This window comes from Streptomyces monashensis (genome assembly GCF_001866665.1).
Taxonomy (GTDB): Bacteria; Actinomycetota; Actinomycetes; order Streptomycetales; family Streptomycetaceae; genus Streptomyces; species Streptomyces monashensis.
In genome coordinates, this window is record NZ_MLYO01000032.1 from 112,089 (window position 1) to 167,011 (window position 54,923).

The window sequence follows — 54,923 nt, forward strand, 5'->3', positions numbered from 1 at the left end:
CGGCCGCCATCTCGGTGACCAGCTCCAGGCGATCCGCGCCTCCGGCCTGGGCGGCGACCGCGTCCGCCACGTCGAGCGCGATCACCTCCAGGACTGCACGCTTGCTCATGGCACCCCATTCATCGCGGCTACAGATCCAGGTTTCCAAGTACGGCTCTAGAGGTCTAGTCCAATCCAAAGGGTACGCCCTGCCCCACCCCGTGGCCGACCGCACGCGGCAATGAGCCACCCGCACGCCACAATGGGCCCATGGCCGACCTCGACGCCCTGCGCCTCCGCTTCGCCCGCGCCCTGGAAGCCGCCCGCGCCCCCGGCGGCGGCCCCGACCCCGCGCCGTACGCCGACAACCTGCTCGCCCGCTGGCAGGAGCCGCAGCGCCGGTACCACACGGTGGCCCACCTGGCGGCGGTGCTCGACCACGTCGACGTCCTCGCGGACCACGCCGCCGACCCGGACGCCGTACGGCTGGCCGCCTGGTTCCACGACGCCGTCTACCTGCCCGAGCGCTCCGAGAACGAGGAGCGCTCGGCGCGGCTCGCCGAGCGCGCGCTCCCGGAGGCGGGGGTGTCACCGGAGAAGACCGCCGAGGTGGCCCGGCTGGTCCGGCTCACCGTCACGCACGACCCGTCCGGCGACGACCGCGACGGCCAGGTGCTGTGCGACGCGGACCTCGCGATCCTGGCCGCGCCCCCGTCGGCGTACGCCGCCTACACCGCCGAGGTGCGCGAGGAGTACCACTTCGTGCCGAACGACGCCTTCCGGGACGGCCGCTGCGCGATCCTGCGCCAACTCCTCGCACTGCCACGCCTGTTCCACACCCCCTACGGCCGGGAGCACTGGGAGGCCACGGCCCGCTACAACCTCGGATCCGAGCTGGAATTGCTGTCGACCTGAGCCGACGCTCCCGCCTACAGTGCGCCCCATGCGAACGATCAGCGGGGATGACGTGAAGCGGGCCGTCGCGAGCTGCACGGCGGCGTTGCGGCAGGCGACGGACCGGGACTGGACGGCCGTCAAGGCGGGCCGGGTGGAGTGGAGTTGCCACGCCACCGCGTTCCACATCGCCGAGGACTGCCTGGGCTACGCGGGCAACCTCGCCGGACGCGCCCGGGACGCGTACGTCCCCTTCGAGATCACCCTCGAAGAGGGCACCGACAACACCGGCCTGCTGCACGTGATCGAGACGACCGGCGCGCTGCTCGCCGCCACCGTCGACACCGCCCCGCCCGGCGTGCGCGCCTTCCACCCCTACCCGTTCCGCAGCGCCGACCGCGAGGGCTTCGCGGCGATGGGCATCGCCGAGGTGCTGCTGCACACCCACGACATCGCCGAGGGCCTCGGACTCTCCTACGCCCCGGACGAGGACCTGGTCGAGTCCGTCCTGACCTGCATCTTCCCGCAGGTCCAGCCCGGTCCCGCGCCCTGGCCGACCCTGCTGTGGGCCACCGGCCGGGGCGAGCTGCCCGGCCGCGCCCCGGTCACCGGCTGGCACTGGCACAACAACCTGGTCGTCCCGGCCGATCGGGTCGACCTGGTCGGCATCCGCCCGGCCGCCGCCCGCGATCTGCGCCTCGGGGGCGACGGCGGCTTCGACTGGATCGAGGGCGGCCCCTACGAGGGCACCCGGAGCGCGTCCGGCTCCCTGGTGAAGGCGTACGAAGCGGGCACGCACCGCCCGGAGTTCGGGGTCTTCGCCCTCGTCCGGCACGAGGACGGCCGCGCGATCGGCGGCATGGGCTTCCACGGCGCCCCGAACGAGGGGGGCTGGGTCGAGGTCGGCTACGACCTCGCCGAGGGCGCCCGGGGACACGGCTACGCCACCGAGGCGCTGCGCGTCCTGACCGAGCGGGCGCTGGCCCGGGACGACGTCTCGGTCGTCGTCGCCACCATCGAGCACACCAACATCCCCTCGCAGCGGGTGGTCGCCCGGGCCGGCTTCACCCGGGCCACCCCGGAGGAGGAGCGGACCGCCCGGACCGAGCACGGCATGGAGGAGGGGCTCGGGCTCTACCTGCGCCGCGCCTGATCCCCCCTGCGCTTACGCCGCCGCAGCCCCGAGGCGTGCAGCAGCCGCACCACCGTGCGGCTGCTGACCTCCACCGCCCCCGCCGCCACCACGTCCGCGTACCGGCGCTCCGGAACGTCGTAGTGGTCGCCGTCGAAGGCGCGGACGGGGATGTCCAACGTCGCGGCGAACGCGTGCAGTTCGTCGTACGACACGTCGCTGACCAGATGCGACCACAGGCGCCCGTGCCCGGGCCAGGTGGGCGGGTCGATGTAGAGGGTCACGGGGTCACCGGTGCCTCAGGCCGCACGCCGCCCGCCTCACGACGAAGCCGCCGGGCCCGCGGCCGAGCCCAGGGAGCCGACCGCCGCGACCTTCACGCCCGCCTTGTGGCAGACCCAGTGCGGGTCGGGGCCCAGCTCCGGCTCCACGTCGAGGGCGTGCGGGTCGCCCGAGCCGCACACCGGGCACAGCGGCCAGCGGCCGTACCGCTCCAGCAGCGCGTCCTGCACGTCCTGCGCGACCAGCCCGGCGACGTACGCCACCCCGTCCGGCCACTGCTCGACCCACCAGCGCCGTTCCGCCACGGAGTCCTCGACCAGCGAGACCACGTCCGCCTGCGCGACCTCGCCCGCGACCAGATCGGCCAGCACCAGCGCACGGGCGGCGTGCAGGGCCTGTTCGAGAGGCGTGACGGGATGGGCCGGGTTGGCGGGATCGACGGGGTCCATGAAACCCATTGTGCGCACTCTTGACCGCCGCACCGAACCGAAAATATCTTTCACGTGTGACCCAGGACGTGAAGGAAAGTTTCGGCAGTCCGGGCGGATCCCTCGCCGCGAAGGTGCGCACCCTCGCCCCTTCCATGACCCGGTCCATGCAGCGCGTCGCCGAGGCCGTCGCGAACGACCCGGCCGGCTGCGCCGCCCTCACGGTCACCGGCCTCGCCGAACTGACCGGCACCAGCGAGGCCACGGTCGTCCGCACCGCCCGCCTGCTCGGCTACCCGGGATACCGGGACCTGCGGCTCGCCCTGGCCGGGCTGGCCGCACAGCAGCAGTCGGGCCGGGCACCGGCCATCACGACCGACATCGCGGTGGACGACCCCATCGCCGACGTCGTCACCAAGCTGGCCTACGAGGAGCAGCAGACCCTCGCCGACACCGCCGCCGGACTGGACACCGCCCAGCTCGGCGCCGCCGTCACCGCGTTGGCGGGCGCCCGCCGGACGGACGTGTACGGCATCGGCGCCTCCGGCCTCGTCGCCCAGGACCTCACCCAGAAGCTCCTGCGCATCGGCCTCATAGCCCACGCCCACAGCGATCCGCACCTCGCCGTGACCAACGCGGTGCAGCTCCGCTCGGGCGACGTGGCGATCGCGATCACCCACTCCGGCTCGACGGGGGACGTCATCGAGCCGCTGCGGGTCGCGTTCGAACACGGGGCGACGACCATCGCGATCACCGGCCGGCCCGACTCGCCGATCACCCAGTACGCCGACCACGTGCTGGCCACGTCCACCTCACGGGAGAGCGAGCTGCGACCCGCCGCGATGTCCTCGCGGACGAGTCAACTGCTCGTGGTGGACTGCCTGTTCGTGGGTGTGGCCCAGCGGACGTACGAGACGGCTGCGCCGGCTTTGGCCGCTTCCTACGAGGCCTTGGCTCATCGGCACCGGAGTGGTTCGCGATAGACCGTAGGACTGACCATGGAGGGGATCTGCGGGTCCGTAGTGGCTGATCGCGCAGTTCCCCGCGCCTCTAGGGAATTGCACCCGACCCGCACTGGAAAGAGCCGACCCCCCATGACCTCGCCCGACCTGCGCAGCCAACTGGCCTCCCTGACCACCGAGGCCTTCCGACCCGAGCTCGCCGACATCGACCGCCTGCCCACCCCCGACCTCGCCCGCCTGATGAACGGCGAGGACGCCGCCGTGCCCACGGCCGTCGCGCGACGCCTCCCGGAGATCTCCGCCGCCATCGACGCCGTCGCCGAACGGATGGCGCGCGGCGGCCGGCTGATCTACGCCGGCGCCGGTACGGCGGGCCGGCTCGGCGTCCTGGACGCCTCCGAGTGCCCGCCCACCTTCAACACCGACCCCGCCCAGGTCGTCGGCCTGATCGCGGGCGGCCCCACGGCCATGGTCACCTCGGTGGAGGGAGCCGAGGACTCCACGGAGCTGGCCCGCCAGGACCTGGACGCGCTGAAACTCACACCCGATGACACCGTTGTCGGCATCTCCGCCTCCGGCCGCACCCCCTACGCGATCGGCGCCGTCGCACACGCCCGCGCGCAGGGCGCCCTGACCATCGGCCTGGCCTGCAACGAGCACAGCGCGCTCGCGGCCGCCGCCGAGCACGGCATCGAGGTCGTCGTCGGACCCGAACTGATCACCGGCTCGACCCGTCTGAAGGCCGGCACGGCCCAGAAACTCGTCCTGAACATGCTGTCGACGATCACGATGATCCGGCTGGGCAAGACGTACGGGAACCTGATGGTCGACGTCCGGGCCTCGAACGACAAGCTCCGGGCCCGCTCCCGCCGCATCGTCTCCCTCGCCACCGGCGCGGCGGACGACGAGATCGAGCGGGCGCTGGCCGAGTCCGGCGGCGAGGCGAAGAACGCGATCCTCGCCCTCCTCGCCGACGTCGACGGCCCCACGGCCGCCCGCCTTCTGGAGGAGTCCGGCGGCCGTCTGCGTGCCGCGCTGGCGCACGCGCCCCGCTGACCCGCACGCTCGGGGCGTGCGCATCGACCCCGCCTCCACCGCGACCGCCGTCCTCGCCCTGGTCGGCGGCCCGGCCAACGTCACCTCCGCGACCCACTGCATGACCCGCCTCCGGTTGACCCTCGCCGACCCGACGGCGGTGGACGAGGCGGCCCTGCGGGCGGTCCCGGAGGTGCTGGGCCTGGTCGCCGACGGCCCGGACTGCCAGGTCGTGCTCGGGCCGGGGGTGGTCGAGGAGGTCACCGAGGCGGTGACGAGGACGGTGGCGGAGGCGGCGGCGCGGGCCGACAAGGGAGGAACGGAGCAGGAGACGGACGTCAGGACCGCCCTGCGCCGGATCGCGAACGTCTTCGTCCCCCTCATCCCCGCCCTCGTCGGCTGCGGCATCCTCGCCGGCCTCAACGGCCTTCTGCTGAACGCCGGTTGGTTCCCCTCCCTGTCCCCCGCCCTGTCCGTGATCGCCTCCGCCTTCCTCGCCCTGATCGCGGTGTTCGTCGGCGTCGACACGGCGCGGGAGTTCGGCGGCACCCCGGTGCTCGGCGGGGCCGCCGCGGCCGTCGTCGTGTACCCGGGAGTGTCGAAGGTGACGGCGTTCGGGGCCCACCTGTCCCCCGGCCAGGGCGGCGTGCTCGGCGCCCTCGCCGCCGCGTTCCTGGCCACCCGTGTGGAGAAGTGGGTACGGGGCCGGGTACCGGGCGCGCTGGACGTCCTGCTCACACCGACGGTCACCGTGCTCGTCTCCGGCCTCGTGACGCTGTACGGCCTGATGTACGCGGCCGGCGCGGCGGCGTCGGCGATCGGCACGGCGGCGAACTGGCTCCTGACCACGGCCGGCGCGGCGGCGGGCCTGGTGCTGGGCGGTCTGTTCCTCCCCCTGGTGATGCTGGGCCTGCACCAGGCCCTGATCCCCATCCACACCACCCTCATCACACAACAGGGCTACACGGTCCTCCTCCCCCTCCTCTCCATGGCGGGCGCGGGCCAGGTGGGCGCGTCGCTCGCGGTGTACGTCCGCCTGCGCCACGACGGCGAACTGCGTACGACGATCCGCTCGGCCCTCCCGGCCGGCCTGCTCGGTGTGGGCGAACCCCTGATCTACGGCGTGTGCCTGCCGCTGGGCCGGCCCTTCCTGACGGCGTGCGCGGGCGGGGCCGCGGGCGGGGCGTTCGTCGGCTTCTTCGCGATGCTCGGCACCACGGTGGGCGCGACCGCGATCGGCCCGTCGGGCTGGGCCCTGTTCCCGCTGCTGACGGGCAACCGGGGCGCGGGCGCGGCGGTCGCCGTCTACGCGGGCGGCCTGCTCACCGGCTACGCGGTCGGCTTCGTGGCGACGTACCTCTTCGGCCTCCCGCGCGCCCCCCGGCCGAGCGCCGCCGTGTGACGCACGACGGTGGCCGCTCGTTGCCTCAGCATGACGACGATGAAGTTCCTCGCCACGGCCGCCCTCACCGCCGCCTCCGCCGCCGCGCTGGCCGCCCCCGCCCACGCCGACGCCCCGGCCGACACGGCCACCACGCCCACCGCCAAGGCCGCCCACGGCAACGGCCAGTGGACGATCTCCGACACCGCGAACTGCGCCGACACCCTCGCCGTGGTCCCCGTCCTCAAGCAGGTCTCGCCGCTGCAAGTGCGCGAGAACACCCCCACGTGCGGCGCGGGCAGCCTGATCCGCCCGGGCCACCGGGGCCACCTGGGCCCGCACGGCAACCGCTGACGCCGGTCCTACGGGGCGCGCCAGACGAGGGTGTAGCGCCAGAAGAGCCGGCGGCGGAGCCGGACCCCGAGAAGAATCCGCCGGGCCTCGCGACCGATCTCGGCGAAGGTCACCTCCGGATCCCGGACGGGAGCGGTCATCGAAACGGGCCGGTGCGACGTGGCCCGCCCCCGGTTCTTCACCCACCCGATGAACGGATTGAGCGCTACGGCCGCCAGCCCGAGCGCGTGGTCGAGCCCCCCTTCCGCCCGCGCACAGCCGACGACGACCAGGGTGCCGCCGCTCGCCAACTCCTCCCGGAACCGGACGAGAGTCCCGGCGAAGGGAAGGTGGTGGAGTACGGCGACGCAGGTGATGACGTCGTAGGGACCCGGGGGAAGGCGGCCGGGCGCCTCGGCGAGTACGTAGGCACGGGGGCATCGACGGAGGTCGACTCCCTCGCCCGCCCGAGAATCCCCGCATCGGCATCGACCCCCACGACCGCCTCCGCCCGCCGCCCGGCCAGCCGCCGCACCAGCTCCCCGCTGCCGCACCCCACGTCCAGGACCCGCCCGGCCGCGCGGGGCAACTGCCGCAGCAGCCAGCGGTGACAGTGGGCGTTGTGGTCCCAGGGGTAGGCGGCGTTCAAGCGGTGCAGGGCCTCGACCAGTCTGCTCAACGGCTGCGCCTCTGCCGGTTCACCTGCCGCACCTTGACCCGCAGTTCCTCACCGACGGACATCGCGTTCAGCACGTCCGTCAGCCGCTCGGCGGTACGGACATTGCAGCGTCCCAGGTCGACCAACGCAAACGGTTCGCCACTCGCACCGGTCACCGGATCGACACACAGGGACGGCAACCGCACACCGACCCCGGCGAGCGCGTCCCGCAGCGACTCCACGATCTCTTCGGTGGTGCGCAGCATTTCCAACCTCCACGGCGGGTCCCAGATTTGCTACACAGCGTGGTCGACAGCTCGCTAGCCTGGCCAGATACGGCATCCCAACAATGCAAACTGTGGGAGAGGGACTCGCTATGGCCGGCCCCAAAGACCTGGACCCGTCCTCCTCGCCGCGCGCCATGCTGGGCGCCGAGTTACGGCATGCCCGTGAGCGGAAGGGGCTGAGCCAGGAGCAGCTGGGCCAACGGCTTTTCGTGAGCGGGTCGTTCGTCGGACAGCTGGAGTCGGGGGCGCGGCGGATGCAGCTGGAGCACGCGCGGCTGCTGGACGAAGTTCTGGAGACGAACGGCTTCTTCCTGCGGAACTGCAAGGCGGCGGCCAAGTCGAAGTATGAGGAGCCCTTCGCGGAGGCGGCGGAGGCCGAGGCTCAGGCCACAGCGATCAGGGAGTACGCACCCTCCCTGATCCCCGGACTGCTCCAGACACGCGCGTACGCACAGGCCGTGAACCGCGCGTACGACCCGATGGCACTGGAGGCGACCATCGACGAGTGGGTGGAGGGGCGGATGGAGCGGATCCGCCTGCTCGACAACCCAACAAAGCCGTTGTTGTGGACGGTGCTTGACGAGGCGGCGCTTCGCCGGGAGACCGGCGGCCGGGTCGTGATGGCGGAGAGCCTGCGCCACATCGCGGACCTGATCCGCCGGAACCGGGTCATCGTGCAGGTACTGCCGCTCAGCGCGGGAGCGCACGCGGCGATCCAGGGCGCCCTCAAGCTGATGGAGTTCGCGGACGCCCCTCCGCTGGCCTACTTCGAGGGAGTGCGCACGGGGCGGCTGGAGGACGACCCTGCCACCGTCGCCCAACTGAGATTCACGTTCGACCTCCTCGTGGCCTCCGCACTCTCGCGGGAGAAGTCCCTGGCCCTGATCGAGGCGTTGGCGCAGGATTACACACATGAAGAACACCCCTGACTACGACCTGAGCACGACCATATGGATCAAGTCCAGCTACAGCGCTGGCGGCAACAACTGCCTGGAAGTCACCACCGCCCACCGGACGCTCGTCCCCGTCCGAGACTCGAAGGCCCCCCACGGCCCGAAGCTCTTCTTCAGCTCGGCCGCGTGGGCTGCGTTCACCTCGTCCCTCAGGTAGCCGTCCCGAATCTCAAGCCCCGAGCTCCCAGGTCCGAGCGCCCTTTTCAAGGAATGGGCGGAGGGTCTCAACCCACCCTCCCACCCTGCGTGTTGACTTGACGCGTTCGGCTTGCAACGCAGCGTCACATGCCTCTAACGTGCGGCCATAAGCAAACGGCCCCCGCTGGTGCGCCAACACCGGTGCGGGGGCCTGACCTACAAGATCGAAGGACACATTCGATCCCATGGCTTACGCCAACTTTAGTGCTGCCCCTGCCCCCGCGCACCCCTTCCCTCACCCGATGGCCAATCCGGGCTACGGCAAGCGGTCGGTCCCCGGACAACATCCCCGGACGAACCACGACTTCGCCCACCTCCCCGCCCGCGAAGCCGCCATCGCCGCCTACCTCGACCGGCTTCCCGACGGCGCCGACATCTCCGTAAAGACGCTGGCCAAGGTGATGCCGTACGGGCAGTGCGCCCTGGGGACCGCCCTCAACCGGCTTCAGAAGGCAGGGCACTTACGGCGCGGACGGGAACGCCTGGCCGGTGCGGACGGCGTCCGCTGGATCACCCGATCGTGGTGGTCCCGCACCGCACGTGACGACGACTGGTGGGCGACGTTCGCGCGCGGCGACGTACCGCAGCCGGAACCGCCACCGGAAGACCGGGCCCGCCCGGAAGACCAGGCCCGCCCGGCCCCGACCCGCTCCCGCGCCCACATCCTCCTCGCCGCCCTGGGGCGTACGGCCCCGGTCCTGTCCCTCTCCGCCGCCGACTGTGCGGAACTCGCTCCGCTGGTGGCGGAGTGGTTCGCCCGGGGAGCCACCGACGAGGCCGTACTCCACGCCCTGACCGCCGGCCTGCCCAAGCCGGTCCACCACCCGGCCAACCTGGTCCGCAGCCGCCTGACCAAGAAGCTCCCGCCCGAACCCGTACGGCAGCCACCCCGCCCGCCCCGCCGGATCCTGGAGTGCGCGGAGTGCGGGGTGCCGGGACGGCCGGAGGCGCTGGCAGACGGGCTCTGCCAGGCGTGCAGGGGTGCGCCCCCGCGTGACCGCGCGCACCCCAATGCGCCCCTGGCGGCTCCCGCAATCCGCTCCTACGCAGCTGAGATGCGTGCTGCGATCTTGCAAAAGCGACAAGAAAGGACACTGGCATGACCGCTCCTACGGTCCGACGAGATCACTCGGGGGCACCATGGAAGGAAGGAGGCAATGCCATGACCCCTGACACCGCCGAGCGCCCGCAGATGTCCGTCGAGGACTTCGAGGAACTTGCCCGCAGGGCTCCGAGGGAGCTGCGCAACCGCCTGGAGTTCCTCGGTGGACGGCTGTGCATCCGGCACGGTCCGCTCGACGTCGAGGAGTTCGAAGAGCTGGAAGCCACTGCCCCGGAAACCGTGCGGCTGGAGTACATCAACGGAAAGGTAGTAGTCAAAGCCATGCCGGACGGCAACCACGGAGAGATCTTCATGTGGCTGCTTCGTCAGTGCATGCAACAGCGCCCCGAGCTGAACCTCATGCCCGAGCGGGGCGTCAAGGCCGAGTCCTACCGTAAGGGCCGCGCCCGTACGGACGGCTTCCTCGCACCCGAGGGCCATTTCAAGGGGCACGGGGAGTGGTCGGAGACCGACGGCGCCCTCATGGCGGTGGAAATCACCTCACATGACCGCGACACCGACCAACGCGATCGCATCGACAAGCCCATCGGCTACGCCGAGGCCGGTATCCCCGTCTACCTCCTCATCGATCGCGACAACAACACCCTCACCGTCTTCAGCGAACCGAAGGAAGGCCGCTACCTCCTGTCCCCTCGCTACCCCTGGGGCGCTACCGTCGAGCTGCCGCCTCCGGTCGGCATCACACTGGACACAGAGAAACTCAAGGACTACGCGGACTGACCATGAACCACGCCCAGCTCAACGCCCTCGGACGGGCCCTGCGGCTCGTCGGGGAGCACGGGGAGGCGCTCGGTGCCGACACCCCGGACTCCCGGCTGCACGAGATCAAGGCCGATCTGCGCCGGGCGCTCGATCTGCTGGACGAGAGTGTCGCCGCCGGCGCGCCCTCCACCCGGTGTCCCGAGCATCCGCAGGGCCCCGTCGACGAGAGCGCGCCCGATCTGTGTCTGCTGTGCGAGACCCGGCGCCGGGCCGCACGCCGGTCGGAGTATCACGGCGGAGGGCGGGAGCGGACCGAAGCCGCGGCCGCTGCCACCGCGCCGTCCCGGTACGGCGTCCGCGCCGACCGGCCGCAGCCGCAGCAGCGCTGGCTGCCGGAGGCGTGGAACGGGCAGGAGTGGCAGCTGTGCGGCACGCCCCGGCGGGACAAGCGCGAGGCCGAGGCATATCTCGCCGCCCAGCGCCGCTCGTCCCGGCCCGCCATGGCGTACCGGCTCGTGCACGAGTTCACCGACTACGAGGTGCTCCGGGTGTGGGGCACCCCGCTGCGCGTTGACATCGAGCCGCTGGGGAACCTATAGCAGCGGCAGGGCGCTGAAGTCGTAGCCCTCCCAGATCCGCCTGCTCGCCTCCTCCGGGTACGGCGCCACCCGCTGTTCCGCGTCCAGGACCTGGACCAGGCGGGAGCGCGGGTCGTAGGCCGGCCAGCCCGGGTCGCCGGTGCGGGCGAAAGCCGTCCAGGCGCGCTGGATGAAGGCCGACAGCCGCTCCGCCTCCGGTGTGGGTCTGCCGCCGGGAAACGCGAGGGCGGCCAGATCGGCGCCGAACGTGCCGAAGAGCAGTGGGATGTCCAGGCCGTGGCAGGCGCCCAGCGCGCCCTCGGAGTCCGGGGCCGGCCAGGTCAGTTCGTAGACGTGGGCGCTGCCGCCGCCTGCCCGCTGGGCCTCCGCCAGCCGCAGGCTCGGCTGCCCGAACTGCCAGTCCGTCTGGACCCGTTCGAAGAGCTGCTCCGCACTCCACTGCGGGAAGGCCGAGCGGTACGCCGCCTCGCCCGCCGCCCCGCCCGGTGCGTACAGCCGCAGGATCCCCGCGGCCAGGTCGTCCGTGATCTTGCCGGACATGCCGGCCGCGACCAGGAACAGGCGCCACTCGTCGCGGTTGTGGCCGACCAGGAGGTCCACGTCCCGCGCCGCACCCGCTGAAAGGGCCTCCCAGGGAGTCGTGGACAGCACCTCGCCGTCCACCACCGGCGCGAAGGGCAGCGCCGTCGGTGCCGCCTGGCCCCAGCGGTCGGCGTACGCCTGCATCTTGATGCCCAGGGCCTGGCCCGCCAGGGTCAGCTCGCGCGGGTCCGTCCTCGCCATGTCCTCTGCTGTCGGCGCGCGGCCCGCCTCCGCCGCCAGCGCCGCGGCGATGTCGCGGGCGAGGTCCGCGGAGAAGAACGTGCCCGGCACGCTCTGGGTGATCGCGCGGCGGAACAGGCCCCGGGCCCTCGGCATGGCCAGGAGGGAGGCGATGGAGCCCGCGCCGGACGACTGGCCGAAGACGGTGACCTGGGAGGGGTCGCCGCCGAACGCCGTGATGTTCTCCTGGACCCACTCCAGGGCCGCCACCTGGTCCAGCAGGCCCCGGTTCGCGGGAGCGCCCGTCCAGAGGGTGAAACCCTCCATGCCCGTGCGGTGGTTGAAGGAGACGAGCACCGCGTCGCCCGTGCGGGCGAGATGCTGGGCGTCGTAGGCCGACTGGCCGCTGAAGCCGAGTTTGTACGCACCACCGTAGATCCATACCAGCACCGGACGGGCGGCGGACGGATCCGGGTCCGGGGTCCAGACGTTCACCGTCAGCCAGTCGTCGCCCTCCGGCTGCCGGGGCTGGACCGTGCGGCCGGAGAGTCCCACCTCCTCCGGGGGCGGCGGGCCGAACGCGTACGCCTCCCGCGTGCCCTCCCAGGGGTCGGGCCGGCGCGGTGCCCGGAAGCGGTCCGGGCCGACCGGGGGCGCGGCGAAGGGAATGCCCCGGAACACCGACAGCCCCTGCTCCCGCAGACCGCGCACCGCCCCGGAGGCGGTGCGCACCACGGGCCCGGACTCGCTCTTCGTCATCGCTCGCTCCCCTGACTTCAGCCGTAGGCCTCAGCACGAACTGACTGTTCATCAAGGGAACGCGCGACGACGGTCATACGTGCCCGAACGGCACGACGGACACCGTCAGCTGAGGGTCTTCAGCGACGCGGCGTCGTACGGCTTCAGCTCGCCCGTGCGGTCGGCGAGCACCTTGGCCGCCCACTCCGGGTCCTGGAGCAGCGCGCGGCCGACGGCGATCATGTCGAACTCGTCGGCCTCCAGCCGGTCGAGGAGGTCGTCGATGCTCTTGGTCCCGGAGCCCTCGCCCTGGAACGCCTTGATGAACTCGCCGTCGAGGCCGACCGAGCCGACGCTGATGACCTGCTTGCCGGTGATCTTCTTCGTCCAGCCGGCCAGGTTCAGGTCCGAGCCGTCGAACTCCGGCACCCAGTAGCGGCGGGTGGAGGCGTGGAAGACGTCGACGCCGGCCGCCGCCAGCGGGGTCAGGATGGCCTCCAGCTCCTCGGGGGTCTCGGCGAGGCGGGCCGTGTAGTCCTGCTGCTTCCACTGCGAGTAGCGGAAGATGACCGGGAACTCGGGCGAGACGGCCGCGCGGACCGCCGCCACGATCTCCGCGGAGAACTTCGTACGGGCCACCGGGTCGCCGCCGTAGGCGTCGGTACGGCGGTTGGTGCCCTCCCACAGGAACTGGTCCAGGAGGTAGCCGTGGGCGCCGTGCAGCTCCACGCCGTCGAAGCCGATGCGCTCGGCGTCGGCCGCCGCCCGGGCGAACGCGGCGATCACGTCGTCGAGGTCCTGCTGGGTCATCGCCCGGCCGGTGGCCTCGGCGCCCGCGGTGACCAGGCCGGAGGGGCCCATCGCGGGGGCCTCGGGGAAGGGGGCCTCGCCGTCCTTGCGGACCATGCCGATGTGCCACAGCTGCGGGACGATGGTGCCGCCCGCCGCGTGCACGTCCGCGGCCACCTTCGCCCAGCCCGCCAGCTGCTCCTCGCCGTGGAAGCGCGGCACGCGGTCGCTCTGGCCCGCCGAGTCGTGGCCCACGTAGGTGCCCTCGGTGACGATCAGGCCGACCCCGGCGGCGGCACGGCGGGAGTAGTACGAACGCACGTCCTCGCCGGGTACGCCGCCCGGGGAGAACATCCGGGTCATGGGCGCCATCGCGATCCGGTTCGGCACGGTGAGGCCGTTGAGGGTGATGGGGCGGGACAGGATCTGGGCCGCGCGGGAGGCGGAGGTCGTGACGGTCACGTGGGGGGCTCCTCGTGAGGGACGGCGTTAACCGGTCGGTATGTGAGCACGCATTGTTGCAGCTCCTTAAGTAACGGCCTATGTGCCGGCCCGCATTCCGGACCGCGGTCCGCCCGTGTGTGATCCGAAGCACAGTCCGGGACGCGATCCCGGACTCGCCCCCGGAAACGCCCGAGGGCGGCACCCCAGCCGGAAGCTGGAAGTGCCGCCCTCGGAGAAGGACAGGTGATCCGGGCGGATCAGAAGTCCATGTCACCGCCCGGCATGCCGCCCGGAGCGGCCGCGGCGGCCTTCTCCGGCTTGTCGGCGATGACGGCCTCGGTGGTGAGGAACAGCGCGGCGATGGAGGCCGCGTTCTGCAGCGCGGAACGCGTCACCTTCGCCGGGTCGATGATGCCCTCGGCGATCATGTCGACGTATTCGCCCGTGGCGGCGTTCAGACCGTGGCCGACGGCCAGGTTGCGCACCTTCTCCACGACGACGCCGCCCTCGAGACCACCGTTGGCGGCGATCTGCTTCAGCGGGGCCTCCAGCGCGAGCTTCACGGCGTTGGCGCCGGTCGCCTCGTCACCCTCCAGGTCCAGCTTCTCGAAGACCGAGGAGGCCTGCAGCAGGGCCACGCCACCACCGGCGACGATGCCCTCCTCGACGGCCGCCTTGGCGTTGCGCACGGCGTCCTCGATGCGGTGCTTGCGCTCCTTGAGCTCCACCTCGGTGGCGGCACCGGCCTTGATGACCGCGACGCCGCCCGCGAGCTTGGCCAGGCGCTCCTGGAGCTTCTCGCGGTCGTAGTCCGAGTCGCTGTTCTCGATCTCGGCGCGGATCTGGTTCACGCGGCCGCCCACCTGCTCCGAGGAGCCGGCGCCGTCGACGATGGTGGTCTCGTCCTTGGTGATGACGACCTTGCGGGCGCGGCCCAGGAGGTCCAGGGTCGCGTTCTCCAGCTTGAGGCCGACCTCCTCGGAGATGACCTCGCCGCCCGTGAGGATGGCGATGTCGCCGAGCATGGCCTTGCGGCGGTCGCCGAAGCCCGGGGCCTTGACGGCGACGGACTTGAAGGTGCCGCGGATCTTGTTGACGACCAGGGTCGACAGGGCCTCGCCCTCGACGTCCTCGGCGATGATCAGCAGCGGCTTGCCCGACTGCATGACCTTCTCCAGGAGCGGGAGCAGGTCCTTGACCGAGGAGATCTTGGAGTTGGCGATGAGGATGTACGGGTCCTCGAGCGACGCCTCCATGCGCTCCATGTCGGTCGCGAAGTACGCCGAGATGTAGCCCTTGTCGAAGCGCATGCCCTCGGTGAGCTCGAGCTCCAGACCGAAGGTGTTGCTCTCCTCGACGGTGATGACGCCTTCCTTGCCGACCTTGTCCATGGCCTCGGCGATCAGCTCGCCGATCTGGGTGTCGGCGGCGGAGATGGACGCGGTGGAGGCGATCTGCTCCTTGGTCTCGACGTCCTTCGCCTGCTCCAGCAGGGCGGCGGAGACGGCCTCGACGGCCTTCTCGATACCGCGCTTCAGAGCCATCGGGTTGGCGCCGGCGGCGACGTTGCGCAGGCCTTCCTTGACCAGGGCCTGGGCGAGCACGGTCGCGGTGGTCGTACCGTCACCGGCGACGTCGTCCGTCTTCTTGGCGACTTCCTTGACCAGCTCGGCGCCGATCTTCTCGTACGGGTCCTCGAGCTCGATCTCCTTGGCGATGGAGACACCATCGTTGGTGATCGTGGGGGCGCCCCACTTCTTCTCGAGGACGACGTTGCGACCCTTGGGGCCGAGCGTCACCTTGACGGCGTCCGCGAGCTGGTTCATGCCGCGCTCGAGGCCGCGCCGCGCCTCCTCGTCGAACGCGATGATCTTGGCCATGTGAAGTGGTCCCTCCAGGACTGGGGGTGATTCCTTCGGACCGCGCCCGCGCCCGCGACGGACGGCTCGCCGGCCTGTGGTTCCTTGCCCCACGTGGCCTGCGGGCCTCACCGACCCGGTCCTTCTTTGTCACTCTCACCTTCAGAGTGCTAACGCCAATGATTAGCACTCGCCCCTGCCGAGTGCAAGCGCCTTGGGGGGGTCGGGGCGCGCGCTCAGCCGCCCGCGAACAGAGGATCGGGACGGGGCCGAACGGGGCAGCCGGGCACAGCGAAGGGCCCGCACCCCTCGCGAGGTGCGGGCCCTTCGGACAAGAAACGTTCAGGCGCTGAGGCGAACCATGTCGGCCTGCGGGCCCTTCTGGCCCTGCGAGATCTCGAACTCCACCCGCTGCCCCTCTTCCAGGGTGCGGTAGCCGTCCATCTGAATGGCGCTGTAATGGACGAAGACGTCCGCACCACCGTCGACCGCGATGAAGCCGTACCCCTTCTCCGCGTTGAACCACTTGACGGTGCCCTGAGCCATGCCTAACTCCCCTATTACTGGCCCTTGCACAGATCCACACTTCGCGGACCCGGGTCAGACCTCACCCCCCATCGGTCGGGGGCGTGCGCCGGAACGCGTCGACCGCGGCTGAATGTATCTGTCCAACTGCCGTCTGCAACAGGTCAATCGGACGAGAAATCTGGACGACGACGGTCCGGAATCTACCTAAAATACGGCCGAATCCAGGGCAAGTCGGGCCGTACAAAGTGGAACAAAAGCCGCAGAAAGCCCGTGCAGTTTGGCTGCTTCTTATCGGGCTCACGATGCGGAATCCGGGACCTCGACCTTCGGATCCGGAACGCGTTCCCCAACTGTACCGCGCTCAATCACACTGAATGGCCCCCTCCGTTTCTCTCACGGAGGAGGCCATTCGATGAACAATCGGTAACCTCGATTACCGACGGTAATGATCAGCCGCCGGCGACCGCCGGAATGATGGAGACACCGGCGCCGTCCGGGGTCGCGGTTTCCAGGCCCTGCTCGAAGCGCACGTCGTCGTCGTTGACGTACACGTTCACGAACCGGCGCAGCCTGCCCTGGTCGTCCAGGACCCGGGCGGCGATCCCGGTGTGGTTCTTCTCCAGGTCCTCGATGACCTGGGCGAGGGTCGCGCCCTCGGCGGCGACCTCGGCCTGACCGCCGGTGTAGGTGCGCAGGATGGTGGGGATGCGAACGGTCACGCTCATGCGAGGCCAGCCTCTCGGAAGGAGTCCAGGGTCGGACGGATGGTGGCGGTGAGACCCGTGCCGGCCACCGCGTCGAGGGTCTTCAGGCCGTCGCCGGTGTTGAGGACGACCGTGGTCTTCGTCGGGTCCAGGACACCTGCCTTGACCAGCTTGCGGGTGACGCCGACCGTCACGCCGCCCGCCGTCTCGGCGAAGATGCCCTCGGTGCGGGCCAGCAGCCTGATCGCGTCGACGACTTCCTCGTCCGTCACGTCCTCCACCGCGCCGCCGGTGCGGCGGGCGATGTCCAGCACGTACGGCCCGTCGGCCGGGTTGCCGATGGCGAGGGACTTGGCGATGGTGTCCGGCTTCTGCGGGCGGACCACGTCGTGCCCGGCCTTGAAGGCCGCCGACACCGGCGAGCAGCCCTCGGCCTGCGCACCGAAGATCTTGTACGGCCTGTCCTCGACCAGCCCGAGCTCGATCAGCTCCTTCAAGCCCTTGTCGATCTTCGTGAGCTGGGAGCCGGAGGCGATCGGGATCACGATCTGGTCCGGCAGCCGCCAGCCGAGCTGCTCGCAGATCTCGTACGCCAGCGTCTTGGAGCCCTCGGCGTAGTACGGCCGCAGGTTGACGTTGACGAAGCCCCAGCCCTCGCCGGCCGGGTCGCCGATCAGCTCGGAGCAGAAGCGGTTCACGTCGTCGTAGTTGCCCTCGATGCCGACGAGCTCGCCGCCGTAGACCGCGGCCATGACGATCTTGCCCTGCTCCAGGTCGTGCGGGATGAACACGCAGGAGCGGAAGCCGGCGCGGGCCGCGGCGGCGCCGACGGCACCGGCCAGGTTGCCCGTGGAGGAGCAGGACAGGGTGGTGAAGCCGAAGGCGCGGGCGGCCTCCAGGGCCTGGGCGACGACGCGGTCCTTGAAGGAGTGCGTCGGGTTGCCGGAGTCGTCCTTGACGAACAGGCCGCCGGTGACGCCCAGTTCGCGGGCGAGGTTGTCGGCCTTGACGAGCTTGGTCCAGCCGGGGTTGATGTTCGGCTTGTCGGCGACGCCGGCCGGGACGGGCAGCAGGGGGGCGTACCGCCAGATGTTCGCGGGGCCGGCCTCGATGCGGGCCCGCAGTTCCTCGGTGTCGTAGGCCGAGAAGTCGTAGGCGATCTCCAGCGGGCCGAAACACTCCTCGCACGCGAAGACCGGGCCGAGCGAGACACGGTGACCGCACTCGCGACAGCTCAGCGCCGCGGCCGGACCGAGGTCGACGGTGGGAGTGGAGGTGCTTGCAACTGTCTGCACAGCCATGGAGGCGAGGCCCTTTCTCCTCATCTTCCTCACGACGCATCTCGCCGTGAGACGGATTTGGCACCTTCCCTAGCCGGGAGCCTCGCCACGTCAACGTGACAGGAACCGACTGGAGGGTTGCCGGGGCTTCATCGGGCCGTGTCCCTCTGCCCCTCTGGATGAGCGGTATGCGGTTGTATGAGCAGTTGTACGCACGAATCGTGCTGCGCGCGCGACCCCGACATGCGATGGTCACCGGCGTTGTTCAAGACTGTAACCGAAGGCCAGGACAGTTGAGATAGTCGTCCGAACCGCGAGATGGATCACACAGCCACCACGTGTGATCACGAACAGTGAGGAGCCGCGGAGCGTGCTGGAAGAAGTAGAGCGCTGGCTGGCCACCCACTCCTGGTCCGTGACCGATCGCCCGCTCCAGCGGATACTGGCCGCCAAGCAGCGCACGGGGCAGACGATCAGCGTCGTGCTGCCCGCGCTCGACGAGGAGGAGACCGTCGGCGACATCGTCACGGTCATCCGGCGCGAGCTGGTGGAGCGGGTCCCGCTCGTCGACGAGCTCGTCGTCGTCGACTCCGGCTCCACCGACCGCACCTCCGAGGTCGCCGCCGCCGCGGGCGCCCGGGTCGTCCACCGGGACACGATCCTGCCGCGCGTCCCGGCCGTCCCCGGCAAGGGCGAGGTGCTGTGGCGCTCGCTCCTCGTGACCCGCGGCGACATCATCTGCTTCGTCGACGCCGACCTGCGCGAGTTCTCCGCCGACTTCGTCTCCGGCATCGTCGGCCCGCTCCTCACCGATCCCGGGATCTCGCTGGTGAAGGCCATGTACGACCGCCCGCTCGCCGGTGCCGCCGGGCAGGGCGGCCGGGTCACCGAGCTGATGGCCCGCCCGCTGCTCAACATGCACTGGCCGCAGCTGGCCGGCTTCGTGCAGCCGCTGGGCGGCGAGTACGCGGCCCGGCGCGGCCTGCTGGAACAGCTCCCCTTCCCGGTCGGCTACGGCGTGGAGCTGGGCATGCTGGTGGACGCGCTGCACCTGGTGGGCCTGGACGCCCTCGCCCAGGTGGACGTCGGGGTCCGCAGGCACCGGCACCAGGACGGGCAGGCGCTCGGCCGGATGGCCGCCGCGATCTACCGCACCGCCCAGCTCCGGCTGGCCCGGGGCCATCTGATCCGCCCCGCCCTGACCCAGTTCGAACGGGACGAGGACGGCTTCGCGCCACGGACGTACTCCGTGGACACGGAGGAACGGCCCCCGATGGTGGAGATCGCGGAGTACGCCGAGCGCCGGGTGGCGTGACTTCGCCGGACTTCGTATACGGGCGGGGCGTCGGGCGGGGCCGTACGTTTGAGCGTTTCCGGGGCGGGCTAGGTTGAGGACCATGGCTTCCACCGGCGGTGCTGAGGTGCTGGTCGCGTCCAATCGCGGCCCAGTTTCGTACACGCTCGACACGGACGGCGAGGGCGGCGCGCTGCGGGCCAGGCGGGGCGGCGGCGGGCTGGTCTCGGGGCTGTCCGCCATCGGCCCGGACGCCCGTGCCGTATGGGTGTGCGCGGCGCTCGGCGACGGCGACCGGGAGGCCGTACGGCGGGCGGGCGGCGGGCTGCTGCCGGACGGGGACACCGGCGGGCAGCGGGTGCGGATGCTGGACATCGACCCGGCCGTGCACGCCGACGCGTACAACGGCATCGCCAACTCCGTGCTCTGGTTCGTCCACCACATGCTGTACCAGACTCCGCTGGAACCGGTCTACGACGCGGAGTTCCGCCGGCAGTGGGCGTCGTACGAGGCCTACAACCGCGCGTTCGCCGAGGCGCTGGCCGAGGAGGCCGCCGAGGGGGCGGCCGTGCTGGTGCAGGACTACCATCTGTGCCTCGCGCCCGGCATGCTCCGCGCGCTCCGCCCCGACCTGCGGATCGGCCACTTCTCGCACACCCCCTGGGCCCCGCCGGACTACTTCCGCCTGCTGCCCGACGACATCGCCGCCGCCCTGCTGAACGGCATGCTGGGCGCGGACCGGGCGGCCTTCCTGACCCGGCGCTGGGCGGCCGCGTTCACGGCGTGCTGCACGGCGGTGCTGGGCCCGGACAGCCTCTCGGACACGACGATCGGGGTGCACGGGCTCGGCGCGGACGCGGACTTCCTGCGCGAGCGGGCGCACCGGCCGGACGTGACCGAACGGATGGCCGCGCTGCGGGCGGAGATCGGCGCGGGGCGCAGGACCATCGTCCGCGTCGACCGCACCGAGCTGTCCAAGAACATCGTGCGCGGACTGCTGGCGTACCGGCAGCTGCTGGACGACCACCCCGAGTGGCGCGAGAACGTCGTCCACGTGGCGTTCGCGTACCCGTCCCGGCAGGACCTCGCGGTGTACCGGGACTACACGGCCGAGGTGCGGCGGGTCGCCGACGACATCAACTCCCGCTACGGGACGCCCGGTTGGACCCCGGTGGTGCTCCACGTCAAGGACGACTTCGCGCGCTCGCTGGCCGCGTACCGCCTCGCCGACGTGGCTCTGGTCAACCCCATCCGGGACGGCATGAACCTGGTCGCCAAGGAGGTACCGGTGCTCTCCGAGGAGGGCTGCGCGCTGGTGCTGTCGCGGGAGGCCGGGGCGTACGAGGAGCTGCGCGCCGACGCGTTCACGGTGAACCCCTACGACGTGCTGGAGACCGCGCGCGCCCTGCACGAGGCGCTGTCGCTGGGGCCGGAGGAGCGGGCGGACCGCGCCAAGAGACTGGCGGCGGCGGCCACCGCGCTGCCCCCGGCCCAGTGGTTCATGGACCAGCTGCGGGCGCTGGAGGAGCTTCAGCCCGGCTGATCGGCCTCCAGCTGACCGGCGAGCGCGCGCAGCAGGTGTACGACGCCGGCGGGGCCGTCGACGACGACGTCGGCCCGCTCCGCCAGTTCCGCGACCTCGCTGCTGCCGCTGCACACCAGGAGGCCGGGGACGCCGTCGGCGCGGAGCCGTTCGACGGCGGCGTAGGCGGGCAGGTCGCCGAGGTCGTCGCCGGCGTAGAGGACCGAGCCGGCGCCGGTCCTGCGGACGTGTTCGGCGAGGGCGACGCCCTTGTCCATGCCGGGCGGGCGCAGCTCCAGGACCAGGCGGCCGGGTTCCACGACCAGGCCGTGGCGGGTGGCGAGGTCGGTGAGGGGGCCGCGCAGAGCCTCGAAGGCGGCCTCCGGGTCGGTGGCGCGGCGCGTGTGGACGGCGACGGCCCGCCCCTTCTCCTCGATCCAGGTGCCGGGCCAGGCGCCGGCGCGGTCCAGGACGCCCGGCAGCTCGGCGCGGACGGATGCGACGCCGGGGTGCGGGGCGGGGGCGGTGACCGTGCCGGTGACGGCGTCCCAGCGTTCGGCGCCGTAGTGGCCGAGGACGGTGAGGTGGTCCAGCCCCGGGACGCCGGCGAAGCCGCCGTAGCGGACGGCGACGCCGGCGGGGCGGCCGGTGATCACGGCGATGGAGGCGACCTTGGGGGCGAGCCGGGCGAGGGCCGGTACGGCGTCGGGGTGGGCGCGGGCCTGCTCGGGGTCGGCGACGATGGGGGCGAGGGTGCCGTCGAAGTCGAGCCCGACGACCGCGGTGCGCGGCTTCGCGAGCAGAGCGGCGAGTCCGTCCCGGCCGAGCTGGGTCTGCGGGGTCGGCAGAGGGTCCATGGACCGACACTATCCAGCACGGCCCGCTGTCACTCCTGGTGCTCCGCCCCAGACCCGCCAGGAGCTCCGCCCTGGACCCCGCCAAGGGCTCCGCCCCCGAACCCCACCTCGCCCACCCGCCAGCCGACTCGGTCGGCGAGAAAGGCACCCCGCCTCGCCCACCCTCCGAGCCTGCCAGGACCACACGCGACCGCGGGTCCGTCATGGCCGGTCGCGCCCACGCGGCGGCAGCCGCATGTCAGACACAGCCCCGCGTCCCTTCGGGGGCGCTCCCCGTCCCTCACCTCTCGGCCGACCGAGTCGGGATGGGGGTCCCCCGCGCGAGCGCAGCCGAGCGTGGGGGAAGGTGGGCGGAGTCAGCGGGACGAGCGGTGCCGGTCGCGGACTCGGCGCAGGCGGTTGACCGTCACCGGGTCGTGGGCCAGGGCGCGTTCGTCGTCCAGGAGGGCGTTCAGGAGTTGGTAGTAGCGGACCGGGGCCAGGTCGAGTTCCTCGCGGATGGCCCGTTCCTTCGCACCGGGGCCCGCGAAGCTCCGGCGCTCGAGGGCGAGGATCGACTTTTCCCGGGTGCCCAGTTCCATGGAGTCACCGTAGCGCTCAGTTCTTGGCGCTGCTGTCCGCGGCCGTGGCCGTCGCCTGGAGCCGGGTGAGGACGCCGGAGGGGTCGCCGCCGGGGGCGACGGCCTGACCGATGTTCTGCTTCACGGCCGCGGCGACCGCCGCCCAGGACGTCTTGCCGACCGGGTACAGCTCGGAGGTGGGCAGCTGCTCCAGGAAGGGGTGCAGGGCCTTGTCGGGGGCGGCGTCCGACGCGCTCATCGCCGCCGAGGCGGAGCCCGTGACCGGCAGCAGCCCGTAGTCGCGGGAGAAGGCGAGGACGTTCTTCTCGCTGTAGACGAAGTTCAGGAAGTCGCCGATCTGGTCGCGGTGGCCGTTCTGCTTGAACGCCATCATCCAGTCGGCCACGCCCATCGCGGCCCGCGGCGTACCGGTGCGCCCCGGCATCGGCACCATCCCGAACTGCACGCCCTTCTGCTGCGCCTGCTGGATCAGCGTGGGGTGTCCGTTGAGCATGCCGACCTGGCCGTTCGCGAACGCGGCGAAGGCGTCCGCGCGGTTGAGCTTGCCGGGCGCGACCGGCCCGGTCAGGCCCTTGCCGACCAGGTCGTCCTTGAGCCAGGTGAAGGTGTCCACGTTCTGCGCGGAGTCGATGGTGTAGGTACCGACGTCGTCGGTGTAGCCGTTGCCGCCGTTGGAGCCGGCCCCGCTCAGCAGCCACTGCATCGTCTCCGCCTGGGCCTCCTCGGGCCCGAGCGGCAGCGCGACCGGGTACGTCACGCCCTTGTCCTTGAGCGCCTTGGCGTCCGAGGCCAGCTCGTCCCAGGTGGTGGGCGGGGTGGTGATGCCGGCCTTGGCGAACAGGGTCTTGTTGTAGAAGAGCACGCGCGTGGAGGCCCCGAAGGGGATGCCGTACTGCGTGTGGTTCCACTGGCCCGCCTCGGAGAGCTGGGAGAGGAAGTCGGCCTGCGTGCGGATGGAGAGGAGGTCGGAGGCCGGGTAGAGCTTGCCGGCAGCCGCGTAGTCGGCGTAGGCGCCGATCTGGGCGAGATCGGGCGCGTGGCCGTCGGCCACCATCGCCTTCACCTTGGCGTCGACGTCGTTCCAGGAGTAGACGCTGACCTCGACCTTCACCCCGGAGTGCTGGGCCTCGTACGCCTGGACAACGCTGTCCCAGTACTTCTTGGAGCTGTTCTTGGGGGAGTCGCCGTAGTCGGCGGCCACGAGTCTGAGGGTCACGCCGGACGAACCCGTGCTCCCGCAACCCCCCAGGAGCAATGTCATGCCCATGGCAGACACTGCCGCGACCGTTCCTGCCGTACCCCGACGCACCCTCAACGCCCCAACCCTGCCGTCTGACCGTTCAATATATGGACACATAAGGTCTACACCACGCGAGTGGACTAGACCTCTCGCGGGTCCGAGGGCCACACTAGGGCCGTGGTGAGACATGTCATCGCCCTCGACGTGGGCGGTACCGGGATGAAGGCCGCCCTCGTCGGCGACGACGGCGAGCTGCTCCACCGCGCCCGCCGCGCCACCGGCCGCGAGCGCGGACCGGACGCGGTGGTGGCGACGATCCTCGACTTCGCCGCCGAACTGCGCGCGTACGGCGTCGAGCGCTACGGCACCCCCGCGCGCGCCGCCGGCATCGCGGTCCCCGGCATCGTCGACGAGGAGCAGGGCATCGCCGCGTACGCCGCCAACCTCGGCTGGCGCGACGTACCCCTGCGCGCCCTGCTCGCCGAGCGGCTCGGCATCCCCGTCGCCCTCGGGCACGACGTGCGCACCGGCGGGCTCGCCGAGGGCCGGATCGGCGCGGGCAAAGGCGCCGACCGGTTCCTGTTCGTCCCGCTCGGCACCGGGATCGCGGGCGCCATCGGCATCGACGGCCGGGTCGAGGCGGGCGCGCACGGCTTCGCCGGCGAGATCGGGCATGTCGTCGTACGGCCGTCCGGCACCCCCTGCCCGTGCGGGCAGCACGGCTGCCTGGAGCGGTACGCCTCCGCGTCCGCCGTCAGCGAGGCCTGGGCGGCCGCCTGCGGGGACCCGGACGCGGACGCGGCCGACTGCGCGAAGGCCGTCGCGTCCGGCGACCCGAACGCCGTCCGGGTCTGGCAGCGGGCGGTGGACGCCCTGGCCGACGGTCTGGTCACCGCGCTCACCCTGCTGGACCCGCGCACACTGATCATCGGTGGCGGTCTGGCCGAGGCGGGGGAAGTGTTGTTCTCACCGCTGCGCGACGCCGTCCGGCTCCGGGTCACCTTCCAGCGGCTGCCGGCCATCGTCCCCGCCGCCCTCGGCGACACGGCGGGCTGCCTGGGCGCGGGCCTGCTGGCCCGCGACCTGCTCACCACCACTTCTACGACCCCGGAGGTAGGCGCCTGATGGCTCCCAGCTTGGTTCTCACAGGTGCTCGGGTGGTGCTGCCCGGCGGAGTGGTGGACGACGGGCGCGTGTCCGTGGAGGGTACGAGGATCACGGCGACGGCCGCCGAGAGCGCCCGGACCGTCGACCTCACCGGCCACTGGGTCCTCCCCGGCTTCGTGGACATCCACAACCACGGCGGCGGCGGCGCCTCCTTCTCCGGCACGGCCGAGGACATCCTCCAGGCGGTCCACACCCACCGCACCCACGGCACGACCACCCTGGTGGCCTCCACCGTCACCGACGAGACGGACCTCCTGGCGACGCAGGCCGGGCTGCTGAGCGAGCTGGCCGAACAGGGCGAGATCGCCGGCATCCACTTCGAGGGGCCGTTCATCTCCCCGTGCCGCAAGGGCGCGCACTCCGAGGAACTGCTGCGCGACCCGGACCCGGCCGAGGTCCGCAAGCTGATCGACGCGGCGCGCGGCAAGGCGAAGATGGTCACCCTCGCCACCGAACTGCCCGGCGGCGTCGACTCCGTACGGCTGCTCGCCGAGCACGGCGTGATCGCGGCCATCGGGCACACGGACGCGACGTACGAGCAGACGGTCGAGGCGATCGACGCGGGCGCCACGGTCGCCACCCACCTCTTCAACGCGATGCCCCCGGTCGGCCACCGCTCCCCCGGCCCGATCGCGGCCCTGCTGGAGGACGAGCGGGTCACGGTCGAGCTGATCAACGACGGCACGCACCTCCACCCCGCCGCGCTGGAGCTGGCCTTCCACCACGCGGGCGCCTCCCGTGTCGCCTTCATCACGGACGCCATGGACGCGGCCGGCGCCGGTGACGGCCGCTATCTGCTCGGCCCGCTGGAGGTCGAGGTCAGCGAGGGCGTGGCCCGGCTGGTGCACGGCGGGTCGATCGCGGGCTCCACGCTGACCCTGGACCGCGCGTTCCGGCGGGCGGTGACGATCGACCGGCTGTCCGTCGAGGACGCGGTGACGGCCCTGTCCGTCACTCCGGCCCGGCTGCTCGGCCTGTCCGACCGCATCGGCTCGCTGGAGCCCGGCAAGGACGCGGACCTGGTCGTGTTCGACGCGGACTTCGTCCTCAAGGGTGTGATGCGGCGCGGCGAATGGGTGGTGGTACCGCCCCAACTGGCGTGATCTGCCCGTCTTTTCCCCGCACGGCGGCCGACTCCTGACTGGGCCGGCCGCCGTCTCTTTGGCATGATCGGGCCCCGGCGGACGATGACGGGCGCGACGACACGCGCGGGGAACTTCGAGGGAGGCGGCCCGGGTGATCCTCACGGTCACGCTGAACACCGCTCTCGACCTGACCTATCGCGTCCGGTCGCTGCGGCCGCACGCCTCGCACCGGGTCTCGGAGGTCATCGAGCGGCCGGGCGGCAAGGGCGTGAACGTGTCCCGGGTGCTGGCCGCGCTGGGCCACGAGGTGACGGTGACGGGCTTCACGGGCGGCGGCACCGGGCGCGCGGTGCGCGACATGCTCTCCGGCATGCCCCGCCTGACGGACGCGCTGCTCCCGGCCGCCGGAGCGACACGGCGCACGATCGCCGTGGTGGACGAACTGTCGGGCGACACGACCCAGTTGAACGAGCCGGGCCCCCAGATCAGCCCCACCGAATGGGGCGCCTTCCTCGACCGCTACGAGGAGTTGCTGCCCGGCGTCTCGGCGGTGGCCCTGTGCGGCAGCCTCCCCCCGGGCGTGCCGGTCGGCGCCTACGCCAACCTCGTGCGCGACGCCCGCTCCCACGGGGTGCCGGTGCTGCTGGACACCAGCGGCGAGCCACTGCGCCGGGCGGTCGCCGCCCGACCCGACATCGTCAAGCCGAACGCCGACGAACTGGCCGAACTGACCGGATCCCACGATCCGTTGCGCGCCACCCAGGACGCCCGCCGGCGCGGCGCCCACACGGTCGTCGCCTCCCTCGGCCCCAAGGGCCTCCTCGCCGCCACCCCGGAGGGCCGCTGGCACGCGGTCCCGCCGGCCCCCGAGCACGGCAACCCGACGGGCGCCGGCGACTCGGCGGTGGCGGGCCTGCTGTCGGGGCTCGTCGACCGACTCCCCTGGCCGGACCGACTGGCCCGCGCGGTCGCGTTGTCGGCGGCGACGGTACGGGCACCGGCGGCGGGCGAGTTCGACCACGCGGCCTACGAGGAACTCCTGGCGCAGGTGTCGGTGACGGCGACGTGAAGGCCTAGTCGAAAGTTTGGCTGAAAACGCCCTTCCCCGCACGTCGGCCGCCCGGTCCGTCTCGAACCAGACGCCCTATCGCATCGTGTTCTGGGCCATCACCCCGGCACCGGCTGCGCCATCGGCACCAAACTGCTCACGCTGAAGCCGGGCACCTACTCGGACAACCTCCATGGCACCGCTACGGGCATCGAGGTCTACGCGCAGTAGTGCCGCGGTTCCGACAGCGGGTGTGGCGGCCTCGGCGGCTGCCGGGGTCGCCACACCGCTTCGGGGCTCAGCCGCCGGAGTTGACCCAGCCCTTCACCAGCCACACCTGGTCGATGAGGGCGTCGCACTGGTTGCCCTGCTCGCACGAGAGCTTGATGGTGTTCGAGCCCTTGTTGAGCTGGACGTAGCTGAACGTCTTCGTCCAGCCCTTCTCGTAGTCGCCCGCCGGGCCGTGCGACCAGTTCTTCAGGCCGACCGGCGAATCGGAAGCCGTCCCGTTGACCGTGATGGTGGCGGTGGCGTCCTTGCCGGGAACGCTGTACCCGAAGTAGACGCTGTATTTGCCGGCGTCCGGGACGCCGTTGACGGTCCAGGTGAGCGAGGCTCCGACCTTGTTGAAGCCCGCCACATAGGTCCCGCCGGCCGCTGACGCCCCCTTGACCCCGGACGCCGTGGACGCGCCGCCCGCCAGCTGGAGGTCCTTCGCGTCGCTCTTCGGCAGGTCCCCCGACGCGCTGCTGCTCGCCGACTGGCTCGGCTGGGAGCTCTGCGAGGTGGACGGCGTGTCGGAGGCGCCGCCACCCGCCTTGTTGTCCGAGGTGTTGCCGTTCAGCATCGCCACGCCGATCCCTATGACCACCGCCGCGACCACCGCGATCGCGCCGATCAGCAGGCCCTTGGTGTTGGGGCCGCGGCGCGGCGGGGCCGAACGGGGGGCGCGGGTGGTGGAGGCGGGGCCGCCCGGGAGCGTCTCCGGGGCCTGGTAGTGGGCGTTCGGCTGGCCGTAGGCGCCCTGCTGCGGCACCTGGCCGTAAGCGGGCGGCTGCTGCTGGCCGTACTGGCGCTCGCCGACGGCACGCACCCTGCTGACCGAGTTCGGGTAGCCGTAACCGCCGGACGGCGGCTGGGCTCCTCTGGCCTGGCCGTCGGCGTACAGATAGCCGAAGGGGTCGTCTTCCTCGGGCGTGCTCGCGCCGTTGTCGCCGGGCGTCATCCCTGGTACTCCTCAGCAGGTGCGGGCGGATGCGATAGGGGGCATGGATCAGCGAGCCTACCCGCTCTCAGTGAGCCAAACGGGTGACTCCGACCGCATCAACTCGCTGACCTGCGGATCATCCCGCGCGTCGGTGCTGTTTGGGACGAGATCGTTTCTCTACGTACATCCGCTCGTCGGCTGACTTCAACACCTCGTCCGCGGTCATGCCGCAGTGGGCCCACCCGATGCCGAAACTCGCGCCCACCCGCACGGCCCGGCCCTCGGCCCGGATCGGCTGGATGATCTCGTTGCGCAGCCGTACGGCGAGGTCTTGGGCGTCGGCCCGGCCGAGGCCGTCGGCGAGGATCACGAACTCGTCGCCGCCGAGGCGGGCGACCGTGTCACCGTCGCGGACACCCCGGGTGAGGCGTCGGGCGACCTCGATGAGGACCGCGTCGCCCGCGTTGTGGCCGAAGCGGTCGTTGATGGACTTGAAGCCGTCGAGGTCGCAGAAGAGCACCGCGAGGCCCTTGGTGCCGTCGTCGTGGTCCTCCTCGGGGGCGACCGTGTGCACGTGATGGTCGAAGGCGTCGTAGCCCTCCGTGCCCGGCCGGAAGTCGAAACCGCCGTGGCTGCCGCCATGGCTGCCCGGGGCGTCGAAGACGGGGAGGCCGTAGGCCGCGTCCAGGGATTCCAGGTCGCCGGGCTGGGAGGGGCGCCGGCACAGGCGGGCCGACAGGCGCGAGCGCAGCTCGGCGGAGTTCGGCAGGCCGGTGAGGGAGTCGTGCGAGGCGCGGTGGGCGAGCTGCAGCTCGCGCCGCTTGCGCTCCTCTATGTCCTCGACGTGGGTGAGCAGGAAGCGGGGGCCGTCGGCGGCGTCGGCCACCACGCTGTTGCGCAGCGACACCCAGACGTACGTGCCGTCACGGCGGCCGAGGCGCAGCTCCGCGCGGCCGCCCTCGGCGGAGGTCCGCAGCAGCGTGCCGATGTCCTCGGGGTGGACGAGGTCGGAGAAGGAGTAGCGGCGCATCGCGGAGGCCGGGCGGCCCAGCAGCCGGCACAGGGCGTCGTTGGTGCGCAGGATGCGGCCGTGCTGGTCGCCGCCCATCTCGGCGATGGCCATGCCGGAGGGGGCGTACTCGAAGGCCTGCCGGAAGGATTCCTCGCTGGCGCGCAGGGCCTGCTGCTCGCGCTCCAGGCGGACCAGTGCCCGCTGCATATTCGCGCGTAGACGCGCGTTGCTGATCGCGATGGCTGCCTGGAAGGCGTACATCTGCAGGGCCTCGCGGCCCCAGGCGCCCGGGCGGCGGCCGTTGCGCGGCCGGTCGACGGACAGGACGCCGAGCAGCTCGCCGCAGGAGCCGCCCTGCACGCCGGGCGTGTACATGGGGGCGAAGAGGCGGTCCGAGGGGTGCCACTCGTCCTCGAAGCGCGGCATGGGGCCGTCGGTGTACCACTGGGGGACGTCGTCGTCGTCCAGCACCCAGCCCTCGGTGTGCGGTATGAAGACCAGGTCGCCCCAGCGCTCGCCCATGTGCAGCCGCCGGTCCCAGGACTCGCGGGAGCCGACCCGGCCGGTGATCAGGGCCTCGGCGGCGGAGTTCCCGGCGAGGGCGGCGACGACGAGGTCGCTGTCCTGGCGGACGAGGTTCACGCACGCCATCTCGTACCCGAGGGCCTGTACGACGCCGTCGGCGACCGTCTGCAAGGTGTCCGCCAGGCTGCGCGCCGTGTTCATGTCGGCCATGACCTGGTGCAGCTGCCGCAGGGACGCGAGACGGACATACGGCTCCGACTCAGTCTCCATGCCCGCCCTCCCCCCGCGACGTCACAGCGAATCAAGGGTTGTCTCAGCTTCCACGCCACTGAATCACAGCGCGCTGCTCACTCGGTACACAGGGTCAACAATTCCTGCCCCTTGTGACTCAAGTCACAGGTGAACGTGAACAATTGAGTGGCATTTCTGCATTTGACACGTGCGAATACTGAACGCAGGCCTTGCGGGCGTGCGCACATGCTGCCCATAACTGCCTCATGGTCCTCCCCTGGTCCTAGGACCCGGCTCGGGCGGAGGCCCGATGCGGCCCGTGCAGGGCGCAGACTAGCGTTCCAGGCGTGCTGAAGACCGCCTCTCCCACCACCCTCACCGCTTCCGGGCATGCTGAGGGGGTGAGCAACGACGAGTTCCGGGCCGCGATGTCCCGGCTGGCCGCGGGCGTGGTCCTGGTGACCGCGCAGGAACCGCCGCTCGACCCGGACGACCCGGGCGCGCCGGGTGTGGAGGACGTCGGCATGACCGCCACCGCCTTCCTGTCGGTCTCCCTCGACCCCCCGCTCGTCCTCGTCAGCCTGCGCGAGGGCTCCCGGATGGACGACCTGCTGGCCGAACAGCCCCTGTGGGCCGTGTCGGTACTCACCGAGAGCCAGCGGCACATCGCCGGGCGCTTCGCGATGAAGGGCCGCATCAGCGACCGGCTGCTCTTCGAGGACGTCCCCTGCGTCCGCGGCGAGGTGACCGGCGCGCCCCTGGTGGGCGGCGCACTGGCCACGCTGGAGTGCCGCACCGAGGAACGGGTGAGCGCCGGGGACCACACCCTGGTCATCGGCCGCGTCCTCACCGCAGAGGTGCCGAGCGCCGAGGGCGGACCGCTGCTGTACTTCCGGGGGCGGTACCGGCAGTTGGGCTGAGCAAAGAGCCTGCCCTCGGGCGGGGCGGCCGTCACGTCTGCGTCGGCTCGATCGTCAGCTCCGTGAGGCGGGCCGGGTCCGTCACGATGTCGATCGTGGCGATGCGGTCGGCGACGAAGGTGAAGGTCAGCGCGCGCTCCAGGCGGTCGTCGACGTAGCGGACCAGGCCCGTGGCGCCGTCGATCAGGGCCGGGCGGGACTCGACGGCCAGGCGGGCGAAGCTCTTCGCGCCGGCGGCCACCCCGCTCGCGCCGATGGTCGTACCGGCCTCGCCGCGGGCCAGGACGTCCGGGTCGAGGACGGCCAGCAGCCCCTCGAAGTCGCCGTCCCGCGCCGCCGCCAGGAAGGCGTCGACCACCGCACGCTGCCGCACCAGGTCGGTCTCCGGCGCGTCCGCGCCCCGCACCCGGCGCCGGCCCCGGCTGGCCAGCTGCCGCGCGGCGGCCGGGGTGCGCCCGAGGACGCCGCCGACCTCGTCGAACGGCACCCCGAACAGGTCGTGCAGCACGAACGCCAGCCGCTCGGCCGGGTTCAGCTGGTCGAGGACGACGAGCAGGGCCGAGCCGACCGAGTCGGCCAGCAGGGCGTCCTGCGCGGGGTCCTGTGCCGGGTCCTGTGCGGCGGCGGCCGGCTCCCAGGTCTCCAGGGGCTGCTCGCCCCGGGTGCGGCGGGAGCGGAGCAGGTCGAGGCAGACCCGGCCGACGACGGTCGTCAGCCAGCCCCCGAGGTTGTCCACCTCGCTCGTGTCGGACCGGCTCAGCCGGAACCAGGTCTCCTGCACGGCGTCCTCGGCCTCCGCGGCCGAGCCCAGCATCCGGAAGGCGACGGCCCGCAGATGCCCCCGGTACGCCTCGAACCGCTCGGCGAGGGCGTCGAGGCCGCCGGTGCCGTCGTGGTGCTGGTGCGCGTCGTGCTCGCTCATCGGTGGTGCCGGCCTCTCCGTCGCCGTACAGGGTCTTCACAACCCTGACGTACGACGGCCCGGAAGTGTGACGGACCTACTGCCAGTCCCGGCCCGAACGGCCGCGCTTGGTGTCCGCGCGCTGCTTCTTCTCCCGCAGCCGGCGTTCGTTGATGCCGCGCGGGATGCGGGTGGGCCTGCGGGGCTTGGGCGGGGGCGCGCTGGCCTCCGCGAGGAGCGCGGCGAGGCGTACGGCGGCGGCCTCGCGGTTGCGCCACTGGGAGCGGTGCTCGGAGGAGCGGACGGTGACGACTCCGTCGACGAGCCGGCCGGCCAGCCGCTGCAACGCCCGCTCCTTCCACACCGGGGGCAGTGCCTCGGTGCGCGCGAGGTCGAAGCGCAGCTCCACCTGCGAGTCACTGGTGTTGACGTGCTGTCCGCCGGGCCCCGACGACCTGGAGAAACGCCACATCAGCTCGGCCTCGGGAAGGGAGACGGAGCCACGGATGAGGTAGGGACCGGACATGCCCACCATGGTCGCGCGGCTGACCCGTCCACGTCACCCGAAATACCCGGGTGCGGAAACCGGGGACGGGAAGTAAAGAAAGTAAAGAGAGCTGGAACCTTCCCGGGCTCCCCCGGCGTTGATAGGGGTAGCTGCACCTTTTCCGCCGTACCGAACCAAGGAAGGGACTCCCAAGAATGGCTGTAAGCCTGTCCAAGGGTGGCAACGTCTCGCTCACCAAGGAGGCTCCGGGCCTGACCGCCGTCACCGTGGGCCTCGGCTGGGACGTCCGCACCACCACCGGCACGGACTTCGACCTGGACGCCTCCGCCATCGCGGTCAACGCACAGGGCAAGGTCTACTCGGACGCCCACTTCGTCTTCTTCAACAACAAGCAGACGCCGGACAACACGATCGTCCACACCGGCGACAACACCACCGGCCAGGGCGAGGGCGACGACGAGGCCATCAACGTCAACCTGGCCGGACTCCCGGCGGACATCGACAAGGTCGTCTTCCCGGTCTCCATCTACGACGCGGAGAACCGCAGCCAGAACTTCGGACAGGTCCGCAACGCGTACATCCGCATCGTGAACCAGACCGGCGGCTCCGAGATCGCGCGCTACGACCTCTCGGAGGACGCGGCCACCGAGACCGCCATGGTCTTCGGCGAGCTGTACCGCAACGGCGCGGAGTGGAAGTTCCGCGCGGTGGGCCAGGGCTACGCCTCGGGCCTGGTCGGCATCGCCCAGGACTTCGGCGTCAACGTCTGACGGACGCGGCACCACCGAGCGGGGCCCCGGGCCACGGCGCACACCGCCGCGGCGCGGGGCCCCGCCGCGCCGGAGCCGTACCAGGGCTGTCGGGCCCCGCACGGCGGGGTGTCACGCGTGGGCCGGTTTGCCGTCGCCGTACAGCCAGTCCTTCCATATCCCGGTGAAGTCCGTGCCCGGGAACTGCTTCTCCACGTACGCGGTGAAGTCGGCGGTGTCGGCGCTGCCGTACCGGTGGGAGGCGGGCCAGCCGCGCAGGAGGGCGAAGAAGCCCTTGTCGCCGACCTTCTGCCGGATCTTGTGCAGGACCATCGCGCCGCGCTCGTAGACGGGGCTGTCGGAGATGTGGGCGGCGCCGGACGGCTTCGCGGGCGGGTAGGCCCAGATCCCGTCGTCGTCGCCGTTGTAGAGGTCGGTGAAGATCTTCTGGGCCGAGTCGCCGTCGTGGTCCTCCTGCCACAGCCACTGGGCGTAGGTGGCGAAGCCCTCGTTGAGCCACATGTCCTGCCAGGACTTCGGGGTGACCGAGTCGCCGTACCACTGGTGGGCCAGTTCGTGCACGACCGTGCCGGTGTCCGGGGCGCCGGGGAAGGTCGGCCGGCTCTGCGTCTCCAGGGCGTACCCGGCGTCGCCCTCCCCGGTGACGATCGCGCCGGCGGAGGAGAAGGGGAACGGCCCGAAGTTGTCCTCCTCCCATGTGACGATGCCGGGCAGCTGGGCCATCGCGTCCGCGCTGTCCTTCACCTGGTCCGGGGCGACGGCGGTGAGGATCGGCAGCCCGTGCGGGCCGGTGGTGCGGGTGAGGGTGAAGTGGCCGACGGCGACCGTGGCCAGATAGCTCGCCATGGGCTGGGCGGTGTGCCAGTGGTACGACGTACGGCCGCCCTGGGTGCTCCGGCCCGCCAACTCGCCGTTGGAGACGGCCTGGAGGCCCTTCGGGACGGTGACGGTGATGTCGTAGGTGGCCTTGTCGGAGGGGTGGTGGTTGCCGGGGAACCAGGCCATGGAGCCGACGGGCTCGCCGAGGCCGAGAGCGCCGTCGGAGGTGGGCAGCCAGCCCTCCTTGGAGCCGTCGGGGTCGGTGAGGGTCTGCGGGACGCCCGAGTAGCGCACGGTCGTACGGAACGTTTCGCCCGCATTCAGGTCGGTGTGCGGTCGGATGGTCAGCTCCTGCCCGGACCGGCCGAAGGGGGCCTGCCTGCCCTCGACGGTGACCGAGTCGACGTGCAGTCCGACGAGGTCGAGGTCGAAGGCGGACAGGTCCTGGAGGGCGCGGGCGGTGATGACCGCCGTACCGGTGAGCCGGCGGCCGGAGGGGGTGTAGTCGAGGGTGAGGGCGTAGTGCTCCACGTGGTAGCCGCCGTTGCCGGCCTGCGGGAAGTACGGGTCGTGCAGGCCTGGGCTGCCCGGGGTGCCGTGCACACCGCCGTCGCACCCCGTTCCGGAGAGGGCCAGGCTGAAGGCGAGCAGGGCCGCGGCGGCCGGGACGACGAGGCGTACGGAACGGGGCACGGCAGCGATCTTAGGCCGCACCGGTCTTACTTATGCGGCCCGAAATCAAGAGGCGGCCGGGACCCGTCCGGCAAGCCGCCGGTGCGCCTCCGGTGCGCCGTCGAGGGGCGGGCGGAGACTCTCCCCGCCGCGTGACACCATCGGTGCGTGCTCGACATCGGCTACGCCCTCTCCAACAAGTTCCCGGACCCTCCGCAGACCGACTACCGCCGCGCGGACGTCCACGCGCTGCGGCACGACCTGTTCTGCGGTGACGTCTATCTCGCGGACACCGAGTCGGACCGGGAGCTGTCCACAGCCTGGGGATGGGTGCCGGTGCTGGACTTCGCGTGGGCGCTGTGCGACATCGTGGAACGGCTGGACCGGGACCCGATGGGCTCGCGCGCCGCGCGCCCGCAGCAGGCGGAGCTGGACTTCACCGAGTCCACCGACCGGATGCTGTTCGAGCGCCGCTTCGGCTGGGTGGACATCGAGGCCGACTGGATGCCGGCCGAGGAGGCCCCGCTCAGCTTCAGCCACACCGAACTGCGCCGCGAGGCCCGCGACTTCCTGCACGATCTCGTCGCGGATCTCACCGACCTCCACGACGACCTGGCGGAGAACCCGGCGATCTGGACCCTCCAGGCCCGCTTCCCCCGCCTGCCGTGACCACCCCCGTGCCGCGACGCTTCCCCGCCTTGCCATGACGCCCCCACCCGCCGTGACACCCCGGCCCCCGGCGCCGCTCACTCCACTCTGATCCCCAGCTCCGCCGCCAGCACCGGCGCCAGATCCAGCAGTTGACCCGTACTGATCACCGCCCCGGACAGCCGGTCCAGGCCGCGGGCGATCTCCAGCGGGGCGGCTCCGCGCAGATCCACGTCCTTCAGCGTCGCGCTGCCGAAGTCGGCGCCCTTCAGCGCGCAGTCGACGAACTCCACCCGCTCCAGGCTCGCCCCCGCGAAGTCCGGCTCGACCAGCACACAGGACTCGAAGACGACGTCTCTGAGGCGGGCCTCGCGCAGATTGAGATAGTCGATCTTGCCGCCGCGGACCACCACCCGCTCCAGCACGGCGCCGTGCAGCTGGGTGCCGCCGAGGCGCGCGTCGACCACCTCCACGTCCCGGAACGTGGACTCGGCCAGATGCGTGCCGACCCCGCGCAGCCCCGTCAGCACCGAGTCCAGCACTCTGGCCCGGCCCAGCGCCGTACCGTCCACGGCGCAGCCCGCCAGCGCGCAATCCATGAACCGGGCACCCGCGCCGTCCTGCCCGCTCAGGTCCGCGTCCTGGAACTCCAGCCCGTCGTAGTCCCCGTCCGGCTCCAGCCCGCCGCCGGACCACGGGGTGAGCGGCGGCAGCCGCAGCTCCGGACGCCGCGCACCCTTCGCCCGCTTCCCACCCTCACCCGTCGCTCTCCTCACCATGCCCCCATGCTGCACCCCGCCACTGACAATCACCCTGGCCGGGGGAACGGACGCCGCCATGGGGCCCGTTCACGGGGGGAATCAACAGGGGCCCGGGCGGAACCGGTTCAGTGCCGCCCCGCCACCCGGTCCGCCGCCCTCGCCAGGCGGGAGGACTCCGTGCCGGGGTGGAGGCGTTCGCGCTGGTCGGCGGTGCGGTACGTGGCGTACATGCCGTGGACGCCCAGCCAGCGGAAGGGTTCCGGCTCCCACTTGCGGACCTTGTGGTTCACCCAGGGCAGGTCGGTGAGGTCCGTGCGACCGCCCTGGCCGGAGTCCCGCTGGACCAGGTCGCGCAGGGTGCGGGCGGCCAGGTTGGCCGTGGCGACGCCGGAGCCGACGTAGCCGCCCGCCCAGCCGAGGCCCGTCGAGCGGTCCAGGGTGACCGTGGCGCACCAGTCGCGGGGGACGCCCAGAACGCCCGACCAGGCGTGTTCCACCCGGACCCCGGCCAGGGAAGGGAAGAAGCGGGTCAGGATCTCGTGGAGGGCCTCGATCGTCGCCGCCTGCGTGCGGCCGTCGTTGTCCGTGCGCGAGCCGAAGCGGTACGGCACCCCGCGGCCGCCCAGCGCGATCCGGCCGTCGGCCGTGCGCTGCGCGTACATGTACGCGTGCGCCATGTCGCCCAGGGTCTCGCGCCCCTCCCAGCCGATCGACGCCCACTGCTCCTCGGTCAGCGGCTCGGTCGCGATCATCGAGGAGTTCATGGGGAGCCAGGTGCGCTTCTGGCCCTTCAACCGCGCCGTGAAGCCCTCCGTGCAGCGCAGCACGTAGGGGGCACGGACCGTGCCGTAGGGCGTGACCGCGTGCTTGGGGCGGATCTCGGTCACCGGGGTCGACTCGTGGATCACCACTCCGAGCGCCTCGACCGTCGCCGCCAGGCCCTTGACCAGTTTCACCGGGTGCAGCCGGGCCCCGTGCGGGGTCCAGGCCGAGCCCACCGCGTCCGCGACCCGGATCCGCTCGGCCGTCTCGCGGGCGCCGTACAGCTCCCGGTCCTTCTCGCCGTACGACAGCTCGTGCGCGTGGAAGGACTTCAGGCGCGCCAACTGGGCGGGGGTCGTGGCCACTTCGAGGACGCCGCCGCGGTGGACGTCCGCCTCGATGCCCTCGGCCCCGGCCACCGCGATCACCTCGGCGACCGTGTCGTTCATCGCCTTCTGGAGGCGTACGGCGGCCTCGTGGCCGTGCAGCTTCGCGTACCGGTCGCGGCCCGCGATCCCGTTGTAGAGCCAGCCGCCGTTGCGGCCGGAGGCGCCGTAGCCGCAGAACTTCTGCTCCAGGACCGTGATGCGCAGGAAGGGGGCGGCCTTCTTCAGGTAGTACGCCGTCCACAGGCCCGTGTATCCGCCGCCGACGATCACGACGTCGGCCGTGGCGTCCCCGGGCAGCGGCTCGCGCACGGCCGGGAGACCGTCGTCCGCGTACCAGTAGGAGATCCCGCCGTTGACGACGCCGCCCGCGAAGCCGGGGGCCGCACTGCTTGCCGAGCTGCTCATGGCCGGGACGTTAGCCCCTCGTCCCGGCCAGTGTCTCCTTCGGATTCCATGCTTTTCCGCGCCCTCTGACCAGCGGATAGCAGGCCAGCCCGATCAGCACCGAGACGAAGTGGCCCAGATCGGTGAAGGTCCGCCCCTCGGCCAGCGGCAGCCCGTAGACGACCAGCACCGCCAGCAGATACGCGTACCGCCAGGGGGGCGCGATCCGGTAGGTGAGCACCGCGATGACCCCGGCCAGCGCGTAACTCACCCCGATGTCCAGGGTGTTGACCGCGCGGTGCGGGGCGATGCCGTCCCGGATCGCGATCAGCAGGGCGCCCTCGCTGGTCAGCGTCGCGAACACGTGCGCCAGCGCGCACACCGCGAGCCAGCGGGCCGTGCCGAGCCAGCGCTCCGCGGGCGCGTGGAACACCGTGTAGAGGAAGGCGTACGGAATCCAGCGGCCGCTGTCGATCCAGAACGCGCTCGCCACCAGCACCCGCACCGGGTTGTGCGACAGCTCGTGGATGTTGGTCGAGCGCCGGCGCAGGAAGTGCTGCTCGAAGTCGGGCGACATGCGGTGCAGGGCGACGGTCGTGACGAACAGGACCAGCAGCCACACGTAGGTGCCGGGTGCGCTGCAGATCCACGACCGCACCGCCGTCCGTACCACTGTGAGGCCCCGCTTGATTCGCATGAGCCGATTCACGCACGCCGGTATCGTCCTGAACGTGATCGACATCCCCGACGGCCTGGCCGAGGCACAGGCGCGGTACAACGGCGCGGCGGGGCGGGCCTTCGTCGCCGCCCTGCCCGAGCTGGCGGCGGAGTTCCTCGACCGCTGGCGGCTGCGGCTCGACGGGCCCGCCATGAACGGCGTCAGCGCGCTGGTCCTGCCGGTCGTCGGCGCGGGCGGCACCCGGGCCGTGCTCAAACTCCAGCTGCCCGACGAGGAGACCGAGGGCGAACCGGTCGCGCTGCGGGTCTGGGACGGCGACGGCGCCGTACGGCTCCTCGACCACGATCCGGCCACCGGCACCATGCTCCTGGAGCGCCTGGACCCGTCCCGTTCGCTCTGCGCACGGGCCGACACCCGCGCCGCCGTTCTCGTGATCGCCCGGCTGCTGGCCCGGCTGACGTCCTTCCCGGCCCCGCCGGGCATGCGCCGGCTCGGCGACATCGCCGCCGCGATGCTGGAGCGGACCCCGTGGGCGCTGGAGCGGATCCCCGACCCCGGGACCCGCCGTACGGTCGCCGACTGCGCGGCCGCCGTGCGGGAGGTCGTCGGCGCACCCGGCGACCGGCTGCTGCACTGGGACCTGCACTTCGAGAACGTGCTCGCCGCCGACCGCGCCGACTGGCTCGCCATCGATCCCAAGCCGCTGGCCGGCGATCCCGGCTTCGAGCTGTGGCCCGCCCTGTGCAACCGGTTCGAGGCGGCCGAGGTGGCCTGGCGCTTCGACGCGATGACCGACGTCCTCGGCCTCGACCGGGAGCGGGCCCGCGCCTGGACGCTGGGCCGGCTGCTCCAGAACGCCCTGTGGGACGTGGCGGACGGCCACCCGGTCGAGGAGCACCAGTTGGAGATCGCCCGCCGGCTGCTTCCCCGGTCCTGACCGGGGAAACCATGATCAAGGATTTACCGCCCTCCCATTGTTCCCGGTGGACGGCGTGGCTAGTTTTCGTCCGCCCCCCGCTGTCACATCGGAACGTCAGAAGGGCACTTCCTTGCACGCACGGAGACGTCGGGCGGCATCCGCCGCCGCCGTCCTGTCCACCACCGCGCTCATATCCACCGCGCTGTCCACCGGCTGGCTCACGGCCGCCGCCTCCGCCGCTCCGTCGGCGAGCGGCACGGCCCACGCCAAGCACCTGTGCGCCCACTCCACCACGCCGGGCCACGTGGCGTGCCTCGCCGAGGCCCGCACCGACGTCCTCCAGCGCCTGACGGTGAGCCCGCACACCACCCCGTCCGGCTACGGGCCCGCGGACCTCCAGAGCGCCTACAACCTGCCGTCCGCGAGCGCCGGTTCGGGCCGGACCGTCGCGATCGTCGACGCCCTGGACGACCCGAACGCGGAGTCCGACCTCGCCGCCTACCGCGCCCAGTACGGTCTGCCCGCCTGCACCACCGCCAACGGCTGCTTCCACAAGGTCAACCAGACCGGCGGCACCACGTACCCGAGCCCTGACGCGGGCTGGGCCGGCGAGATCTCCCTCGACCTCGACATGGTCAGCGCCGTCTGCCCGCAGTGCCACATCACGCTCGTCGAGGCCTCCTCCACGAGCACGAGCGACATCGGCATCGCCGAGAACGAGGCCGTCGCCCTCGGCGCCAAGTACGTCTCCAACTCCTTCGGCGGCACCGAGGACCCGAGCGAGACCTACGCCGACGTCCAGTACTTCAACCACCCCGGCGTCGCCATCACGGTCAGCGCGGGCGACAGCGGCTACGGCGTCCAGTACCCGGCCTCCTCCCCCTACGTCACCGCGGTCGGCGGCACCTCGCTCAGCCGCGCGGGCACCACCCGCGGCTGGACCGAGTCGGTGTGGTCCACCAGCAGCACCGAGGGCACCGGATCCGGCTGCTCCGCGGACGAGGCCAAGCCCACCTGGCAGACCGACACCGGCTGCTCGCACCGCACCGTCGCGGACGTCTCCGCGGTCGCCGACCCGGCCACCGGCGTCGCCGTCTACGACACCTACGGCGGCTCCGCCGGCTGGAACGTCTACGGCGGCACCAGCGCCTCCTCGCCCATCATCGCGGCCACCTACGCCCTCGCCGGCACCCCGGCCGCGAACAGCTACCCGTCCACGTACGCCTACGGACACACGTCGGCCCTGAACGACGTCACCACGGGCAGCGACGGCACCTGCTCCACGAGCTACCTGTGCACCGCGGCCACCGGCTACGACGGCCCGACCGGTCTCGGCACCCCGAACGGCACCGCCGCCTTCGCCTCCGGCGCGACGAACGTCAACTCCCTCCAGCCCGGCCAGAAGCTCACCTCCGGCCACCGGCTGAGCAGCGCGAACATCACGCTGACCATGGGCAGCGACGGCAACCTGGTCGCGTACCTGAAGACGAACGGCACCAGCGGCAGCGGCCCGGCGATCTGGTCGACCCACACCAGCGGCCACTCCGGCGCCTACGCGTACATGCAGGCCGACGGCAACCTGGTCGTCTACTCCAGCACCGGCACCGCCCTGTGGTCCACCCACACCTACGGCCACTCCGGCGCCTACTTCCTGGTCCAGGACGACGGCAACCTGGTGGTCTACGGCTCCGGCGGCGGCCCGAGCACGGGCGGCTCGCTGTGGGCCGACGGCACCAGCATGCACTCGGCGACGATCGGCTCCGGCCAGAAGCTCACGGCCGGCTGGTGGGCCCAGGCCCGGTACACCCGCCTGGCGATGCAGCCGGACGGCAACCTCGTGCTGTACCGCAAGCGCGACGGCAGGGCGATCTGGTCCGCCGGCACCTACGGCCACTCCGGCGCCTACGCCTCCATGCAGGCCGACGGCAACCTGGTCGTCTACTCCAGCACCGGCACCGCCCTGTGGTCCACCCACACCTACGGCCACTCCGGCGCGTACGCGGTGATGCAGAACGACGGCAACGTCGTCGTGTACACCGCGACGGGCGGCACGGGCAAGGGCGGCGCGCTGTGGGCGAGCAACACACGGTCGTACGTGCCCTGAGCCGTACGTGAGGTGAGAAGCGGACGGATCCGAGCTGCGCGACGGTGACGTCAACGCGGGGTCGGCGCGCCCTCGGGTTCGCCGGCCTCGCGCAGCCGTTCAGGCCCCGGCTCGCCCGTCCCGATGTTGCGGATCACGGCGGCCAGCAGCCCCGGGAAGCGCCCGTCGAACTCGTCGACGCGCAGCCGGGCGCTCTGCTGCTGCCCCTGATGGCTGCGCCAGATCAGCCCGCACTCGCGCAGGACGCGGAAGTGATGCGAGGCGTTCGACTTGCTGATGCCGAGGTCGTTGTAGATCACCGAGCACTCGGTCTCGCCGCGCTCGGCCAGCAGGGCGACGATCCGCAGGCGCAGCGGGTCGCTCAGCCCGTGCATCGCCTGGGCGAGGCTGACGTTGTCGAGTTCGGCGTGAAACCTGTCGCGCATGCCTACGACCTTACTGCGCCGCACCACCCCTTCTAATGGTTCAACAACTCTTGTACCGTTGGACCATGAATCCAAGGATCTACCTCCTGGCCCTTGGCACCTTCACGGTCGGCACCGAGGGGTACGTGATCGCCGGCGTCCTCCCGGACGTGGCCCACGACCTGCACTCCACGGTGTCGATGTGCGGGCAGATGGTCACGGTCTTCGCCGTCGTCTACGCCGTGGCGGGTCCGCCCCTGATCGGCCGGTTCCAGCGCGTCCCGCTCAAGAGACTGCTCATCCGGGCGGCCGTCGGCTTCGCCGCGGCCAACGCGCTCGCCGCGGCCTCCCCCGACCTCCTCGCCCTGGCCGTGGCCCGGGTCCTCGCCGCGGTGGGCGCCGCCCTCTTCGCCGCACCCGCCGCGGCCGCCGCCGCCGCGCTGAGCGAACCCGAGGAGCTGCCCCGCGCGATCGCCGTCACGGCCGGCGGCAACGCGATCGCCCTCACCCTCGGCGCCCCCATCGGCACGGTCGTCGGCGCGGCCCTCGGCTGGCGGGCCTCCTTCGGCTTCGTCACGGCCCTGGCCCTCGTCACCGCCGCCGCCGTCGCCGCCTGGCTCCCGGACGTCCCGGGCACCGCGGGCGCCGCCGGCGGCCGGCTCGACCTGCTGCGCCGCGGCGCCGTCCGCTGGGGCCTGGTCACCACGTTCGGGCTCTTCCTGGCCGCCTACACCATGTACACCTACCTCGCCCCTGTCGCGCGGCGCTCCACCGGCCTGGGCAGCACCGGCGTGGCCGCCCTGATGGTCGTGTTCGGCGCCGGCGGGTTCACCGGCGGCCGCCTCATCGGCTCCGTCCTGGCCAGGCACGCGCTGGCGAACGTCCTGCGCACGGTGCTGCTGCTGGTCACCGGGTGCCTCGCGCTACTGACCCTCCTGACCGTCGCGCACCTGCACACGACGGCGCGGATCATGGCCTTCCCGCTCCTGTTCGCCTTCGGCACGGCCTGGTGGTCGGGCGGCATCAGCCAGCAGACCCGCCTGGCCGGCCTCGCCCCCGAGCAGCGCCCCCAGGCCCTCGGCCTGCACTTCTCCGCCCAGTTCCTCGGCGTCGCCGTCGCCGGCGCGCTCGGCGGCGTGACCCTGTCCACGATCGGGGCGGCGGGCGTTCCGGCGGTGGCGGGAGCGATCGCACTGGCGGCACTGATGAGTGTGCGTCAGGTGATGCCGGAGGCCGGCGCGGCCCGCGACGGTGCCACGACCCCGGCGGCCTCCACGACCTCCGCGGCGCCGGACCGTGCCCGCATGGAGTGAGACCGACCGTGCGACCACCGCGTCGCCCGTGCGACGAAGCCCCGCGACCGCGTCCGCCTCGCCCGGCTCGTCCCGACAGACGCACCGGGTCGCGTCTCGCCCCCCGAGGACAGATTCGGCCGGGCGCAGGACGATGGAACGAGGACATACGGAGGCAAAGATGGGTAAAGTCCTCGGTGACGTGCTCGGTTTCGCGGCCGCCGTCGCGGTCAGCCCGCTGCCGATCATCGCGATCATCCTGATACTCGCCACGCCTCGGGGACGCCTCAACGGGGTCCTCTTCACCGTCGGCTGGATCCTGGGGCTCTCGGCCCTGGGCGCGGTCATGCTCGGGATCGCTTCGCCCGCAGGCGCCTCGGCCCACCATCAGCCGGCCACCTGGGTCGGAGCCCTCAAACTCGCTCTGGGCCTGTTCCTCGCCCTCTTCGGCGCCCGGCAGTGGCACCGGCGCCCGAAGGACCCGTCCCAAGCCCGACTGCCGAAGTGGATGGGGGCGATCGACCGCCTCACGCCGGCCAGGATCCTCGCACTCGGGCTGGCCCTGGCCGCACTCAACGCCAAGAACGCCCCGCTGACCATCGCCGCGGGCGCCTCCATCGGCTCGGCCGGGCTGCCGGTCGGGCAGCAGATCGCATCGTTGGCGATCTTCGTCCTGATCGCCACCCTCGGCCTGCTGGCGCCGCTGGGAGTCTTCCTGCTCGGCGGCGAGCGGGCCAGGACCACGCTCGGCAGCTGGAAGGACTGGGCGGCTCAGCACAACGCCGCCGTGATGGCCGTCCTGTTCTTCGTCCTGGGACTGAAGCTGCTCGGCGACGGCATCTCCGTGCTCGCTTCCTGAGAGCCGGGAAGCCGAGGCCGAAGACCGCGTCCGGCCTGGGAGAAATCCCAGGCCGGAGCGGGTGTCGGAGCCCCCTGAGGGCATGCTGATCACGGTAGTCGTCGCCATCCAGGTCCTCACCGTGGTGCTGCCGGCTCTCACGAGAGTCGGCAGCGTTGAGAGCGTGACCTGCCCTTGCCCCTGCCACGTGAAAGGGCCCGCATCCGTGTCCGGATGCGGGCCCTCGGCTCGTTCACGGCCTGGTTACGGCGTCAGGCCGCGGCGCCGCCCGACTTGCGGCGACGCACGACGAACACCGCGCCGGCGCCGACCACCACGGCCGCGCCGCCGATACCGGCGATCAGCGGGAGGGCGGAGGAGGTACCGGTGTGGGCCAGCGAGCCCGCCGCGTTCGTGTCCGAGACCGGGACCACGTGGGAAGTGCCCTTCTTGGCCGGGGCCTTGGACGGCAGCGGAGCCTCTCCGCCCGTCTGCGGGACCGGGGTGGAGCCCGTGGTCGAGGTGCCCGGCCTGACGATGTCGACCTTGTAGGCGGCGAAGCCCGTCGCCACGCAGTTGTTCTTCGTGTCCGGGTAGACGCCCAGGCCGATGGTGAGGGCCTTGCCGACCGGGGCCTTGGCCGTGACGTCCAGCCGGAAGCTGAGGTCGACCGCGGTCCTGCCGGGCAGGTCACCCGGGCCCAGCGAGCCGAAGGCGTATGTGCCGTCGTCCGTGACGTCGAACCACTGCTTGGCGTCCGGGTCGTACGCCTGGAGCACGACCTGCTTGAGCGTGAACGGGTTGTCGCCCTTCACCGGACCGACGCCCGCGGCCAGTTCGATGTCCTTGATGGCGTCCTTGGACGGGTTGGTCACCGTCATCTTGAACGGATGCCAGCCACTGCCCTTCACTATCTTGCCGGGCAGGCCACTCAGCCCGATCCGGAGGGTGGCCTTGTACTGCGGGTTCTGGTCCTCGCAGAACCCGAGGTCGGTGGGTTCCACGGTCGGCGTCGGGACGGCACTCGGCACGGCCGAGGCCGATCCGGCCGGGGCCGTGGCCCCGTCGGAGGCGGACGCGCTCGCGGTGGCGGGGGCCGTGGCGGCGGCGGTCGCGGAGGCCGTGGCGACGGGGGAGGCGGTGTCCGTAGGGGCCTCGGAGGAGGAGTCCGCGGCGGAGGCACTGACGGTGGGAGTGGCCGAGGCCGAACCGTCATCGGCATGCGCCACGGTTGCCATCGTCAACGCGGCGGGGGCGACAGCGGCGGTCGTCGCGACCGCCACAAGGGCACGGCGAAGCTTCATGAGACCTCTTCTGGGCAAAAGAAAACCGAGAGGCCGTAGCGGTGGTGGGGGCACGCGGTGCGGCAGGCGCTGATCATAAGGCGGCTCGAAGGGAACGCACAGGCACCCTGTCAGCGGATGGATCCAGCCACGCCTGGGCCGGTGACCGCAGACCATAACGAAAGGTGCAGTTGCCCTCGACTCCACGGTTTCTCCGTGAAGAACCTCACGCCCACCCCGGTGCTGAGCTGCTGAATTGGCATCCCGAGAAGGCTCGGCCCTTCAACGCCGACCGCAGGATCGCGAGGCCGGGCGGGATGCCGACACGACTCAAAAAGCCTGCACCGGAGGGGGATTGCTGACTGAATCCATTCGAACCGCCCCGGCCGATCAAGTCATGGAAAGGTCGACTTTAGCCCATGTCCTAACCATGAACAGAGCATGGATAACTCAGGAAAGGTAAAGGAACGTCCCAGGTTCAACCTCCGCCTTGTTGACGAGGCCCCAACATCCGTACGTTCTGCGCGACCCCGGCGCGACACCCCGCGCCGTGGTGGCACCGCGCACCCCCCACAGCCCTTCCCGGTACACCCACCATGTGGAGGACGTACGTTGCGCAGAACCGTTTCCCTCACCGCCGTGGCCACGCTCGCCACGGCCGCCCTCGCCCTGGCCGCCCCCATCGGCCAGGCGGCCCAGGCCTCCGCCTCCCCGTCCCACGGCGTCTCCGTCGCCCGCGCCTGCGCGGCTCCGACGAAGAAGGACCAGATGGCCTGCAACGCCCTTCAGGTCACCGCGGGCACCCCCGCCTCGGCGCACGCCGAGAGCGCCCTGACGGCCGCCGCCGCTCCCTCCGGCTACGGCCCCGCCTCGCTCCAGTCGGCCTACAACCTGCCCTCCGCCAGCGGCGGTTCGGGCCAGACCGTGGCGATCGTCGACGCCTACGACGATCCCAGCGCCGAGTCCGACCTCGCCGTCTACCGCTCCCAGTACGGCCTGTCCGCCTGCACCACGGCGAACGGCTGCTTCAAGAAGGTGGACCAGAGCGGCGGCACCAAGTACCCGCGCGGCAACTCCGGCTGGGCCGAGGAGATATCCCTCGACCTCGACATGGTCAGCGCGGCCTGCCCCAACTGCAAGATCCTGCTGGTGGAAGCCAGTTCGGCAAGCATGACCAACCTGGGCACGGGCGTGAACACCGCAGTCAGGCTGGGCGCCAGGTTCGTCTCCAACAGCTACGGCGGCTCCGAGTCCTCCAGCGACGCGTCGTACGACTCCACCTACTTCAACCACCCGGGCGTCGCCATCACCGCCTCCTCCGGCGACGGAGGCTACGGCGTCGAGTACCCGGCGGCCTCCACGTACGTGACGGCAGTGGGCGGTACCTCCCTCACGACGGCCTCCAACACCCGCGGCTGGACCGACACGGTGTGGAGCGGGGCGGGCTCCGGCTGCTCCGCCTACGACGCCAAGCCCAGCTGGCAGAAGGACTCCGGCTGCGCGAACCGCACGGTCGCGGACGTCTCGGCGGTCGCCGACCCCAACACCGGTGTCGCGGTCTACGACAGCTACGGCCAGGGCAGCGGCTGGATGGTCTTCGGCGGCACCAGCGCCGCCTCCCCGCTGATCGCCGCGGTCTACGCGCTGGCCGGCACCCCGTCCTCCGGCTCCTCCCCGTCCTCCTTCCCGTACGCCCACACCACGGCCCTGAACGACGTCACCAGCGGCTCCAACGGCAGCTGCGGCGGCTCCTACCTCTGCACCGGCACCACCGGCTACGACGGCCCGTCCGGACTCGGCACCCCGAACGGAACCGCCGCGTTCACCGGCTGACCCCCGCGGGCCGGGCCGGTCGGCCGTACACACCGCGCGGAGGACCACAGGCCACCTTGCCGCGGCACGCCCGGCCCTCGGCCACTGGGCTGGAGTCGGCGATGATGCCGGCTCCGGCCTCGGCTCGCGCGCTCTCCGGCGGCCGGGAGGGGACCAACCCCTGCAAACTGGGCTGCGCCACCCCCCACTCATGCTGAGCGAGGGGTGGCGCCTTTCGCCCTGTTGGGCCCCGCAGTACGGGGCCAGGGGCGTGCTGGAACCTTTCGGATCAGGCCGTGCCGGTCTGGTTGCCGCCCGTCACCGAGTGGAGAGTGAAGGTGTCCGACGCATCGGGGACGGACAGATCGACCGAGACGCCGTAGTCGGAGAAGTAGGTGGTCGAGGTGACCTCGGCGGTGTCCGTCTGCATCTGCTCCTGCGTCCGCACCGGCAGGTTCTCGCTGTTGACCCAGAGGTCGATGTCGTCGTCCGCAGCACCTGATGCCGCGAGTCGCTGCTTGAGGAACTTCACGTCATCAGGCGTCAGGCCCTGCCTTCCGGCGATCAGCTTGGCCACGTCCAGCGTGCCCGTGTAATGGGTGGCGGCAGTGCCGCGTACCGTCTCCCGGCCCACCTTGCGCAGATCGCCGCTGGAGATCAGCATCCGTACGGCCAGGGCGGGGTTCGCCTGCTTCAGCTGGTCGGTGCTGGCCTTGCCGGCAGCACCTTGCGCGGCGATGAGGGCGAGCGGCTCCTTGATCCAGTGCTTGCCGCCGAGCCTGGCCAACTTCTGAGCGGGCACCTTCACGTACAGGGCGTCGCTGCGGATCTTCATCTGCATCGGGGGGACCGGCGTCGGGGTGGAGGACTTCACCGACAGCGTGACGTTGCCCTGCAGACCGTTGGCCCAGTCCTGGTCCCCGACGTTCCGCATCTGCCGCAGCGTGCCCATCGTGATCGTCTGGTCGATCCTGGCCGAGTGGACCTTGGCCGTGGCGTTCTTCACCTGGATCAGGTAAGCCACCGGTGAGACAGCGACCGCTGACGGCGTGGCGGACGGGTGGGGGGCCGTCGCAGAAGTGGACTTGCCGCCGCAGGCGGAGACAGTGCCCAGAGTCGCCGTGGCGGCCGTGACCGCCAGAACCGTACGGAACCGCGTGCCACGCATGGCGCGACCCCCCGTTTTCTCTTGTCCGACCAGTCGGATGTTCGAATAGTGGGCGCAGACTAGCGCACGGAACCGGCCATGCCGGCCTCAGGGTTGGGCGAACCGAACGCGGTAGAAGGTGCGAGATAACTCCGGGGCAGATGTGGGGGCTCCGACCGGCCCAAGACAGTCCTCGTGGATCGCTGCCGGGCTGACATCCACCGTCGTCGTCCAGGAGTCCCCTGGGCCGAGGCCCAGGGGAGTTCGTGGTCAGCGTCGGTAGTACGGCAGCGACGAGCCGGACGCGGTCGCGAGTACGGCTTCCGTGCCGAGGCTGTTGCCGCTGTCCTGGTACATGGACAGTTGGCCGTCGGACCAGCGCACGAGGTAGTCGTTGGACCGGTTGTCGGTGCTGGTGAAGTTACCCGCCGTGGTGAGTGTGGCGTGGGTCCACAGCGTGCTCGGGGCCCGCAGTCGCACTTCTCCGTGGAAGCCGTACTGGTTGATGTCCGGGTACAGGGTCAGTTCGCCGTCGGACCAGCGGACCACGAGGTCCGACTCGTTGGTCCCGGCGAAGTCGGCGGACGTGAGGGATGTGGCGTGTGTCCAGGTGGAGTTGGCGGGGTTGAGCCGGACCTCGCTGTGGAGTCCGGTGGAGTTGAGGTTCTTGTAGAGCGTGGTCTCGCCGTCGGACCAGCGCACGATCAGGTCGTCGGGCCAGTGGTCGTCGGTGGTGTAGCGGCCCGCCGTCATGCCGACCTCGTGCTGCCACAGCGTGCCCGGCTTGACGAGCGTGATCTGGCTGTGCAGGCCGCGCGCGTCGACGTCGGGGAAGAGGGTGAGGCTGCCGTCGCTCCAGCGCACCAGCAGGTCGTAGGTGTTGGTGCCCGTGAAGTCGCCGGCCGTGATGGAGACGGCCTTCGTCCAGGTGGTGTTGGCCGCGACGAGCTGTATCTCCTTGTCGAACCGTCCGTTGCCACCGCCCCGGTACAGCGTCAGCTCGCCGTCGGACCAGCGCACGATGAGGTCGCTCTTGTCCGGATCGGGCGAAGCCGAGGGAGTGAAGGAGCCGGAGGTGACGAGGGTGGCGTGGGTGAGTGTGGAGGCGCCGGGCAGCACATTGGGACGTGCGGGGGCGGTGCCGGCGACCGCCGCCTGGTACAGGTTCTGGACGTCGGAGCCGTAGGCGGAGCTGTAGGAGACATCGGCGGTCGGTCCGCCGGTGTCCCAGCCGCCGATGGTGCCCACCACGTCGCCGGTGCCGGTGGTCGGGTCGAAGTTCTCCAGGAACGGGCTGCCACTGGTGCCGGTTGCGAAGCCGTTGCAGGCGATCCGGAGGTACGAGCCGGGGGTGCCGTCGGTCGGGGTGTACTGCGTGGTGTTGTTGTCACAGGTCAGGGGCTGCGTGGCGGCGCCAGGGTAGCCGACCAGGCGAATGCTGGGGAAGGCGTAGCCGCGGCCCGTGGCCAGGTTGTTGCCGCCCACCACGTCCTGCACCTGCTTGCCGTCGCTGCGCGCGCCGACCTGGGCGAACGCCATGTCCCACGGGGCGCCCTGGACGTGTCCGAGGTCGTAGTAGCGGGGATCGATCCAGACCCGGCTGCGGCCTTCGGAGTCCGTGGCGACGGGGAAGATGCCGTACGGCTGGGGGTTGGCCGCGGTCCACTGGGGGACGAACGCGAGCGAGCCGCCGCCTGCCCGCCCGTCCATGCAGTGCCCGGCGGTGAGCACGATGTTGTGGTGCGGGCTGTTGATGACGCTCGCGGTGCAGAAGTAGGACCCGCTGCTGGTCTGCATGTACATCCGGCCGACCATCGGCAGCCCGCCGAAGTAGGAGCTGGCAGGACCTGTTCCGCTCGTGCTCGTGGGGGACGGGCTCGGCGAGGCGGTGGGACTCGCCGAGTCCGACGCGCTGGGGGAGGTGCTCGGGGCGGCGGACGAGGTGTCCGTCGGGGTGGCAGTCGGGGTGTCTGTAGCGGTGGCGGAGGGATCCGGGGTCGAGGTGTCGGTGGGTGTGTCCGTCGGGCCGGCGGTGGCGCTCGGCGTGGCGTCCATCGGGACCTCGCGCAGGTCCTGGGCGTTCGGACCACCCTTCACCGGCGGCTTGACGAGCCCTTGGAGCGTGGGGTGGGCGGCGGCCTTGCCCGTGGTCCGCGGTTTGGCGTCCGGAAGCGGCTTCGCTTCTGCCATGCGCTGCGCAGTCCAGAACCGCTTGGCCGCAAGGGCTGTCCAGTGCGGCGCGGAGGCTGGTAGACGCGGGGCGGTGTCCGGTATCGCGGACGTGTACGCCGGAGGAGCGTTCGTGGCGCCTGCCGTATCGACCGAGACGACGAGAGTTCCGGCCAGCGCGGTGATCGCGCCTACGGCGGCCACGAGAAGGGCACCGCGCCGACTCGCGCGGTGCCCGGCAGTTCTGCTCACTTTGGGCTGAATTCCCCCCACTTGGCGTGATCCTCTGTCACGCTGGCGATAGGATTAGCAGAGAGTACGGCACTGTTGCCCAGTGATCGAACTATCGGGCGAATTCGCCCGGGCGATGAGCCGACGGCCGGTGCCTGCTCCCGGACGCACAGCGGGATCGGGCCGAGGCGCCGCGTTCAGCTTCTTCAGGTCAGGCTGGTCAGCCGACTCGGGCCTCTTCCACGGCTGAGCAACCACCATCACTGCTCCTTCTGATGAGCCTTCGCCTGGTCTGTTGATCTGGCGCGCCGGTGTCCGCGCTCAGAGGCGTCAGGATCTGTCACGCCTGTCATTCAGCGGCTGCTCTTGGCCGATGCTGCCAGTGCTCGTCTTGAGTCGTCAGGGCCGTCCGTGAGGCGCCCACGCTGGATGCACCACCCAGTCGGTGCCACACGGAAGGCAGATCCTCATGGGACAGATCGGCGTGCGCCTCGTAGTACTCCTGCTGGTCGGAGTCCTTGTCGTCGCCCTGACCCCGCATGCGCCCGAAGCCGGGGCGGCCTTGGTCGGAGCCACTGCGGTGGTGGCACTACTCGCCCAACTCATGGGCCGCGAATGACTCTGGACGAGCAGAGATGCCTGGAGCCATGCACACTCGGCGAAACCAGCACCACCGGCACGCGTCGACACGGCTGATTTCGGTCCTACTCGTAAGCCCGAGCTCGCCCAGTCTGCCGGTACTCCTCTACGGGGATCGGATCGACCTCGGGCAGCATGCGGGCCGTGTGCAGAAGTCCGTCGGGGTGGTCGATTTCGTGGTGGCTGAGCCGGGCGAGGCCGCGTTCGTACCCGGTCGTCGTTGTCTCGCCGGTCAAGGCCGTGGCATCCACCGTGATCTTCGGCGGGCGGGGGATGAGGCCGCGGACGTCGAAGAAGCTGAGGCAGCCCTCGTACTGCTCGTCCGTCTCCTCAGAGTGGTCGGTGATCCGGGGATCGAGCAGGATGACGACCGGAGCGTCGTCGGCCGGCAAGACGATGGCGGCAGAGCGGGCGATGCCGATCCACGGGGCGGCGATGCCCATGCCCTTGCCCTTGGCGAAGGGATGGACCTGGCCGATGCGCTCGATGGCGGCGAACAACTCGTCCACGATGCGTTCGGTCTCCTCGCGCCCGGCCGGCAGGTCGAAGACACGGGTCGGTTCGGCAAGGATGCCGGCGTGGACGACGCCGAGGTCTCGCATGCGCCGGCTGGGCCGCACGTCAATCACCTGAACTCCCTTGATTCGACTCGCCTTCGGGCCGCGCCCTGAACCGCCGTTCCACTTGAATTGCCACAGACCGACGTTGTCGCTGCGGACGGGCGGGGTCCGCAGCGGGGAGGCTTCGGCGGTCATGGAGGTTTCGGTGCCCCATACGACGGGGCCGAAGTCGGCTGGACCTCTTCGGCCGACGCCGCACCGAGCGCACCGGCCTGGACGACAGCCTCGAGAAGACGCGCGACCGACTTGCCGCGCTACCGCACGTCCAGGTCGTCTCCGACCGGGGCGACCGCGTCCGCTACCGCAGCCCGCTTCGGCATCGCCCCCTTCCGGCCCGGCTGCCCCTGGTTGATGAGCGTGATCGACTGCCAGGGCATGGGCCTGCCCGTGATCTCTCCCCGCCTGGGCTGGCTCGCCGAGCACATCGATCCCGAACTGCGCTTCACCACCACCGAGGAAACCGTGGCTCCGGCCGAGCGCCCGGCCACGGATCACGAGGGCCTGCAAGATCATGACGGGTGATGGTCCGCGATCATGATCGATCCGGTTTTTCCTGGTCAGAGTATGTGCGCTGTGATGCGCGGTGCGGCTCGTGACGGCTCGTGCCGCACCATCCGCTCACGCATCGCTCACACAGCCCGTAGGTTTGACCAGTGCACATGCCCGCCCCAAGGCAGGACCCGACCGCGCACGAATGCCGAGGCGGAGTCCGTGACAACAGGAGATGTTGGTTGTCATGGTGGCGAGCCGACTGGGAGTGACGCGACCGCCCTTCATGGGATGAACTTCACCTCCGGGAAGGCCGGGCACGGGCCGTCGAGCAGGTGCCCCTGCCCCCGGTGCCGCAGGTGCAGGTCGAAGAACGCGAGCGGGTACGCCTGCTGGATCCGTACGGCCCGGGCCGGATCGAGGGTGCCGATCCAATCCTGGATCTGCTGGTCGGTCTGGGCTGAAGAGCCCCTGCTGGAGGGCGGCGGACCTGGCGATCGCCGAGGCCGCAGCGCGGCTCGTACCGCGCGCCCGCCGAACGGGTGATGCCGAGAAGCCCGAAGCCGAGCGAGAGGCGGCTGACGGCGGGAAATCCGGCACCGAGGAGATGCCGGCGGATGCCGAGGAATCCGTCGACCAGCCGGGCGGTGGCGGCGCATCCGCTCACGCGCCGCTCACGCAAACGGCCCCGGACGCGGAGCCCGAGGCCGAACAGAGCGTCTGACCTGGGATAAACCCCAGGTCAGAGCTGGTTTTCCAGAGCCCCCTGTCGGATTCGAACCGACGACCTTCGCTTTACAAGAGCGGCGCTCTGACCAGCTGAGCTAAGGAGGCGTGCGCATGGGCGCCCGTGCAGTGTACCCACCTCTGCGCCGGCTCCTGTCGAAAATTTCCGCGAAGTTCACCGTGGCCGGGGTACTGACAGACCGAGTGGACGCCAGGTAGCGTCCTGAGCCAGTTCACTCGCGTGGACTACACCAACCACCTTCCTACAACGGATCGTCCGGCACGTTCCTGCCGGTAGAAGGGGGCCCATCACCATGGCCACAGTCACGTTCGACAAGGCGACCCGGATCTACCCGGGTTCCACCAAGCCCGCCGTCGACGGTCTCGACATCGCGATCGAGGACGGCGAGTTCCTCGTCCTGGTCGGCCCGTCCGGTTGCGGAAAGTCCACCTCCCTGCGGATGCTCGCGGGCCTGGAGGACGTCAACGGCGGCGCCATCCGCATCGGTGACCGCGACGTCACCCACCTGCCGCCCAAGGACCGGGACATCGCCATGGTGTTCCAGAACTACGCCCTGTACCCGCACATGACGGTCGCCGACAACATGGGCTTCGCGCTCAAGATCGCCGGCGTCAACAAGGCGGAGATCCGGCAGAAGGTCGAGGAGGCCGCGAAGATCCTCGACCTCACCGAGTACCTCGACCGCAAGCCGAAGGCCCTGTCCGGCGGTCAGCGCCAGCGTGTCGCGATGGGCCGCGCGATCGTCCGTGAGCCGCAGGTCTTCCTCATGGACGAGCCGCTGTCCAACCTGGACGCCAAGCTCCGCGTCTCGACCCGTACGCAGATCGCGTCCCTGCAGCGGCGCCTCGGCATCACCACCGTCTACGTCACCCACGACCAGGTCGAGGCCATGACGATGGGCGACCGCGTGGCGGTCCTCAAGGACGGCCTGCTCCAGCAGGTCGACTCGCCGCGCAACATGTACGACAAGCCCGCGAACCTCTTCGTCGCCGGCTTCATCGGCTCCCCCGCCATGAACCTGGTCGAGGTCCCGGTCACCGACGGCGGCGTGAAGTTCGGCAACAGCGTCGTCCCCGTCAGCCGCGAGGCCCTGACGGCCGCCACCGACAAGGGCGACCGCACGGTGACCGTGGGTGTGCGCCCCGAGCACTTCGACGTGGTCGAACTGGACGGGGGCGCGGCCGCCTCCCTCTCCAAGGACAGCGCGGACGCCCCGGCCGGTCTGGCCGTCTCGGTGAACGTGGTCGAGGAACTGGGCGCCGACGGCTACGTCTACGGCACCGCCGAGGTCGGCGGCGAGGTCAAGGACCTGGTGGTCCGCGTCAACGGCCGTCAGGTGCCGGAGAAGGGCGCCACGCTGCACGTCGTGCCGCGGCCGGGCGAGATCCACGTGTTCTCCACGTCGTCGGGCGAGCGCCTCTCCGACTGAGCTGGACGTTTGCGCCGGAGTTGACGAATGGGGCCCCGCGGAGTGCCGCGGGGCCCCATTCGCGCCGTATGCACCGACGGAAATACCCCGGCACAGCGACCATTTCGGGTGAGCGGCGTCAACCCCATACCCAGAAAACGGCGCGTCCTCATCCCCCGTAAGGGTGACTCAATGTCGCCAAATCATTACCGGGCGCTACCCTCACACGCGTGAAGCACTCCACCAACCCTCAGACGCGACGCGGCCACCGGGGCGGCCCTGCCCGCCACATCGGCCGCACTCTCGCCCTCGTCCTGCCCGTCGTCCTGGTGCTCTCCGGGACCCTCGCGGTCACGCGGGTCAACTGGACCGGGAGCCCCCGCAGCTCGGTGCTGGCCGCCTCGGACGTCTCCCCGGCGGAGGTTTCCCCGGCGTCCGCCAAGAAGGTCCCCGAGGCCCCGCAGGACGCGCTCCGTGACCGGCTGATCGGCGAGCTCCAGGACAAGAACCCCGGGGAGGTCCTCACCCACCTCCAGCAGGCGGTCAACGACCACCCGTCGCTGGCCAAGCACTGCTCGTCCATCGCCCGCGCCCTGGGCCAGGCCGCCGCGCGCATCTACGGCGCCTCGCACGCCCAGTCCTACGCCCGCCCAGTGTGCGACACGTCGTTCGCCTCGGGCGTGCTCGCCGCGCACAGCTGAGCCGGGGCCCGGGCCCGCGTCGTTGTCGGCCGGCCCGGGCGGGGCGCCACGTACAGTGCGGACATGACCCATCCCAACGCCGCGTCG

Annotated in this window: 57 protein-coding genes, 1 tRNA gene and 1 riboswitch (2 of these 59 cut by a window edge); of the genes, 29 read left to right on the forward strand and 29 right to left on the reverse strand. The window is 71.4% G+C overall.

The annotated features are described in order from the left end of the window. Nucleotides 1-109 carry the beginning of a copper homeostasis protein CutC gene (locus tag BIV23_RS19450; protein ID WP_071382163.1) on the reverse strand. The gene continues 593 nt to the left of window position 1, outside the view, so 109 of the gene's 702 nt are visible here — the first part of the coding sequence; the start codon lies at nucleotides 107-109; its stop codon lies beyond the left edge, outside the window. Nucleotides 110-249: 140 nt separating this feature from the next. Here BIV23_RS19450 and BIV23_RS19455 point away from each other — a divergent pair, with 140 nt between their 5' ends. Together BIV23_RS19455 and BIV23_RS19460 are read left to right on the forward strand one after the other, a co-directional pair. Next, nucleotides 250-894 (forward strand): HD domain-containing protein, encoded by a 645-nt coding sequence (locus tag BIV23_RS19455; RefSeq protein WP_071382164.1) that lies wholly within the window; start codon nucleotides 250-252, stop codon nucleotides 892-894. Between the two features lie 52 nt (nucleotides 895-946). Continuing rightward, on the forward strand, nucleotides 947-2,026 hold the full coding sequence (locus BIV23_RS19460; RefSeq protein ID WP_071382165.1) for a GNAT family N-acetyltransferase: 1,080 nt from the start codon (nucleotides 947-949) through the stop codon (nucleotides 2,024-2,026). Here BIV23_RS19460 and BIV23_RS19465 read toward each other — a convergent pair. After that, nucleotides 2,008-2,289, reverse strand: coding sequence for a DUF4031 domain-containing protein (locus BIV23_RS19465; RefSeq protein ID WP_071382166.1), 282 nt, complete (start codon nucleotides 2,287-2,289; stop codon nucleotides 2,008-2,010). The two genes, BIV23_RS19460 and BIV23_RS19465, sit on opposite strands and share 19 nt — an antisense overlap. A gap of 36 nt (nucleotides 2,290-2,325) precedes the next feature. Next, nucleotides 2,326-2,736: a hypothetical protein gene (locus tag BIV23_RS19470; protein ID WP_071372546.1), complete on the reverse strand. Its 411-nt coding sequence runs from the start codon at nucleotides 2,734-2,736 to the stop codon at nucleotides 2,326-2,328. A gap of 56 nt (nucleotides 2,737-2,792) precedes the next feature. On the opposite strand from BIV23_RS19470, the gene BIV23_RS19475 reads away from it, so the two are divergent. The 4 genes from BIV23_RS19475 (at nucleotide 2,793) to BIV23_RS49660 (ending at nucleotide 6,447) form a co-directional block, all read left to right on the forward strand. Further along, nucleotides 2,793-3,698, forward strand: coding sequence for a MurR/RpiR family transcriptional regulator (locus tag BIV23_RS19475; protein WP_071382167.1), 906 nt, complete (start codon nucleotides 2,793-2,795; stop codon nucleotides 3,696-3,698). Between the two features lie 111 nt (nucleotides 3,699-3,809). Further along, on the forward strand, nucleotides 3,810-4,733 hold the full coding sequence (murQ, locus tag BIV23_RS19480) for an N-acetylmuramic acid 6-phosphate etherase (RefSeq protein WP_071382168.1): 924 nt from the start codon (nucleotides 3,810-3,812) through the stop codon (nucleotides 4,731-4,733). Between the two features lie 16 nt (nucleotides 4,734-4,749). Further along, nucleotides 4,750-6,114 (forward strand): PTS transporter subunit EIIC, encoded by a 1,365-nt coding sequence (locus tag BIV23_RS19485; protein ID WP_071382216.1) that lies wholly within the window; start codon nucleotides 4,750-4,752, stop codon nucleotides 6,112-6,114. Between the two features lie 30 nt (nucleotides 6,115-6,144). Next, nucleotides 6,145-6,447, forward strand: coding sequence for a hypothetical protein (locus BIV23_RS49660; RefSeq protein ID WP_143079094.1), 303 nt, complete (start codon nucleotides 6,145-6,147; stop codon nucleotides 6,445-6,447). 8 nt (nucleotides 6,448-6,455) lie between these two features. Here BIV23_RS49660 and BIV23_RS53575 read toward each other — a convergent pair whose 3' ends face one another. From BIV23_RS53575 to BIV23_RS19500, 3 genes are read right to left on the reverse strand one after another with little or no spacing between them, the layout of a single operon-like run. Next, entirely contained in the window at nucleotides 6,456-6,737 is a 282-nt protein-coding gene (locus BIV23_RS53575; protein WP_342746372.1) for a hypothetical protein, read from the reverse strand. Next, nucleotides 6,653-7,105: a class I SAM-dependent methyltransferase gene (locus BIV23_RS53580; protein ID WP_425443502.1), complete on the reverse strand. Its 453-nt coding sequence runs from the start codon at nucleotides 7,103-7,105 to the stop codon at nucleotides 6,653-6,655. The genes BIV23_RS53575 and BIV23_RS53580 overlap by 85 nt, the downstream gene beginning before the upstream one ends. Continuing rightward, complete coding sequence (locus BIV23_RS19500) at nucleotides 7,102-7,350, reverse strand: hypothetical protein (protein ID WP_071382170.1); 249 nt, start codon at nucleotides 7,348-7,350, stop codon at nucleotides 7,102-7,104. Before BIV23_RS19500 ends, BIV23_RS53580 begins: the two co-directional genes overlap by 4 nt. 110 nt (nucleotides 7,351-7,460) lie before the next feature. Between BIV23_RS19500 and BIV23_RS19505 the strand changes: the two genes are divergently transcribed. The 5 genes from BIV23_RS19505 (at nucleotide 7,461) to BIV23_RS19525 (ending at nucleotide 10,946) form a co-directional block, all read left to right on the forward strand. Further along, the gene (locus BIV23_RS19505; protein WP_071382171.1) at nucleotides 7,461-8,300 is read left to right on the forward strand and encodes a helix-turn-helix domain-containing protein; all 840 of its coding nucleotides are present in this window, start codon (nucleotides 7,461-7,463) and stop codon (nucleotides 8,298-8,300) included. Then, nucleotides 8,284-8,481: a DUF397 domain-containing protein gene (locus BIV23_RS19510; protein WP_071382172.1), complete on the forward strand. Its 198-nt coding sequence runs from the start codon at nucleotides 8,284-8,286 to the stop codon at nucleotides 8,479-8,481. The genes BIV23_RS19505 and BIV23_RS19510 overlap by 17 nt, the downstream gene beginning before the upstream one ends. A 283-nt stretch (nucleotides 8,482-8,764) precedes the next feature. Continuing rightward, the gene (locus BIV23_RS19515; protein WP_071382173.1) at nucleotides 8,765-9,625 is read left to right on the forward strand and encodes a hypothetical protein; all 861 of its coding nucleotides are present in this window, start codon (nucleotides 8,765-8,767) and stop codon (nucleotides 9,623-9,625) included. Between the two features lie 59 nt (nucleotides 9,626-9,684). Beyond that, complete coding sequence (locus BIV23_RS19520; RefSeq protein WP_177239959.1) at nucleotides 9,685-10,365, forward strand: Uma2 family endonuclease; 681 nt, start codon at nucleotides 9,685-9,687, stop codon at nucleotides 10,363-10,365. A 2-nt stretch (nucleotides 10,366-10,367) separates the two neighbouring features. Next, nucleotides 10,368-10,946, forward strand: a complete 579-nt coding sequence (locus BIV23_RS19525) for a hypothetical protein (RefSeq protein WP_071382174.1) — start codon at nucleotides 10,368-10,370, stop codon at nucleotides 10,944-10,946. Here BIV23_RS19525 and BIV23_RS19530 read toward each other — a convergent pair. From BIV23_RS19530 to thrC, 6 genes are all read right to left on the reverse strand, one after another. After that, nucleotides 10,941-12,467 carry a carboxylesterase/lipase family protein gene (locus tag BIV23_RS19530; protein WP_071382175.1) on the reverse strand — a complete coding sequence of 509 codons (1,527 nt, stop codon included), beginning with the start codon at nucleotides 12,465-12,467 and terminating at the stop codon, nucleotides 10,941-10,943. The two genes, BIV23_RS19525 and BIV23_RS19530, sit on opposite strands and share 6 nt — an antisense overlap. Before the next feature lie 105 nt (nucleotides 12,468-12,572). Next, nucleotides 12,573-13,697 (reverse strand): NADH:flavin oxidoreductase, encoded by a 1,125-nt coding sequence (locus BIV23_RS19535; RefSeq protein WP_071382176.1) that lies wholly within the window; start codon nucleotides 13,695-13,697, stop codon nucleotides 12,573-12,575. A gap of 239 nt (nucleotides 13,698-13,936) precedes the next feature. Further along, complete coding sequence (gene groL, locus BIV23_RS19540; protein ID WP_071372535.1) at nucleotides 13,937-15,559, reverse strand: chaperonin GroEL; 1,623 nt, start codon at nucleotides 15,557-15,559, stop codon at nucleotides 13,937-13,939. 321 nt (nucleotides 15,560-15,880) lie between these two features. Further along, nucleotides 15,881-16,084, reverse strand: coding sequence for a cold-shock protein (locus BIV23_RS19545; RefSeq protein ID WP_004929928.1), 204 nt, complete (start codon nucleotides 16,082-16,084; stop codon nucleotides 15,881-15,883). Between the two features lie 431 nt (nucleotides 16,085-16,515). Then, nucleotides 16,516-16,791 carry a MoaD/ThiS family protein gene (locus BIV23_RS19550; RefSeq protein ID WP_071382177.1) on the reverse strand — a complete coding sequence of 92 codons (276 nt, stop codon included), beginning with the start codon at nucleotides 16,789-16,791 and terminating at the stop codon, nucleotides 16,516-16,518. Next, nucleotides 16,788-18,071: a threonine synthase gene (gene thrC / locus BIV23_RS19555; RefSeq protein ID WP_071382178.1), complete on the reverse strand. Its 1,284-nt coding sequence runs from the start codon at nucleotides 18,069-18,071 to the stop codon at nucleotides 16,788-16,790. Before thrC ends, BIV23_RS19550 begins: the two co-directional genes overlap by 4 nt. A 17-nt stretch (nucleotides 18,072-18,088) precedes the next feature. Then, nucleotides 18,089-18,236, reverse strand: a riboswitch (SAM riboswitch). A gap of 184 nt (nucleotides 18,237-18,420) precedes the next feature. Between thrC and BIV23_RS19560 the strand changes: the two genes are divergently transcribed. Both BIV23_RS19560 and BIV23_RS19565 read left to right on the forward strand, forming a co-directional pair. Continuing rightward, nucleotides 18,421-19,365 carry a glucosyl-3-phosphoglycerate synthase gene (locus BIV23_RS19560; RefSeq protein WP_071382218.1) on the forward strand — a complete coding sequence of 315 codons (945 nt, stop codon included), beginning with the start codon at nucleotides 18,421-18,423 and terminating at the stop codon, nucleotides 19,363-19,365. A gap of 82 nt (nucleotides 19,366-19,447) precedes the next feature. Further along, a complete protein-coding gene (locus BIV23_RS19565; protein WP_177239960.1) occupies nucleotides 19,448-20,887 on the forward strand; it encodes an alpha,alpha-trehalose-phosphate synthase (UDP-forming) in 1,440 nt (479 codons plus the stop codon). Here BIV23_RS19565 and otsB read toward each other — a convergent pair. The 3 genes from otsB to BIV23_RS19580 all read right to left on the reverse strand — a co-directional run bounded on the left by otsB (nucleotide 20,875) and on the right by BIV23_RS19580 (nucleotide 23,571). Continuing rightward, complete coding sequence (gene otsB, locus BIV23_RS19570; protein ID WP_071382179.1) at nucleotides 20,875-21,723, reverse strand: trehalose-phosphatase; 849 nt, start codon at nucleotides 21,721-21,723, stop codon at nucleotides 20,875-20,877. The genes BIV23_RS19565 and otsB overlap by 13 nt on opposite strands. Nucleotides 21,724-22,079: 356 nt before the next feature. After that, entirely contained in the window at nucleotides 22,080-22,304 is a 225-nt protein-coding gene (locus BIV23_RS19575; protein ID WP_071382180.1) for a DUF3263 domain-containing protein, read from the reverse strand. A 16-nt stretch (nucleotides 22,305-22,320) separates the two neighbouring features. Next, nucleotides 22,321-23,571 carry an extracellular solute-binding protein gene (locus BIV23_RS19580; protein ID WP_071382181.1) on the reverse strand — a complete coding sequence of 417 codons (1,251 nt, stop codon included), beginning with the start codon at nucleotides 23,569-23,571 and terminating at the stop codon, nucleotides 22,321-22,323. A 153-nt stretch (nucleotides 23,572-23,724) separates the two neighbouring features. On the opposite strand from BIV23_RS19580, the gene BIV23_RS19585 reads away from it, so the two are divergent. The 3 genes from BIV23_RS19585 (at nucleotide 23,725) to BIV23_RS19595 (ending at nucleotide 26,865) form a co-directional block, all read left to right on the forward strand. After that, a complete protein-coding gene (locus BIV23_RS19585) occupies nucleotides 23,725-24,669 on the forward strand; it encodes an ROK family protein (RefSeq protein WP_177239965.1) in 945 nt (314 codons plus the stop codon). Beyond that, nucleotides 24,669-25,814 carry an N-acetylglucosamine-6-phosphate deacetylase gene (gene nagA / locus BIV23_RS19590; protein ID WP_071382183.1) on the forward strand — a complete coding sequence of 382 codons (1,146 nt, stop codon included), beginning with the start codon at nucleotides 24,669-24,671 and terminating at the stop codon, nucleotides 25,812-25,814. The genes BIV23_RS19585 and nagA overlap by 1 nt, the downstream gene beginning before the upstream one ends. 133 nt (nucleotides 25,815-25,947) lie before the next feature. Next, entirely contained in the window at nucleotides 25,948-26,865 is a 918-nt protein-coding gene (locus tag BIV23_RS19595) for a 1-phosphofructokinase family hexose kinase (RefSeq protein ID WP_071382184.1), read from the forward strand. Between the two features lie 277 nt (nucleotides 26,866-27,142). Here the strand turns inward: BIV23_RS19595 and BIV23_RS19600 are convergent, their stop codons facing one another. Next, a complete protein-coding gene (locus tag BIV23_RS19600) occupies nucleotides 27,143-28,069 on the reverse strand; it encodes a carbohydrate-binding protein (protein WP_071382185.1) in 927 nt (308 codons plus the stop codon). A gap of 118 nt (nucleotides 28,070-28,187) precedes the next feature. Further along, a complete protein-coding gene (gene cdgB, locus BIV23_RS19605) occupies nucleotides 28,188-29,858 on the reverse strand; it encodes a diguanylate cyclase CdgB (protein ID WP_071382186.1) in 1,671 nt (556 codons plus the stop codon). A gap of 308 nt (nucleotides 29,859-30,166) precedes the next feature. Between cdgB and BIV23_RS19610 the strand changes: the two genes are divergently transcribed. Then, nucleotides 30,167-30,739, forward strand: a complete 573-nt coding sequence (locus BIV23_RS19610; protein ID WP_079173246.1) for a flavin reductase family protein — start codon at nucleotides 30,167-30,169, stop codon at nucleotides 30,737-30,739. 31 nt (nucleotides 30,740-30,770) lie between these two features. On the opposite strand, the gene BIV23_RS19615 is transcribed toward BIV23_RS19610, so the two are convergent. Together BIV23_RS19615 and arfB are read right to left on the reverse strand one after the other, a co-directional pair. Further along, entirely contained in the window at nucleotides 30,771-31,661 is an 891-nt protein-coding gene (locus tag BIV23_RS19615; RefSeq protein WP_071382188.1) for a sigma-70 family RNA polymerase sigma factor, read from the reverse strand. A gap of 76 nt (nucleotides 31,662-31,737) precedes the next feature. Continuing rightward, nucleotides 31,738-32,175 (reverse strand): alternative ribosome rescue aminoacyl-tRNA hydrolase ArfB, encoded by a 438-nt coding sequence (gene arfB, locus BIV23_RS19620; RefSeq protein ID WP_071382189.1) that lies wholly within the window; start codon nucleotides 32,173-32,175, stop codon nucleotides 31,738-31,740. A 167-nt stretch (nucleotides 32,176-32,342) separates the two neighbouring features. Here arfB and BIV23_RS19625 point away from each other — a divergent pair, with 167 nt between their 5' ends. Continuing rightward, nucleotides 32,343-32,918, forward strand: coding sequence for a TerD family protein (locus BIV23_RS19625; RefSeq protein WP_071382190.1), 576 nt, complete (start codon nucleotides 32,343-32,345; stop codon nucleotides 32,916-32,918). Between the two features lie 111 nt (nucleotides 32,919-33,029). Here the strand turns inward: BIV23_RS19625 and BIV23_RS19630 are convergent, their stop codons facing one another. Continuing rightward, entirely contained in the window at nucleotides 33,030-34,430 is a 1,401-nt protein-coding gene (locus BIV23_RS19630; RefSeq protein WP_177239962.1) for a M1 family metallopeptidase, read from the reverse strand. Between the two features lie 147 nt (nucleotides 34,431-34,577). On the opposite strand from BIV23_RS19630, the gene BIV23_RS19635 reads away from it, so the two are divergent. Beyond that, nucleotides 34,578-35,078, forward strand: coding sequence for a hypothetical protein (locus tag BIV23_RS19635; RefSeq protein WP_071382191.1), 501 nt, complete (start codon nucleotides 34,578-34,580; stop codon nucleotides 35,076-35,078). A 77-nt stretch (nucleotides 35,079-35,155) separates the two neighbouring features. Here BIV23_RS19635 and BIV23_RS19640 read toward each other — a convergent pair whose 3' ends face one another. The 3 genes from BIV23_RS19640 to BIV23_RS19650 form a co-directional block, all read right to left on the reverse strand. Beyond that, nucleotides 35,156-35,836, reverse strand: a complete 681-nt coding sequence (locus BIV23_RS19640) for a pentapeptide repeat-containing protein (protein ID WP_071382192.1) — start codon at nucleotides 35,834-35,836, stop codon at nucleotides 35,156-35,158. A 107-nt stretch (nucleotides 35,837-35,943) separates the two neighbouring features. Continuing rightward, nucleotides 35,944-37,374, reverse strand: a complete 1,431-nt coding sequence (locus BIV23_RS19645; RefSeq protein WP_071382193.1) for an NAD(P)/FAD-dependent oxidoreductase — start codon at nucleotides 37,372-37,374, stop codon at nucleotides 35,944-35,946. Nucleotides 37,375-37,384: 10 nt separating this feature from the next. Further along, entirely contained in the window at nucleotides 37,385-38,050 is a 666-nt protein-coding gene (locus tag BIV23_RS19650) for a rhomboid-like protein (protein ID WP_177239963.1), read from the reverse strand. Between BIV23_RS19650 and BIV23_RS19655 the strand changes: the two genes are divergently transcribed. Further along, a complete protein-coding gene (locus BIV23_RS19655) occupies nucleotides 38,049-38,969 on the forward strand; it encodes an aminoglycoside phosphotransferase family protein (protein WP_071382194.1) in 921 nt (306 codons plus the stop codon). The two genes, BIV23_RS19650 and BIV23_RS19655, sit on opposite strands and share 2 nt — an antisense overlap. 112 nt (nucleotides 38,970-39,081) lie before the next feature. Continuing rightward, the gene (locus tag BIV23_RS51960) at nucleotides 39,082-41,055 is read left to right on the forward strand and encodes a hypothetical protein (protein ID WP_071382195.1); all 1,974 of its coding nucleotides are present in this window, start codon (nucleotides 39,082-39,084) and stop codon (nucleotides 41,053-41,055) included. A 50-nt stretch (nucleotides 41,056-41,105) separates the two neighbouring features. Here the strand turns inward: BIV23_RS51960 and BIV23_RS19665 are convergent, their stop codons facing one another. Beyond that, nucleotides 41,106-41,480 (reverse strand): ArsR/SmtB family transcription factor, encoded by a 375-nt coding sequence (locus BIV23_RS19665; RefSeq protein ID WP_079173247.1) that lies wholly within the window; start codon nucleotides 41,478-41,480, stop codon nucleotides 41,106-41,108. Nucleotides 41,481-41,545: 65 nt separating this feature from the next. On the opposite strand from BIV23_RS19665, the gene BIV23_RS19670 reads away from it, so the two are divergent. Next, entirely contained in the window at nucleotides 41,546-42,772 is a 1,227-nt protein-coding gene (locus BIV23_RS19670; protein ID WP_071382196.1) for an MFS transporter, read from the forward strand. 160 nt (nucleotides 42,773-42,932) lie between these two features. Next, on the forward strand, nucleotides 42,933-43,610 hold the full coding sequence (locus BIV23_RS19675; protein ID WP_071382197.1) for a GAP family protein: 678 nt from the start codon (nucleotides 42,933-42,935) through the stop codon (nucleotides 43,608-43,610). A 251-nt stretch (nucleotides 43,611-43,861) separates the two neighbouring features. Here BIV23_RS19675 and BIV23_RS50395 read toward each other — a convergent pair whose 3' ends face one another. Then, the gene (locus tag BIV23_RS50395) at nucleotides 43,862-44,893 is read right to left on the reverse strand and encodes an LAETG motif-containing sortase-dependent surface protein (protein WP_071382198.1); all 1,032 of its coding nucleotides are present in this window, start codon (nucleotides 44,891-44,893) and stop codon (nucleotides 43,862-43,864) included. 591 nt (nucleotides 44,894-45,484) lie between these two features. On the opposite strand from BIV23_RS50395, the gene BIV23_RS19685 reads away from it, so the two are divergent. Beyond that, nucleotides 45,485-46,705 (forward strand): S53 family peptidase, encoded by a 1,221-nt coding sequence (locus BIV23_RS19685; protein WP_071382199.1) that lies wholly within the window; start codon nucleotides 45,485-45,487, stop codon nucleotides 46,703-46,705. Between the two features lie 268 nt (nucleotides 46,706-46,973). Here the strand turns inward: BIV23_RS19685 and BIV23_RS19690 are convergent, their stop codons facing one another. The 3 genes from BIV23_RS19690 to BIV23_RS19700 form a co-directional block, all read right to left on the reverse strand. Continuing rightward, nucleotides 46,974-47,852, reverse strand: a complete 879-nt coding sequence (locus BIV23_RS19690) for an SCO4651 family lipoprotein (protein ID WP_483883311.1) — start codon at nucleotides 47,850-47,852, stop codon at nucleotides 46,974-46,976. 249 nt (nucleotides 47,853-48,101) lie between these two features. Continuing rightward, complete coding sequence (locus BIV23_RS53250; protein ID WP_281250161.1) at nucleotides 48,102-50,021, reverse strand: hypothetical protein; 1,920 nt, start codon at nucleotides 50,019-50,021, stop codon at nucleotides 48,102-48,104. A 914-nt stretch (nucleotides 50,022-50,935) separates the two neighbouring features. Beyond that, complete coding sequence (locus BIV23_RS19700) at nucleotides 50,936-51,625, reverse strand: peptide deformylase (protein WP_245790576.1); 690 nt, start codon at nucleotides 51,623-51,625, stop codon at nucleotides 50,936-50,938. A 216-nt stretch (nucleotides 51,626-51,841) separates the two neighbouring features. On the opposite strand from BIV23_RS19700, the gene BIV23_RS51970 reads away from it, so the two are divergent. Further along, a complete protein-coding gene (locus BIV23_RS51970; RefSeq protein WP_245790577.1) occupies nucleotides 51,842-52,012 on the forward strand; it encodes a hypothetical protein in 171 nt (56 codons plus the stop codon). A gap of 302 nt (nucleotides 52,013-52,314) precedes the next feature. Continuing rightward, on the forward strand, nucleotides 52,315-52,443 hold the full coding sequence (locus tag BIV23_RS53255) for a hypothetical protein (RefSeq protein WP_281250162.1): 129 nt from the start codon (nucleotides 52,315-52,317) through the stop codon (nucleotides 52,441-52,443). 296 nt (nucleotides 52,444-52,739) lie between these two features. Here BIV23_RS53255 and BIV23_RS19705 read toward each other — a convergent pair. After that, nucleotides 52,740-52,813: transfer RNA gene (locus BIV23_RS19705), tRNA-Thr, on the reverse strand. A gap of 206 nt (nucleotides 52,814-53,019) precedes the next feature. Between BIV23_RS19705 and BIV23_RS19710 the strand changes: the two genes are divergently transcribed. The 3 genes from BIV23_RS19710 to BIV23_RS19720 all read left to right on the forward strand — a co-directional run. Beyond that, nucleotides 53,020-54,156, forward strand: a complete 1,137-nt coding sequence (locus BIV23_RS19710; protein WP_071382202.1) for an ABC transporter ATP-binding protein — start codon at nucleotides 53,020-53,022, stop codon at nucleotides 54,154-54,156. Between the two features lie 209 nt (nucleotides 54,157-54,365). Further along, nucleotides 54,366-54,836, forward strand: a complete 471-nt coding sequence (locus tag BIV23_RS19715; protein WP_071382203.1) for a hypothetical protein — start codon at nucleotides 54,366-54,368, stop codon at nucleotides 54,834-54,836. A gap of 63 nt (nucleotides 54,837-54,899) precedes the next feature. Then, nucleotides 54,900-54,923 carry the start of a nucleotidyltransferase family protein gene (locus BIV23_RS19720; RefSeq protein WP_071382204.1) on the forward strand. The gene runs 708 nt beyond the window's last position, so 24 of the gene's 732 nt are visible here — the first part of the coding sequence; it begins with the start codon at nucleotides 54,900-54,902; the stop codon falls past the right edge of the window.

Coding starts and splice junctions, on each gene's coding strand:
- BIV23_RS19655 (WP_071382194.1), top strand. CDS start 38,049: ATGAGCCGATTCACGCACGCCGGTATCGTCCTGAACGTGATCGACATC.
- BIV23_RS19675 (WP_071382197.1), top strand. CDS start 42,933: ATGGGTAAAGTCCTCGGTGACGTGCTCGGTTTCGCGGCCGCCGTCGCG.
- BIV23_RS19690 (WP_483883311.1), bottom strand. CDS start 47,852: ATGCGTGGCACGCGGTTCCGTACGGTTCTGGCGGTCACGGCCGCCACG.
- BIV23_RS19510 (WP_071382172.1), top strand. CDS start 8,284: ATGAAGAACACCCCTGACTACGACCTGAGCACGACCATATGGATCAAG.
- BIV23_RS19545 (WP_004929928.1), bottom strand. CDS start 16,084: ATGGCTCAGGGCACCGTCAAGTGGTTCAACGCGGAGAAGGGGTACGGC.
- BIV23_RS19550 (WP_071382177.1), bottom strand. CDS start 16,791: ATGAGCGTGACCGTTCGCATCCCCACCATCCTGCGCACCTACACCGGC.
- murQ (WP_071382168.1), top strand. CDS start 3,810: ATGACCTCGCCCGACCTGCGCAGCCAACTGGCCTCCCTGACCACCGAG.
- BIV23_RS19650 (WP_177239963.1), bottom strand. CDS start 38,050: ATGCGAATCAAGCGGGGCCTCACAGTGGTACGGACGGCGGTGCGGTCG.
- BIV23_RS19700 (WP_245790576.1), bottom strand. CDS start 51,625: ATGACCGCCGAAGCCTCCCCGCTGCGGACCCCGCCCGTCCGCAGCGAC.
- BIV23_RS19670 (WP_071382196.1), top strand. CDS start 41,546: ATGAATCCAAGGATCTACCTCCTGGCCCTTGGCACCTTCACGGTCGGC.
- BIV23_RS19580 (WP_071382181.1), bottom strand. CDS start 23,571: ATGGGCATGACATTGCTCCTGGGGGGTTGCGGGAGCACGGGTTCGTCC.
- BIV23_RS19505 (WP_071382171.1), top strand. CDS start 7,461: ATGGCCGGCCCCAAAGACCTGGACCCGTCCTCCTCGCCGCGCGCCATG.
- BIV23_RS19600 (WP_071382185.1), bottom strand. CDS start 28,069: ATGACGCCCGGCGACAACGGCGCGAGCACGCCCGAGGAAGACGACCCC.
- nagA (WP_071382183.1), top strand. CDS start 24,669: ATGGCTCCCAGCTTGGTTCTCACAGGTGCTCGGGTGGTGCTGCCCGGC.
- BIV23_RS19525 (WP_071382174.1), top strand. CDS start 10,368: ATGAACCACGCCCAGCTCAACGCCCTCGGACGGGCCCTGCGGCTCGTC.
- BIV23_RS19470 (WP_071372546.1), bottom strand. CDS start 2,736: ATGGACCCCGTCGATCCCGCCAACCCGGCCCATCCCGTCACGCCTCTC.
- BIV23_RS19565 (WP_177239960.1), top strand. CDS start 19,448: ATGGCTTCCACCGGCGGTGCTGAGGTGCTGGTCGCGTCCAATCGCGGC.
- otsB (WP_071382179.1), bottom strand. CDS start 21,723: ATGGACCCTCTGCCGACCCCGCAGACCCAGCTCGGCCGGGACGGACTC.
- BIV23_RS19615 (WP_071382188.1), bottom strand. CDS start 31,661: ATGAGCGAGCACGACGCGCACCAGCACCACGACGGCACCGGCGGCCTC.
- BIV23_RS19710 (WP_071382202.1), top strand. CDS start 53,020: ATGGCCACAGTCACGTTCGACAAGGCGACCCGGATCTACCCGGGTTCC.
- BIV23_RS53250 (WP_281250161.1), bottom strand. CDS start 50,021: ATGGCAGAAGCGAAGCCGCTTCCGGACGCCAAACCGCGGACCACGGGC.
- BIV23_RS19530 (WP_071382175.1), bottom strand. CDS start 12,467: ATGACGAAGAGCGAGTCCGGGCCCGTGGTGCGCACCGCCTCCGGGGCG.
- BIV23_RS19575 (WP_071382180.1), bottom strand. CDS start 22,304: ATGGAACTGGGCACCCGGGAAAAGTCGATCCTCGCCCTCGAGCGCCGG.
- BIV23_RS51970 (WP_245790577.1), top strand. CDS start 51,842: ATGAGCGTGATCGACTGCCAGGGCATGGGCCTGCCCGTGATCTCTCCC.
- BIV23_RS19645 (WP_071382193.1), bottom strand. CDS start 37,374: ATGAGCAGCTCGGCAAGCAGTGCGGCCCCCGGCTTCGCGGGCGGCGTC.
- BIV23_RS50395 (WP_071382198.1), bottom strand. CDS start 44,893: ATGAAGCTTCGCCGTGCCCTTGTGGCGGTCGCGACGACCGCCGCTGTC.
- arfB (WP_071382189.1), bottom strand. CDS start 32,175: ATGGTGGGCATGTCCGGTCCCTACCTCATCCGTGGCTCCGTCTCCCTT.
- BIV23_RS49660 (WP_143079094.1), top strand. CDS start 6,145: ATGACGACGATGAAGTTCCTCGCCACGGCCGCCCTCACCGCCGCCTCC.
- thrC (WP_071382178.1), bottom strand. CDS start 18,071: ATGGCTGTGCAGACAGTTGCAAGCACCTCCACTCCCACCGTCGACCTC.
- BIV23_RS19455 (WP_071382164.1), top strand. CDS start 250: ATGGCCGACCTCGACGCCCTGCGCCTCCGCTTCGCCCGCGCCCTGGAA.
- groL (WP_071372535.1), bottom strand. CDS start 15,559: ATGGCCAAGATCATCGCGTTCGACGAGGAGGCGCGGCGCGGCCTCGAG.
- BIV23_RS19515 (WP_071382173.1), top strand. CDS start 8,765: ATGGCCAATCCGGGCTACGGCAAGCGGTCGGTCCCCGGACAACATCCC.
- BIV23_RS19640 (WP_071382192.1), bottom strand. CDS start 35,836: ATGGTGAGGAGAGCGACGGGTGAGGGTGGGAAGCGGGCGAAGGGTGCG.
- BIV23_RS19625 (WP_071382190.1), top strand. CDS start 32,343: ATGGCTGTAAGCCTGTCCAAGGGTGGCAACGTCTCGCTCACCAAGGAG.
- BIV23_RS19665 (WP_079173247.1), bottom strand. CDS start 41,480: ATGCGCGACAGGTTTCACGCCGAACTCGACAACGTCAGCCTCGCCCAG.
- cdgB (WP_071382186.1), bottom strand. CDS start 29,858: ATGGAGACTGAGTCGGAGCCGTATGTCCGTCTCGCGTCCCTGCGGCAG.
- BIV23_RS19520 (WP_177239959.1), top strand. CDS start 9,685: ATGACCCCTGACACCGCCGAGCGCCCGCAGATGTCCGTCGAGGACTTC.
- BIV23_RS19500 (WP_071382170.1), bottom strand. CDS start 7,350: ATGCTGCGCACCACCGAAGAGATCGTGGAGTCGCTGCGGGACGCGCTC.